Genomic DNA, 56790 nt, shown 5'->3' on the forward strand with positions numbered 1-56790 from the left:
GTCTTCGGAGCCGAAACCCCGGGCGTGGACACTGGAAACAACGCCGCAACATGCGAGGCCTAAGGTAAATCCATGGATGGCCTGTTCGAGGGATACGGCACCCAGGCTGTGAAAGGTCGCAAGACCGGAGCTACGCCGTGGGATGAGATGTTCGACGAGCCGTCAACGGTGCGCACGGCCTATCGAGAGATCCATTCGGCGCTTGCGCAGATGACCCAGGACGAGTTGCGCGGCCGCACCGACGCCCTCGCCAGCTCCTACCTCGCGCAGGGCGTCACCTTCGACTTCGCCGGGGAGGAACGCCCCTTTCCGTTGGATGCCGTGCCGCGGGTGATCGAGCTCGCCGAGTGGGTCACGGTCGAGGCGGGCATCAAGCAACGCGTGCTCGCTCTCGAGGCCTTCCTCGCCGACATCTACGGTGCCCAGAACGCCGTGAAAGACGGGGTGATCCCCGCCTCACTGATCAGCTCTTCGAGTCACTTCCATCGCGAGGCCGCGGGCATCCACCCGGCCAACGGCGTGCGAATCCAGGTGTCCGGCATCGATCTCATCCGCGACGAGCAGGGTGGATGGCGCGTGCTCGAGGACAACGTGCGCGTGCCCTCCGGGGTGAGCTACGTGATCTCGAACCGCCGGGTCATGGCGCAGACGCTGCCGGAGCTTTTCGTCTCCATGCGCGTGCGACCGGTCGGGGACTATCCGCACAAGCTGCTGCAGGCGCTGCGCGCGAGCGCGCCCGAGGGAGTGGACGACCCCACCATCGTGGTGCTCACCCCCGGTGTCTACAACTCCGCCTACTTCGAGCACACCCTCCTCGCCCGCCTGATGGGCGTCGAGCTGGTGGAGGGCCGCGACCTGTTCTGCTCGGGCGGTCGCGTGTGGATGCGCACGACATCCGGTCCCACCCGGGTCGATGTGATCTACCGCCGGGTCGACGACGAGTTCCTCGATCCGCTGCAGTTCCGGGCCGACTCGATGCTCGGAAGCCCCGGCCTCCTGCTCGCCGCCCGACTCGGCAACGTGACCATCGCCAACGCCATCGGCAACGGGGTCGCCGACGACAAGCTGGTCTACACCTACCTGCCCGACCTCATCAGGTACTACCTGAGCGAGGAGGCGATCATCCCCAACGTCGATACCTGGCGCCTCGAAGATCCGGCCTCCCTCGAGGAGGTGCTCGACCGCCTGGACGAGCTCGTCGTCAAGCCGGTGGACGGATCGGGCGGCAAGGGTCTCGTCGTCGGCCCGGCCGCCAGCCCCGCCGAGCTCGAGAAGCTGCGCAAGACGCTGCTCGCCGATCCGCGCGGCTGGATCGCGCAGCCGGTGGTGCAGCTCTCCACGATCCCCACGCTCGTCGAGGACGGCATGCGACCGCGGCACGCCGACCTTCGTCCGTTCGCGGTGAACGACGGCAAGGACGTCTGGGTGTTGCCCGGGGGCCTCACCAGGGTCGCGCTTCCCGAGGGCGAGCTCGTCGTGAACTCCTCGCAGGGCGGCGGATCGAAAGACACCTGGGTCGTCGGCGAACTGCCGCTGCAGGTCTCGCGGCACTCGATCCAGGGCCTCGTCGCCGACCAGGCGACCTCCACGGAGGCGATCCCGATCATCAACTCCGAGGTGCACCACATCGACCAGGCGCCCCGCGACCGCACGCTCGGGCAGGGCCAGCAAGAGCAACAGCAGCAAGCCGCTGGCGAGCGGAGCGAGACCGGACCGACCACGGAGGGGGAACCGCCATGCTGAGCCGCATCGCCGAGAGCCTGTTCTGGATCGGGCGCTACATCGAGCGCTCCGACGGCACCGCGCGCATCCTCGACGTGCACCTCCAGCTGCTTCTCGAAGACCCGTGGATCGAGGAGGACCTGGCCTGCCGGTCCCTCCTCAGCGTGATGGGGAGTGACGTGCCGGAGGACCGGGTGCTCACCCGGCAGAGCGTGCTCGAGATCCTCGCCGTGGACCGTTCGGAGCCGGCATCCATCGCCTATTCGCTCGGCGCGGCCCGGGAGAACGCCCGTCGCGCCCGCGAGATCGTGTCGAGCGAGCTGTGGGAGTGCCTCAACACGACCCGTGCCCGGATGCCGCGCAAGATCGCCACCGACAAGGTGCACGAGTTCTTCGGTTGGGTTCGAGAGCGTTCGGCGCTCGCCGTCGGCATCATCGAGTCGGCGACGAGCCGCGACGAAGCCTGGCAGTTCTTCACTCTCGGTCGTTCGATCGAGCGCGCCGACATGACCGCCCGACTGCTGGCCACCCGCAGTCTCACCGAGGCGAGCGGGCCGTCATGGACCACCATCCTGCGATCCTGCGGAGCGTATGAGGCCTATCTGCGCACCTACCGCGGGGTTCCGAGCGCGCGCAATGCGGCCGAGTTCCTGCTGCTCGACCGGCTGTTCCCCCGCAGCATCCTCTTCTCGGTGCGTCGCGCGGAGATGTGCATGCGTGACATCGAGCCGCGCAACGACCGGGTCGGTGTCTCCGACCAGGCACAGCGCCTGCTCGGACAGATCCGCAGCGAGCTCGAGTACCGTCCCATCGCCGAGATCCTCGAGGACCTCACCCTGCATATGGACAACGTGCAGGCCGCGACGAGTGCGGCCTCGGAGGCGATCCGCCAGCGCTACTTCCCCACGAACGCCGCGCCGAGCTGGGTCGGTGAGAATACGTGAACCGCCTTCGCATCAAGCACATGACCGGGTTCCACTACGGCGGCGAGGTCACCGCGAGCTACAACGAGGCGCGGATGCTTCCCACCAGCGGCGACGGCCAGCTGGTGCTCTACTCCAATCTGGAGATCCTGCCGATCTCCTCGCACCACACCTATGTGGATTACTGGGGAAGCCGGGTCTCGTCGTTCGAGATCCTCACCCCGCACAAGGAGCTTTCGCTGACGGCCACGAGTCTCGTCGAGGTGCGGCCCCGCGATCATCCCGAGCATTCGCTCACGTGGGCAGATCTCGCCGAGGCTGCGGAACGCGCCACGGAGTATGTGGAGCAGCGCAAGCAGACCAAGCGCACCGATCCTCCGGCCGATGTGGTCGCCATCGCGAAGGAGATCGCCGATGGCACGGCTGACCCGTGCGCGGCGGCCCTCGCCATCTGCGTGAAGATCGGCGAGAGCGTCGAGTACATGCAGGGTGTCACGGGCGTCCACACGACGGCCTCCGAGGCGTGGGCCCACCGCAAGGGGGTCTGCCAGGACATCGCGCACCTCGCACTCGGCGCGCTCCGGGCGGTCGGCATTCCGGCCCGCTACGTCTCCGGCTACTTGCATCCGAAGCCCAACGCTGCGATCGGCGAGACTGTCGCGGGGGAATCCCATGCCTGGGTCGAGTGGTTTTGCGGTGACGAGTGGCGTGGATTCGACCCCACCAACCAGATCGACATCGGGGACCGCCACGTGACCGTCGGCCGTGGACGCGACTACAACGACGTGCCCCCGTTGCGCGGCGTCTACGCCGGCCCGTTCAAGTCGGTCCTGTTCGTGAAGGTCGAGATCACCCGCGAGAGTTGATCCGTCCGCGCGAGTGGCACAATGATGGGCAGACCGGGGGGAGAGTCGTGCGATCACGTAAGAATGCAGTGAGACTGGTGCGCGCACTCGGCGCGCCCCAGCGGTTTGCGATCATCGCCGGCCTGCTCGTTCTCACCTATGTGCTCGGCATGGCGGCTGTCGTGCTGACGCCCCCGACCTCCCAGACGGCGGCCTGGTGGCCGGCGGCGGGTGCCGGAGTCGTCGCGGTGCTCTGCGCGCGCAAGCAGAGATGGGCGGTTTCGGCACTCGTCGGGCTGGTCACCATGGGATCGAACTACGCGGCCGGCCGGCCGTTGTCCCTCTCGATCGCCTTCGGGATCGCCAACGCCTGCGAGGCCCTGGTTGTCGGCGCGATAGTCTCCCACGGCACCGGCGCACCGGCACTGGCGCGGATGTCCGATGTCGCGCGGCTGCTGATCGCTACCGTCGCAGGGGCACTGGTGATCGGGGTATTGGCCGGCGCCACGGTCGTGGTGCTTGAGGGTGGACAGTTCGTCGAGACCTTCGTCGCGGTGATGGCGTCCCATGCAGCCGCCGTGATCGTCGTGGTGCCGCCGACACTCGTGGTGTACGGGGGTGATGTCTCGCGCAATCGACTCGAGCTCGCAGTGCAGATCGTCGTCACCTTCGTCGTCGTCGGCTTCGTGTTCTCTCCGGCGAATGCCCTGCCTCTCGCCTTCCTCTCGCTGCCGGTGCTGTCCTGGGCCGCCTTCAACTTCAGCTACGGGTTCGTGATCATCGAGCTGCTCCTGACCGCGGTGCTCACCGTCGAGTTGACGGCGGCCGGGGGTGGGCCGTTCGCCAGGGCGGAGATTGCGGGTGTGAGCGTGACGAACCAGATGCTCCAGGTCTTCCTCATCGCCCAGGCCGGCACGATCATCTTCTTCGGCGCGGGACGCCTCGAACGGGAGCGTCTTGCCGAGCAGGTGCAAACCAGGGGCGAACTGCTGCGCGGCGGCCTCGTCGGGGTGCAGGTGGGGTTGCTCATCATCCAGGCGGTCCGCTTCCCGGAGGTGCGTGTGCTTCTCGGCAACGATGCCGCCTCCGAGATGCTCGAATGGCCCGCGCTCGCCGGCGACGTCGAGGATCTCGGTCCCGGGGGCGTCGTGCGGTTGTCGCGCCGGGATCCGGCAACGCAGATCTTCGACGCCTATCGCAGGAGCGGCCGCTCGGAGCAGCGTGGGGAGTTGACGACCCGGGGCGGTCGTCGCGTGCAGTACTTCCTCAGCACCCGCAACTCCGAGTTCGACCAGGGCGTGATCACCGCGCAGTTCGTCGATATCACGGAGCGCTACGAGGCCCAGCTGGCGAATCAGAAGGCGCTCGAACACGAGCAGGAACTCGTCGACCAGCTGCGCGATCTCAACCGCCAGAAGGACGACTTCGTCTCGTCGGTGAGCCACGAGCTGCGCACACCGATCACGAGCATCCTCGGGTTCTCCGAGGTCATGGAAGACGCGGTCGCCGAACCCGAGCTGCGGGAGTACGTCACGGTGATCCAGCGCAACGCCCGGCGGCTCGCCGACCTGGTCGAGGACCTGCTCGAGCTCGGCAGCATGAGCGCGAGCAGCCCGGTGAAGGCCTCGAAGGCCGTCGACCTCCACGAGGTCATCCGGGACTGTGTGCAGGAGCAGTCCACTACGGCGAAGTCGCGTGGAGTGGTCGTCACGATCTCCCTCGACCGGCAGTCGCCGTGGGTGCAGTCCGTGTCGCACGACCTCACGCGGATCGTCTCGAACATCCTGTCCAATGCGATCAAGTTCTCCCATCCGGGCGGGGAGGTGGATGTCGCGACCTCCTGCACCGACCAGGAGGTGCAGCTCGTGATCAGCGACACCGGACCGGGCATCCCGCCCGAAGACGTGGAGAGGGTGTTCGAGCGGTTCTACCGTTCGCCGGCGGAAGCCCTTCGGGTGATCCCTGGCACCGGTCTTGGCCTGCCGATCGTCAAGTCGCTCGTCGAGCGACACGGCGGTCGCATCACTCTCACGAGCGACCATGTCGCCGGCGGCACCACCGTCACCGTCACCATGCCGCGGATGGCGTCCGCGGCATAATCGGTCGGACGTTCTGTTCCCGTGCCTCGGCGGTGCCGCCAGCCGGGACCACCGGAGGTGGCGTCAGCCCTTCTGAGAGGTGACCTCAGCGGTGACGATCTCCGTCGCTGCGAGATCCTCCGCGGCGAGGTCCGCGGCGCGGCGGCGGCCGTCATGGGAGAGGCTCAGGCGCCGATCCGCGTAGTGCATGCGCAGGTGGCGATACTTCACGAGCCACAACAGGCCGACGAGCGTTGCCGCGATTCCGGATGCCGCACCGACGCCGAGCGCCCAGCGCGGCCCGAATTCGTTCGCGACCCAGCCGACGATCGGGGCGCCGATCGGTGTGCCGCCCATGAAGATCGCCATGTAGATGGCCATCACCCTGCCGCGCAGTCGTTCCGGGGTGGAGAGCTGCACCGCTCCGTTGGCGGTCGTCATCATGGTCTGAGCGGCGAGGCCGACGGCGGCGAGGGCGACGGCGAATCCCCAGTAGGTCGGCATCAGGGCGGCGACGGTGGCCGCGCCGCCGAACACCGCGGATGCCGCGAACAGGAAGCGCAGCCGTGGCTTGTCCCGCCGCGCCGAGAGCAGCGCGCCGATCACGGATCCGATTGCCATCACCGAGGAGAGCACCCCGAATTCCGCGGCCCCCTTGTGGAAGACGGTGGTCGCCATGGTCGAGATGAAGATGGGGAAGTTGAGCCCGAAGGTGCCGATGAGGAAGACCATCACCAGGATCACCAGGATGTCGGGCCGGGACCGCACGTAGCGGAAGCCCTCGAGCAGGTTTCCCTTCTTCGACGACGCCCGCGCCGAGCGCTGCAATTCGCCGACCCTCAGGAACAGCAGCGAGACCAATACAGCGCCGAAGGACGCGCCGTTGATCAGGAAGACCCAGCCCGCGCCGACTGCCGCGGTGAGCAGTCCCGCGACGGCGGGTCCGATCATCCTCGCCGCACTGAAGGATGCCGAGTTGAGCGCGACAGCGTTCGAGAGGTTGGCTCCGCCGACCAGCTGGGATACGAAGGTCTGCCGCGCCGGAGCGTCGAATGCCGCGACGATGCCGAGGAGCGCGGCGAAGACGTAGACGTGCCAGAGCTGCACCGCACCGGTGACGGTGAGGATGCCGAGCCCGAGCCCGAGCACTCCTCCGGCCGCCTGGGTGACCATGAGGATCTTGCGCTGGTCGAAGCGGTCGGCAACGAGTCCGGTGAGCGGCAGCAGCAGCAGCTGGGGTCCGAACTGCAGGGCCATCACGAATCCTACCGCGGCCGCATCGTGATCGGTGAGCTGGGTCAGCACGATCCAGTCCTGGGCCGTGCGCTGCATCCAGGTGCCCACATTGGAGACCAGCGCACCGGCCGCCCAGACGCGGTAATTGAAGCCGCTCAGCGAGCGGAACATCGCGCTCAATTGTCGGCCAGGTCCCGCAGGATCGGGGCGACCTGCCTCAACATTCGCCGCTGCTCTGAAGGCAGGGCATCGAGCCGGGTCGTGAACCAGGCGTCCCGGCGCCGGCGGGTTTCGCTGACGAAGGCCTCCCCGGCCGGCGAGAGGTCCAGGCACACCTTGCGAGCGTCATCCGGCGCGGTTTCCCGCGTCACCAGGCCGAGCTCGACCATTGCATTGATGGTGCGATTCATGCTCGGGGGCGTCACGCGCTCGTGCTCGCTCAGCGAGCCGAGGCTCTGCGTTCCGGACTTCGCCAGCGCGAACAGCACCGCACGCTGGCCCTCGGTCACCTCGTCGTCGGCCTGCATGGAGCGGATGCGGCGGGCGAGTCGCTGGATGGCGAGCCGGAGGTCTTGGTCGTCGCTGGGTTCGTCAGGCATATTTACTTAGCATAGCTTATTAGCCATGCTAAAGATCGCGGGCACGGTCGGTGCTGCGGCGATACCGCCGAAGGCTAGCGATTCTCGGAGCCGCGGTGCAGCATGCGCGGGTCGGCGAAGAGCCGCCGTACCGCGTCCGGCTCGTTTTCCTGGGTGAGGAATGTCGTCCAGGTCATGAACCACGCCCACCCGCTCTGGCTGTCGAGGATCTCGGGGGTGGGAAGCACGCCGACCTCACCGAGGGCGATCGGGCGACCCTCCGCGAGATCCCGCAACTCATCGTGGTGAGACTGCAGATAGTCGTTCGCGTACACATCGGCGGCGAGGATGTCGACGACATCGTGCCCCGGATAGAACCCGGAGTAGGGGGCGGCGTCGCTTCGCGGGGCATTGGTGTTCCACACCCAGACCAGGTTGTCGAGGTGATGCACCGACACGAACCGCTCGTAGAGCTGCCGGTAGAGCGCTGCGTAACCCCGGGGCCCTTCACGGCCGCCCCACCAGAACCAGTCGCCATTCAGCTCGTGGTACGGGCGCCACAATACGGGGATGTCCGCGTCGCGCAGCTGCGCGAGGAAGGCCGCGATCACATCCACCTGGCGAAGCCAACGGGAGTGGATCTGCGTGCCCTCGGTCAGCAGGTCATCCCAATCGTGTTGGTCGAGCATGCCGTTACAGATGCTGTCGAGGAAGGTGACCGGCTCCTCCTCGGTCGGACGCACCGCATGCCACATGAGGGTGATGATCGACCCCGCCGCATGTTGCTTCTTCGCCTCGTCGATCACGGCCTGGCGAAAATTGATGCCGTCCATATCGCCGACTTCAGAGAATCCGAAGTCCTGGCCCCAGATAGCCGGGTAGGAGCCCGTGATCTCCTCTGCCTGGTCGCTGTAGAACGACAGCTCCCGAGGGGTGTTGTGCTGACCGCTCAGGACGCGCTCTCCGCCGAGTGCGGAGATCCGGTCGAGCAGGTGCCGCGCCGCGGGGGTCGAGTTCGGATTGACCGGGAGAAAAGTCACTTCGTCTCCTCAGTGGCGGCCGCGAGCCCCGCTCGAGCGGAGCCCCAGCCGGAGAGAGCCGCCGAGACATCCGCTCGCTTCTCCGCGGCTATGGCGTCGCGATACGACTCTTCGAGCATGGTTTCGATGATGATCCGTTCACCCCTCTCGGCGGACTGCACAGCGGCCTCCACCATCGCGAGGCTCAGGATGTTGGAGTGCACTTCGCCCGACGGCACCCGCCCGGTGCGGATCGATTGCACGAACTCCGCGAGGGAGCCGGCGATGGTCTCGAGCCCCGGCACGGCATCCGCATTCTGGCGCCCCGGTGCCGAATTTTCGGCTTCCACGGTCGGCATCGTCTCGCCGTCCCAGGTCGCCGAGCCCGTCGACCCGCTGATGCGCCAGGAGCCGTTCCAGGATGTCTCCAAGCCCGGACTGCACCAGCTGCCGACGAAGGTGTACCTCACCCCGCCCTCGAATTCGAAGATCGCGGTCGTCGCGGCGTCCCCGGCGTACCAGCTCCACGTCGGATTGAAACTGTCGCAATAGACGGAGACCGGGTCGGAATCCAGAAGGTAGCGGGCGACATCGAACGCGTGGATCGACATGTCGAGCAGGAGCGGATGGTCCATCGAGTCGCGAAAACCGCCGAAGCGCGGAGCCATGAAGAATTCGGTGGTGGCGATACCCACCTCGCCCAACGCTCCAAGGCTGTTCTTGAACTCGGCGAGAACCGGGTAGTAGCGCCGAGATTGGCTCGTCATCAGCAACTGCCCGGATACCTCGGATGCCGCCGCGAGCGACAGCGCCTGGCTCACTGTCGGCGCGATCGGCTTCTCGCACAGCACCGGGAGTCCGGCGAACATGGCCTCGACGTTGACCGGATGGTGGGCTACCGGAACCGTCACGTTCACGACGGCCTGGGCGCCGGTGGACTCGGCGATGTCCGAGAGACCGGTGGCGACCGCGACATCCGGCCGGCCGAGTTCCGCGAGAGCATGCCGAGCAGCGTCGAGGTCGAGGTCGACGAGTCCGACCAGTTCGACCTCGGGTGAGTCATTGAGCAGCTGGAGCCAGACGCGCCCCATTCCCCCGGCTCCTACCTGGATGACACGCACCGGTGAGCTCGCATCGTGGAGCGTCGCGAAGGCCTTCACTTCGCCACAGTTCCCTTGATCGCATTGCCGTCCGCACCGAATTCCGGGAAGAACTCTCCGCTGTAGACACGGCTGAGTCGTGGTGGCTCGCGATCCGGCCGGTCTGTTTTCGCCCACTCGACGCCGTTGGCGATCACGCGACGCACGTCGCCGTGAAAGTACACGGGATATTCCTGGTCGCCCGGGCTGAAGAAGAAGATACGACCGTGGCCGCGCTTCCAGGTGCAGCCGCTGCGAAACACCTCGCCACCGCTGAACGACGAGATGAAGATCAGTTCGTCGGGAGTCGGGATGTCGAAGAACTCACCGTACATCTCCTGTTGCTCGATGATGATCGGCTGGGAGATTCCCTGGGCGATCGGATGGGTCGGGTCGACGGTCCACACCAGCTCGCGGTCGATCTCGCCCCTCCACCGGAGCGAGCACGAGGTGCCCATGAGCTTCTGGAAGATCTTGGAGAAATGGCCGGAGTGCAGCACGATCAGGCCGAGCCCGGACAGCACGTGACGATGAACGCGATCGACGATCTCATCCGACACCTCGCCGTGCGCCGCGTGTCCCCACCAGACCAGTACGTCGGCTGAGGCGAGGCGCTCCTCGGTGAGACCGTGCTCGGGATCATCGAGCGTTGCCGTCGACACCTCCGCGCGGGATCCGAGATTCTCCTCTATCCCCTCCTGGATGGCTCCGTGCATTCCGCGCGGATATCGCGCGGCGATCGAGGGTTCGGTCTGCTCGTGGCGATTCTCCCCCCAGACAATGACGGAGATGGGCGGTTCTTCTCGGAAATCGGGCATGCGTGAACAGTCCTTTCTGCGATGGCAGTGAGCGGCTAGTCGCGGGCGACCACGAGCTCGCCGGAACCGCGCTGGATCAGGTGGGTGGGAATCTCGATCTGCTGGGGCGGGCCGATCGGGTCGTCGAGGCGGGCGACGACGAGACGGGCGGCCTGACGCCCGAGTTCGGCGGGGTCGTACGCGATCACACTGATGCCCGCGGCATCCGCGAGTTCGAAGTCGTCGAAGCCGATGTATGCCACCTGGTCGAAGTGGTTGCGCAGAGCGCGCACCACCCCGGAACTGGCGCGGTTGTTGCCGGCGACTATCGCAGTCGGAGGCTCGGCCATCGAGAGGAGGTCGCGCACCGACTCTTCGGCCGTGGGTCCGTCGGCGTCTTCCAGCCGCTCCCAGGGAGAAGAGTCGAGGATGCCGGCTTCGCGGAGCGCCTGGCGGTATCCGCGCAACCGTTCTTGATGTGTGTAGAGGGATGCCGGGCTGCAGACGAAAGCGATGCGACGATGTCCGGCGCGGATCAGCCCCCGCACCGCGTGGGCGGTGCCCTCGAAGTTCTCGAGCACCACCGAATCGGCGATGAGATTGTGAGCCGGCCGGTCGATGCAGACCACCGGGGTACCGAGCTGCCGCTCGCCTTCGAGGTAGGCCTGGTCTGATGCAATCGGCACCATGAGCAGTGCGCGGACGCGCTGCTTGAGCAGGGTCTCGACGACCCGCTCTTCACTTGCTGGATCATCGTCGGTCGCAGCGAGGATCATCATGAGCCCGTGGCGAGCGAGCTCTCGCTCGATGCCTGCCGCGACCAGGAAGTAGAACGGGTTCGTGAGGTCACCGATGACGAATGCCACCGTGTTCGTCACACTCCCGTGGCGGAGGTTGCGAGCGAGATGATTGGGCCGGAATCTCAAGGAACGGGCCGCCGCCAGTACCTTCTCGCGCGTCTCGTGCGACACGTTGCTGCTCCCCAGAACCACTCGCGAGACCGTCTTGGGGCTCACACCGGCGAGTCGCCCGACATCGGCGAGTGTGGCGCGGGACTGGGCCGCTGACGCGGGTGTCGATGCCGGGATAGAGGGCGTAACAGGAGTGGTGAGGGAGATCGACGCGCGGTCGAGCTCGGGCGTCAGCTCCGCCTGTGTGCTCACCATCGGGTCGATCATGCAGCAACAGTAACACCGCTCGGACTGCCCACCACAAGATGACAGCGTGGACATTTGATAATCGTCCTCTTTGTCTGGAACGAGCTGATCGAGGAGATATTCGCCATAAATCAGCAGATGACCAGCAATATTTCTGCTCAACTGTAAAATTGTGAGTCTGCAACCAATTCATGTCAACGCTGACATTGAGGCTTGACGATGGCGCATTCGTGGCTTAGCGTCGTCCGGGACGGCGTGCACTACACGAACGCAGCGCAACTTGGCGACGGCGCTGTCTCGTCAAGGGCGACACAGATCTGGAGACCAAGAGATGGCAAAGAAGCACATCGCAATCGCGGCAGTGGCGATATCCGCCCTACTGCTTGCCGGATGCTCGGCGGGTGGCGGATCCACCGGAGGAACGCCCTCGGGCGACATCACGGTGCTCACCAACCGCACCGACCTCATCAAAGACAAGACCTTCGCCGGATATACCGCGGCGTTCGAGAAGATCTACCCCAAGGTGAATGTGAAAGTGCAGGGCATCACGGACTACGAAGGCCAGGTGACCACCCGCCTCAGCACCAAGAACTACGGCGACGTGCTCGGCATCCCGGCATCCGTGACCCCCAACCAGCTTCCACAGTTCTTCGAGCCGCTCGGTGACACGGCGAAGCTCAAGGAGAAGTACCGATTCCTCAACGACAAGTCTTACAAGGGCAAGCAGTACGGCATGCCCACCTTCGGCAACGCGAACGGCATCGTCTACAACAAGCGGGTGTGGAAGGAGGCGGGCGTCACCAGCCTGCCGAAGACCCCCGATGAATTCATCGCCGACCTCAAGCTCATCAAGAGCAAGACCGACGCGATCCCGTACTACACCAACTACAAGGACGGCTGGCCTCTCGGCAGCTGGCAGGGCCAGCAGGGCTTCTCCGGCAACGTGAACGTGGTCGCCGATCGCGACAAGGACAAGGCGCCCTGGACCTCGGGAACGGAGCAGTACACCACCGATGCGCTGCTCTACACGGTTGTGCACGACGGCTTGAGCGAGCCCGACCCGACCACCACCGCGTGGGAAGGGTCGAAGGGCATGCTTGCCACAGGCAAAGTGGCAACCGCCGTTCTCGGATCATGGGCGATCGTGCAGTTCCAGCAGGCCGCGAAGGATGCTGGAGCGGATCCGGCCGACATCGGATTCATGCCGATGCCGTACCAGACCGATGGCAAGTTCCACTCGAACATCGGCGGTGACGTCAACGTCGCAGTGAACGTGAACTCCAAGAACAAGCCGGCCGCGCTTGCGTGGGTCAAGTGGTTTACCACGAAGTCGACCTTCGCCGCGGACTCCGGTGCCCTCTCGCCGCTCGTCGGTGCGAAGAACCCGTCCACGCTTCAGGACTTCACCGATGCCGACGTTCAGTACGTCGAGCTGAACGCCGCGAAGAACCCGACTCTCGACTCGGACATCTACAACAAGGCGCAGATCGACCTCTTCGGCATGCTCTACCGCCAGAAGCTGGTGGATATCGCTCGCGGTGCTGCACCCGGTGACATGAAGTCCTACTTCGCGGACCTCAACAAGCAGTGGGCGGATGCGCTCGCTAGCGTGAAGTCGTAACGATCGACGACCCGCAGTAAAGAATTCGACCAACCAACAGAGTAGTTGTGGGGGGATTCCCCCGGAAGGACAGGCACGATGTCCCAAGTGACTGGCACTACCGGGGGAATTCTCCCCACTGCCGGCGCACCCCTTGATTCGGTGGAGCAGCACGCGACTCCACCGCGCAAGGGGGTGCGTCAGCGCAAGATCACGCCGTACCTCTTTCTCATCGCCCCACTCGCCTTCCTGCTCGTATTCACCTACGTTCCCGCGCTGAACCTGTTCTGGTACAGCGTCACGGACTGGGACGGCATCGACCTCACCAAGAACTTCATCGGCCTCCAGAACTACATCGACATCTTCACGAAGCCGGCATTCCTCCAGGTCTTCCTCGTCAGCCTCTACTACATCGTGGCGTCGTTCCTTCAGATGGGATTCGCCCTCTACTTCGCCACAGTTCTGAGTTTCAGCACGCGGTTCCGAAACCTGTTCAAGGGCATCCTGTTCTTCCCGACGCTGCTCAACGGCGTCGCCATCGGGCTCATGTTCCTCTACTTCTTCCAGCCGAACGGCACTCTCGACAGTGTGCTCAAGCTCGTCGGTCTCCAACAGCTCTCGGTGCAGTGGCTGGGTAATCCCGACGTGGTGAACATCTCGCTGGCATCGACGTCGATCTGGCGCTATACCGGGCTCAGTTTCATCCTGTTCCTCGGAGCGATCCAGTCCATCCCCGCGTCCCTCTACGAGGCTGCCGACCTCGACGGTGCGAACAAGACGCAACAGTTCAGGTTCATCATCCTCCCGGGGATCAAGCGCATCATCAGCCTCTCGTTCATCCTCGCGATCTCCGGCAGCCTCTCGGTATTCGAGATCCCCTTCATCGTGACGGGCGGTACGAACGGCAGCAAGACCTTCGTGATCCAGACGATTCAACAGGCCTTCACCTATCGCCAGGTGGGTCTCGCATCTGCGATGGCAGTCGTACTGCTGATCATCGTGCTGATCGTGACCATCATCCAACGAAGACTGGTACCGGACGACGAGGTGAACCTGACATGACGACAACGACAACTCGCGCCAAATCCCGGGGACGGGCGGCGGTGCCGCTGAGATCCCGGCAGGGGCGCGCGGGCATGGTCGGCGGTGCGGTATCGAAATATGTCATCCTCACCGTCGCCAGCGCCGTAACGCTGCTCCCATTGGTCGTACTGGTCATCACCGCGTTCAAGACCAAGCGCGAGTTCGCGACGAGCGGCCCGTTGCAGCTTCCGAAGGACTGGTTCAACTTCAGCAACTTCGTCACAGCCTTCACCGACGGCAATATGGCGGTCGGCTTCCGAAACACCACATTCGTCCTCATCGTCTCGCTGTTCGGAACCATCGTGATCGGCTCCATGACGGCCTACGCGGTCGACCGATTCGAGTTCCGGTTCAAGAAGGTGGTGATCGGGCTCTTCCTCGTCGCGACCCTCGTGCCAAGCGTCACGACCCAGGTCGCGACCTTCCAAATCGTCAATGGTCTCGGCCTCTACGACAGCCTGTGGTCGTTGATCGCGCTGAATCTCGGAACCGACATCATCTCCATCTACATCTTCGTGCAGTTCATGCAGTCGATTCCGAAGGATGTGGATGAAGCGGCGATGCTCGATGGCGCCAACAAGTTCACCATCTACTGGCGGGTCATCCTGCCCCTGCTGAAGCCTGCAATCGCGACCGTCGTCATCATCAAGGGCATCGCGATCTACAACGAGTTCTACCAGGCGTTCCTCTACGCGCCGTCGCCAGAGAATGCGGTGATTTCGACCGCGCTGTTCGCCTTCAAGGGGCCCTATGGCTCGCAATGGCAGATCATCTCGGCCGGGGCATTGCTCGTCATCATCCCGACACTCATTATCTTTCTCGTGCTTCAACGATTCATCTACAACGGCTTCACCCAGGGGGCAACCAAATGACCAGCACCACAACGTCGGTCGTGACGTCGAAGACGATACGACCGCTGCACGATGGATGGGCCGTCGAGGCCGTCGGGGGAGCAATGGACCCCGCCGTCGAAGGCCGATCGATTCGCGCAACCGTACCGGGCAGCATCCACACCGATCTCCTCGCCGCCGGAATCATCGAAGACCCCTACCTCGACGATCACGAACGCCTGCAGGCCTGGATCGGCGCCTCCGATTGGGAGTACAGCACCACATTCCAGTGGAACGACGAGGGGGCGCAGAACGTCGAGCTCGTCTTCGAGGGGCTCGACACCGTGGCGCGCGTCGAACTCAATGGCACGATGATCGCCGAGACCCGTAACATGCACCGCACCTATCGGCTGGATGTTCGCTCATTGCTCGCCGAGGGCGACAACGAGCTCACTGTCAGATTCGAGTCCCCGGTGAGGTATGCGGACCGTGAGAGTCTCGCGCAGGGTTACCGTCCCCACGTCAACCACCACCCCTACAATTCGATCCGCAAGATGGCCTGTAGCTTCGGGTGGGACTGGGGACCGGACACCGCGACGGTCGGCCTCTGGCGTCCGGTCACCCTACAGAGCTGGTCGGGCACGCGGCTCGATTCCGTTCGCCCGGTGGTCTCGGTGGACGGAACCGACGGCGTCGCCACGGTTCGGATCGAGATCGCGGCTTCTGCGACATCCCAGTACTCTGCGCTGGTGACCGTCGGCGCCGTGTCATCCACCGTGGCGTTCGGGCAAGGCGAGACGGTCGCCGAGGCGCGGATCGTGGTGCCGGATGCCGAGCGCTGGTGGCCGATCGGTCACGGCGAGCATCCGCTCTACGACCTCGACGTGGTGCTCCAGGACGGCGAGGTCGACGTCGACTCCTGGCACAGTCGTATCGGATTCCGCACCGTGAGCATCGACACGACACCGGATGAATCGGGCACGCCATTCACGATCCTCATCAACGATCGTCCGATCTACATCAAGGGTGCCAATTGGATTCCGGATGACGCTTTTCCTCACCGGGTGAGCCGGGCGCGGTATGAGGAGCGCATCGCTCAAGCAGCCCACGCCAATATCAACCTGCTGCGGGTCTGGGGTGGGGGAATCTACGAAAGCAACGACTTCTACGACGTCTGCGACGAGAGCGGCATGCTCTCCTGGCAGGACTTCCTCTTCGCCTGTGCGGCCTACAGCGAGGAAGAACCGATGCGCTCCGAGGTCGAGGCCGAGGCACGGGACAACATCGTGCGCCTCATGCCGCATGCGAGCCTGGTCGTCTGGAATGGAAGCAACGAGAACATCTGGGGCTACCAGGAATGGGGCTGGGAGAAGAGGCTCGGCGATCGCAGCTGGGGTCTGGGTTACTACCTCGACCTGCTGCCGTCTCTGCTCGCCGAACTCGATCCCACGCGCGGTTACACGCCGAGCAGTCCGTTCTCTCCGACCGATGAGCACTACCCGAACGACCCGGCACACGGCTCCGTTCACCTGTGGGACCTGTGGAACCGCGAGGATTACCCCAACTATCGCAATCACAGTCCGCGATTCGTCGGCGAGTTCGGCTGGCAGGGTCCGCCGACGTGGTCGACCATGACCCGGTCGATCTCCGACGCTCCACTCACCCCGGAGTCTCCAGGGATGCTGGTGCATCAGAAGGCGCAGGACGGCAACGTCAAGCTCATCGATGGTCTGGTCGCGCACCTTCCGCTGCCCGACGAAATCGATGACTGGCACTGGGCGATGTCGCTCAACCAGGCGGTGGCGGTGCAGACCGGGATTGAGCACTTCCGTTCCCTCGCTCCGAAGTGCATGGGGTCGATCGTCTGGCAGCTCAATGACTGTTGGCCCGTCACCTCGTGGGCGGCCGTCGACGGGGATGGTCGCCCGAAGCCCTTGCTCTACGCGATCAAGCACGCCTACGAGGATCGGATGCTCAGCTTCCAGCCCCGCGGCGAGGCGATCATCGCCAGCGCGTCCAACGACACCGACGAGCCCTGGTCGGGCAGTGCGGTCGTTCGCCGACTGCGGTTCGATGGCACGGAGCTCGCCTCGACCGCCGTCGCTGTCGACGCGCCGCCGCGCACGACCGCGACGATTCACGTGGATTCCACCGTGACGACTCCGGATGACGTGGCATCCGAGCTGCTCGAAGTGACGCTCGGTGGCCGACGAGCCTTCTGGTTCTTCGCCGAATACCGCGATTCCCGTCTCGAGGCACCGCAGCTCACCGTCGCCGCGACCTCCGTCGCGGGTGGATACGCCGTCACCGTGACCGCCGCGAACCTCGTGCGCGACCTGGCGCTGCTCGTCGACAAGCTCGATGGCGACGCCAGAGTGGACGACCAGCTCATCACCCTTCTCCCCGGGGAGAGCGTGACCGTGGCCGTGACCACCGAAGCCCGGATCGACGATTCCGCCTGGTCCCAGCCGACGGTGCTGCGCAGTGCGAACCAGCTCGTGGCCGCCTCATGACCGAGGTGAAGACGGAGCAGTTCTGCGGCATGACCTGGGGATGGACCGGCGTGCGTGGCACCTGGGCAACGGCGGAGGCAGAGGACTCGCTGTCCAAGCTGGTCGACCTCAACGTCAACTGGGTCGGGATCGCATTCGGTGCGCTGCAGGCGACTGCCCAGTCCACCGAGATCCGCTTCGGAGACGAGCCGACGGTCACCGATGACGAGGTGCGCTGGGCCATCCGCGAGTCGAAGGCCCGCGGACTCAAGGTCTGCCTGAAGCCCGTGGTGAATGTGGCCGATGGCACCTGGCGTGCCTTCATCGGTTTCTTCGATGAGGAAGTGCCGGGCGAGCCGAGCTGGGCCGAGTGGTTCGCCTCCTTCACCCGGTTCGTGGTGCACTACGCCCGCATCGCCGAAGAGGAGGGCTGCGAGATGCTCTGCGTCGGCTGCGAGATGGTGCAGACCGATAAAAGGGAATCCGAGTGGCGTGCCCTCATCGCGGCCGTACGCGCCGTCTACGGCGGACTCGTCACCTACAACTGCGACAAGTACCAGGAAGACAGGGTGACCTGGTGGGACGCCGTCGACATCATCTCGTCGAGCGGCTACTACCCGCTCGGCGATTGGGATGCCCAGCTCGACCGCATCGCACCCGTCGTCGAGAGTGCCGGTAAGCCGTTCTTCTTCATGGAATCCGGATGCCCGAGCAGGGTCGGATCAGCCGCCCGGCCGAACGACTGGACGCTCGAGGGCGCCGTCTCCGGTGCGGAGCAGGCCGAGTGGTACCGTGACGCCTTCGACACCTGCGCGAAGCGTCCCTGGGTGCAGGGCTTCATGCTCTGGGACTGGCCACCGCGCCTCTACGCCCTCGAAGACGCGGCGAGCGACGACGACTACTGCGTCTACGGCAAGCCGGCGGAAGACGTCGTGCGCGAGCACTACGCGCTGCGGCGCCAATGATCACCGCGTCGCCGTGACCGAGCGGCGCACTACCGGGGCCGATGCCGCGCGCCCCGGCCGCACCCTGCTCGGGTGGTTGAGACCGTTCCGTCTGCGCATCCTGCTGTCGATGCTCGTCTTCGGCATCAAAGACAGCCCGCAGTGGGTGCTTCCCGTGATCACCGCCTCGGTGATCGACATCGTGGTGTCTCACGGCCGCCCGCAGCAGCTGTTCTGGCTGTTGGGGGTTGCGTTGGTGATCCTCGTGCAGAATTTCCCGACCAATATCGTCTTCGTCACGCTCTACATGGGCAGCGTTCGACAGCTCGCCGTGGACATCCGCAACCGCCTGACCCACCAGTTGCAGGAGCTCACGATCGGGTATCACTCCCGCGCGAGTTCGTCGATCATCCAGACCAAGATCATCCGGGATGTGGAGAACATCGAGTTGATGATGCAGCAGACGGCTCAGACGGGGTTCTCCGCATTCTTCGTACTCGCCGGCGCGATCGTGGTCACGGCCCTGCGGGTTCCGGCATTCGTGCCGGTCTTCTTCATCGCGGTGCCGGTCGCGGCGCTGCTCGTGAGGGGGCTGCGACGCCGGTCGAATGCGCGGAACGAGCAGTTCCGCCACACGGTCGAACACCTCTCGGCGCGGGTGGGGGAGATGTCGACCCTGATGCCCATCACCCGCGCGCACGGTCTCGAATCGGATGCCGCGGATCGTGTCGGTCGTAGTGCGGAGGGCGTGCGGGATGCCGGCCTGAAGCTCGACAGGCTGAACGGGTCGTTCGGTGCCCTCAGCTGGATCTCGTATCAGTCGCTCGGCGTGCTGTGCCTCACCGGTGCCGCGCTCGCCTCCCTCACCGGTTTCATCCCGATCACGCCGGGCGAGGTGGTGCTGCTCAGCACCTACTTCACGATCCTCACCGGCAGCATCGTTGCGCTGTTGTCGCTGGCACCGATCATCACCCGAGGGATCGAGTCGGTGAAGTCCATCTGCGAGGTGCTCGAGGAGCCGGACGTCGAGGCGAACAACGGCAAGGCGGCGGTGTCGTCCCTCGACGGTGACCTGCGCCTGGAGAACGTGGGATTCGAGCATTCGGACGGTGTGCGCCCAGTGCTCTCCGGCATCGATCTCCACATCCGACGCGGGGAGACCATCGCCTTCGTGGGTCCGTCCGGTTCGGGCAAGTCGACGCTGCTAAACCTCGTGCTGGGCTTTTTGCGCCCGACCGAGGGCCGCATCCTCTTCGACGGCCGTGACATGGCCGAAATCGACATGCGCACCTTGCGGGCTTTCGTGGCGGTGGTGCCCCAGGAATCGGTGCTCTTCGAGGGCTCCGTGCGTGAGAACATCACCCACGGCCTGGTGGGAGCCAGTGACGAGGAGGTGCGTCAGGCCCTCGCCGACGCGAATGCGACCGAGATCGTGGCAGACATGCCCGAGGGCTGGGACACGATCGTCGGTGAGCGCGGATCCCGGCTCTCGGGCGGCCAGCGCCAGCGCTTCGCGATCGCGCGTGCTCTCATCCGCGACCCGCGCATCCTGCTGCTGGACGAGGCGACATCCGCCCTCGACGGCGAGTCGGAGCGGCTCGTGCAGCAGGCGCTCCAGCGGCTGATCGGGGGTCGGACCACCCTCATCGTCGCGCACCGGCTCTCGACCATCCGCTCTGCCGACCGCATCGTGGTGCTCGACCACGGTCACATCGCCGAGGTGGGTTCGCACGACGAGTTGCTCGCCCTGGATGGCCGGTATCGGCAGCTGGTCGAGGCGCAGGCCCAGTAGGCCCGCGGCGTCCCATCGCGCCGCCGTGTCCGCGCTCGCGTCCCGCGCTCGCGTCCCGCACTCCGCGCCCTCGAGTGACGCCCGCGTCGTAACCTTCGGGCGCGCGTGGTACCAACGGCAGCGGAGACTGGCGTGGCCGTTTCCCCATGTCCGGTCACCCTGCGCTCTACACTGGAGCACCCGAGAATCGCTCGCTGCAAGGAGTTCCGATGGTCCAGTTCACCGCCACGCGACAGGAACGCACATTCGTCGACTCGGACGGGGTGACGATCCACTTCTTCCACTGGAAGGTGGGCAAACCGATCGGCGTCGTGCAGATCGCGCATGGGCTCGGGGAGTACGCGGCGCGATACGAGCAGCTCGCACAGCGACTCGTCGCTGCCGGCTATTCCGTCTACGCGGACGACCACCGCGGACACGGTCAGACCGGCCTCGAGCAGTGGGGCGGGGATCACTCCCAGCTCGGCAAGCTCGGACCGGGGGGCATCCGCTCCACGATCCGTTCGGTACGCGAGCTGCTTCCGATCATCAGGCACGAGAACGAGGGACTGCCGCTCGCGCTGCTCGGGCACAGCTGGGGCTCGCTCATCGCGCAGTCGATCGTCAATGAGCACGCGGATGACTACGAGGCACTGATTCTCACGGGCACCGCCTACCGCACCCTCATCCACATGAACGGCGGCGACCTGGCGAAGAAGCACGCCCATCTGGGCAGCACCGGTTACGAATGGCTGAGCCGGGATCAGTCGGTCGGACAGGCCTTCCTCGACGATCCCCTCACGTTCAAGGCCAACGGAATGAAGCTCTTCGGAGTGATGGACAGCCTTCGCCTGCTCGGCCGCCCGGCGAAGAATCTGGCGCGGGACATCCCGGTGCTCATCATGATCGGCAGCGAAGACACCCTCGGCGGAGCGAAGAGCGTCGAATTGCTGGCTCACGAATACCTCACCCGGTCGAAGCTCAGCGACGTGAAGCTGATCATCTACACGGATGCCCGGCACGAGGTCTTCAACGAGATCAACCGCGAAGAGGTGTTCGCCGACACCATCGAGTGGCTCTCGACCCACCTGGCACCCGCGGTCGAGTAGTGCCCTCCGGGGCGCGTATCGGGACCCGCTGACACGGGCCCCGATACGCCCAGTCGCGAGGCCTACTTGCCCAGGAATCCCAGCAGGGCGGCGTTCACCTCTGCATAGTGGGACCACAGCATGCCGTGCGGCGCGCCTTCGATCTCCACGTATTCGGCCGACGGAAGGGACTTGGCGAACACGCGACCCGTCGCATCGATCGGCAGCACGCGGTCTGCGGTGCCGTGGACGATCAGCGTCGGCACGTCGATCTTGGGGATGTCTCCCCGGAAGTCCGTGAGCCAGGTGGGCTGAGCTGCGACCGAGGCGAAGAACGAAGAGCCACCGGCGATCGCCTGGCTCACGTCGACGACGTCCTGGCTCACGCGGCTGCCGAGGTTCTCGTCGAGGTTGTAGAAGTTCTGGTAGAAGGCGGTGAAGAACGCGAAGCGGTCGGCTGTGACGGCGTTGAGCAGGCCATCGAAGACCTCCTGGGGAACACCGGTCGGGTTGTCGTCGGTCTTCAGCAGGAATGGCTCGAGCGATCCGAGGAACACGGCCTTCGCGATGCGGCCGGATCCGTAGGTGCCGAGGTAGCGGGCGACCTCTCCGGTGCCCATCGAGAATCCGACGAGAACGACGTCGTTGAGGTCCAGGGCGTCGAGCACGGCCTTGAGGTCGGCGGCGAAGGTGTCGTAGTCGTAGCCGACGGTCGGCTGGCTCGACTTGCCGAATCCGCGACGGTCGTAGGTGATGACACGGTATCCGGCGTCGAGCAGCACCGTGCTCTGCTTCTCCCACGACGAGCCGTCCAGCGGGTAGCCGTGGATCAGCACGACCGGCTGGCCCGAACCGTGGTCTTCGTAGTACAGCTCGATGTCAGTGCTGTTCTCGGTTCCAACGGTGATTGTCGACATGGCGAATTCCTCTCCTCAGCTGAGAACGATCGTTCTCAATACTCCGAGCCTAGAGAACGTACGTTCTCAAAGCAACTAGAGTGGGTGAATGGCCGATGAACAGGTGAGGGAGCGGGTGCTGGAAGCAGCCGACCGCCTGTACTACGGCCGGGGCATCCATTCCGTGGGGATGGACGAGCTGAGGCTCGCTTCCGGCGTCTCGTTGAAGAGCCTCTACGGCATCTTCCCCTCCAAGGCCGCAATCGTGCTCGAGGTGCTCGACCGGCGCCATGCCCTGTGGACGGATGGCGTCACCGAGCGGGTCGCGGAGGCCACGACGCCCCGCGACAAGCTGCTTGCGATCTACGACTACCTCGCGGACTGGTTTTTGGACGACACCTTCCGAGGTTGCGGTTTCATCAACGCCTTCGCGGAGCTCGGCTCGATCTCCCCGGAGGTCGCCCAGCGCGCACGGGAGCACAAGGCGGGGTTCCAGGCCTACGTCGCCCGGCTGGTCGCCGGTGCGGGGGCGGACCCGTCCCTCGCTCCGCAACTCTCCATCCTGGCCGAGGGCGCCCAGACCACCGCGGCCATCGCGGGCACCGGCGAGGCAGCCGGCCACGCCCGCCGCGCTGCCGGCATCCTCATCGATGCCGCGATGCCCGCAGCCCTAGGCTGGAATCCGCGCGAAGAAAGGCACAGCAATGCACGGTGAGTACAAGGTCCCCGGCGGAAAGCTCGTGGTCGTCGACCTCGACGTGATCGACCACCGCATCGCCAACTTCCGGCTCGCCGGCGACTTCTTCCTCGAGCCGGATGATGCGCTCGCCCTGATCAACGACGCCGTCAACGGTCTCGCCGAAGACAGCGACGCCTCCACCATCTCGTTCGCAGTGCAGGGCGCCCTGCCCGACGACGTGATGATGCTCGGATTCTCGCCGGATGCGGTGGCGGTGGCAGTTCGCCGTTCGCTCGCACGGGCCACGAGCTGGACCGACTACGACTGGCAGCTCATCCACGGAGCCGCCTACCCGCCCGTGCTGCAGATGGCGATCGACCAGGTGCTCTCGGAGGAGGTCGGCGCCGGTCGCCGCAAGCCCACGCTGCGCATCTGGGAGTGGAACGAGCCCGGGGTGGTGATCGGCAGCTTCCAGTCGGTGAAGAACGAGGTCGATCTCGAGAACGCCGCGAAGTACGGCTTCCAGGTGGTGCGTCGCGTGAGCGGCGGGGGCGCCATGTTCATGGAGGCCGGATCGGTCATCACCTATTCCATCTATGCACCGACGGACCTCGTGCACGGCATGACCTTCGCCGACTCCTATGCCTTTCTCGACGAGTGGGTCATCACCGCGCTCAAATCGTTGGGGATCGACGCCTCCTACCAGCCGCTCAACGACATCACGAGCCCGAGCGGCAAGATCGGGGGAGCCGCGCAGAAGCGACTCGGCACCGGAGCCGTGCTCCACCACGTGACCATGAGCTACGACATGGATGGCGACCGCATGGTGGAGGTGCTGCGCATCGGCCGCGAGAAGATGAGCGACAAGGGCACGAAGAGCGCCAACAAGCGCGTCGATCCGCTGCGCAGCCAGACCGGACTGAGCCGGGCCGAGATCATCGAGCGCATGGAGCAGACCTTCACGAGGCTGTACGGCGCGACTGCGGATGACGTCACTGCCGACGAGCTCGCCCGCGCGAAGCAGCTCGTGGAGGAGAAGTTCGCGACAGAAGACTGGCTCTACCGGGTGCCGTGATTCGGCGATATCCGCCGAAAGGATGACTCCATCCGCCGGAGCGTCCCGTAACCTTGACAGGTGAACTGGTGGATCTTCGGGGGTGTGGTCGTCGGCCTTGTGCTGTTCGGCATCCTCGGCCAGCGCTTCGGGCTCATCGACATCGTCGGGAAGAGCAAGGCGCGAAGCGCCGGAAACGGCGCCGGACTGATGGGCATCGGAGACGAGATCTTCGCACCGGCCCGACACGAGGCGGCGATCGAAATGGATCGCCAGACCATCCTGCCCGCCCCTGCTCCGGTTGCCGGCGATCCGGTGCGCCCCTCAGAGGAGGCCGGAATCTACCGTGGGCGCGTCACGATCGACCTCGGCCGCGCGCCGCGCGAGTAGCCGCAGCCGCACTTCAGCCCGCGGTCGTTCCCTCTCGTCAGGTCTGGTCGTTCTCGCCGAGGCACAAACCTGACGAGAGGAAACACAGCGTTCGTGGACGTCGTTGGGAGGGTCGCCCAGCGTGACAAAACGTCGCCACCAGAGGCTGCCGAGTGGTGGGCGGTCGCAAGGTTGGCCGCCCGCGAGCCGTCCCCGCAACGCGAATCCCCTGCGGCAGCGAGCGGCCGGGAGCGGATGACACCGCCGACACGCTCGTCGCCGGAAGCAACGCTCCGCCTCCGCACCCGAACATCCGCCCTCAGCACGGTGATGCCCGGCCATCCGGGCGTCGGGACATCAGCGCGTCGGCCCGGCACCGTTCATGTTCACGATCGAGCATGGTCATCCCGACATCCGCCGCCGCCGACATCGGCCGAAAATCCGGTGTCGAACAGGCCTTTCGCCGAGAATCTGCTGTCGAACGAACTGCCCTGGCTGCCGTCAGACCCTCAGACGCGCTGCTCGAGCTCCTGGTATTCCGGGTGACGGCTCAACCACGTCACGACGTAGGGGCAGTCGGCCACCACGCGGTAGTCGGTATCGGTGCGGATGTGATCGAGCACCGATTGCACCATCTCCGAGGCGAGACCGGCACCGCGCATCGACGGATCGATCTCGGTATGGGTGATGTGGATGTCGCGGTCCAGAAGTTGATAGTCGGTGAGTCCGACCTCGACGCCGTCTTTGGTGAAGACGTAACGGTTCTGGGCTGGGAGGTGCTGCACGGCAGTGGACATCACACGAGACTACGTTCGGCGACCGGGCAGCGCAAAGGGATTGACTTGCGGGTGCGGGAGAATAAGAGGATGCCCGCCGCCTGGACGCCCGAATCGCCCGATCGCGTGATCCACGACGACAACCTCGCGGCTGTCGCGGGGCTTCCCGACGGAGCTTTCACCCTCGTCTACCTCGACCCGCCCTTCAACACCGGGCGCTCGCAGGCCCGGCAGTCCACGACGAGCGTGCGCTCCGCATCGGGCCCGATCCGCGGGTTCAAGGGGCAGCAGTACGAGCGCATCCGCGGTGACCTGATGAGCTACGACGACCATTTCGAGGACTACTGGACCTTTCTCGAGCCGCGGCTCGCCGAGGCCTGGCGGTTGCTCGCCGATGACGGCACGCTCTACCTCCACCTCGACTATCGCGAGGCCCACTACGCCAAGGTGTTGCTCGACGCGCTCTTCGGGCGGGAGAGCTTTCTCAACGAGATCATCTGGGCCTACGACTACGGCGCCAAGTCAAAGAATCGCTGGCCGACGAAGCACGACACGATCCTCGTCTATGTGAAGAATCCGAAGGGGTACTACTTCGACTCGACCACCGTCGACCGCGAGCCCTACATGGCACCGGGGCTTGTCACACCAGAGAAGGTCGCGCTCGGCAAGCTGCCGACCGATGTCTGGTGGCACACCATCGTCTCGCCGACCGGTCGGGAGAAGACCGGCTATCCCACGCAGAAGCCGGAGGGCATCCTGCGCCGCATCATCCAGGCCTCGACCCGCGAGGGTGACTGGGTGCTGGACTTCTTCGCCGGCTCAGGCACGACCGGCGCGGTCGCCGCATCCCTGGGCCGCCGTTTCGTGCTCGTCGATGAGAGTGCGGATGCGCTCGCCGTGATCCGTGCGCGGCTCACAAAAGCAGGCGTCGCCTTCGAATAGTCGCGGTACTGGGTGTGCCGCTACGACAGCACACTCACCCTCACCAGCGGCCGTGGTTCGTGCTGCTCCGGCCAGGTGCCGGCCAGTGATTCCTGTTCGAGACCCTCCGGGCTCGTCGCCGCGTCGAGCACGCGGGCCACGACCACCCGGACGCCGCCGGCCTCGACCGCCGTGGATGCGGCTTCGTGCCGCGTGGAGATCGTGCCGGCCGAGGACGGCACGGTAGCGCCGGGATTCCCGCTTCCGGTTACTCGGGCGGAGGAATCGCGCGCGACTCTCTCGCCGTCCACCTCGAAGTATTCGTCGGCCTGCACCCCGCCGGTGAACGCCGCCGCGGTGACCGCGGCGAGGTAGACGGGGTCCGCGGTGGCGTCGTACACCCACCGCGTGCCCAGTACCGAATGCTCCATGGTGCCGATCAGGGATTCGGTGGCGCTGGCGAGAGGTGCTGCACGGTAGGTGAGAGGCAACTGCAGCAACGGCCCGCCTTCGACCCTCACGAGGAGGGTCTCGATGCCGACTTCCCCATCCGGATCATCGAATCGGTAGGACGCGACGCTCGTCAGAACCGCCGGAGCGCTGCCGGGGAACCACGGCTGGGTCGGAGCCCAGGCCGACACGAGTTCGATCTTCGACGGAGTCAGCTGGGCACGGTGGAGGAGAGCCATGTGATCGATGCTAGGCGCCCCCGGTGGGCCCGTCCACCGCCGGTGGCACTGCCGGAAGGCGGACTCGAGCCGCGATCACCCGCCGATCGAATCGAGTTCCTCGATCGCGTCCGCCGGTAGTTCCAGCCCAGCTCCAGTCACATTGTCGTGAAGGTGCGCGAGGGAGGAGGTGCCCGGAATGAGCAGGATGTTGGGCGAGCGCTGGAGCAGCCACGCCAGCGCCACCGCCATCGGGGAGGCCTCGAGGCGCAGTGCGACGGCGCTGAGCACGTGCGACTGAAGGGGGGTGAATCCGCCGAGCGGGAAGTAGGGCACGTAAGAGATGCCCTGGGCGGCGAGCGAGTCGATGAGAGCGTCATCCCGGCGGTGAGCAATGTTGTACATGTTCTGCACTGTCACGATCGGCGCGATGGACTGCGCCTCCGCGACTTGTTCGGCGTTGACCGTGCTGACCCCGAGGTGCCTGATCAGACCCTCCTGCTGCAGTTCGGCCAGGGCAGTGAACGGCTCCGCGATGGATCCGGCGCTCGGCCCGTCGACGGCACCGACGCGGAGGTTCACCACCTCGAGCGTGTCGAGGCCGAGGCGCGAGAGGTTGTCGTGCACGGCCTGCCGCAGTTGGTCGCGAGAGCGCGCCGGCGGCCAGTTGCCTTCGGCGTCACGCAGCGAGCCGACTTTGGTGACGAGGTGAAGGTCATCGGCGTAGGGGTGCAGCGCCTCCCTGATGATCTCGTTGGTCACGTACGGGCCGTAGAAATCGGAGGTGTCGATGTGGTTGATTCCGAGTTCGGCGACAGCCTGGAGTACCGCGACGGCTCCGGGGCGGTCGGCGGGGGGACCGAAGACATGGGGGCCGGCGAGTTGCATCGCTCCGTAGCCCATGCGGGTGAGGGTCGGGCCTCCGGCAAGGGTGAAGATTCCTCCGGGAAGTGTGGTGCTCGTCATGACAGTCCTTTCGGTGGTGCGTCACTCCACTGTGCGCTGTGATCGTCGGCGCAGCCCTGGTTCCCGGCGTGTTCGGAGCGGGAGCCCCTCCCGAGAGTGAAGGTCCGTCGCGGGAGTCGTAGGCCGCCCGCGCCGCGGTGATGTGCTCAGAGCTCTCCATCGCCCAGCATGCGAAGCCGAGGGCGGGTTCGAGCAGCGTTCGGCCGAGCTCCGTGAGGCTGTATTCGACGCGCGATGGCACCTCGGCGAAGCTCTGTCGGCTCACGAGTCCGTCGCGCTCGAGCTTCTTCAGGGTGAGCGTCAGCATGCGCTGGGAAATGCCGGGAACGCGATTCTTGAGCTCGGGGCGATCCTGCCCCTCGCCACCAAACATCGCCCCCGTCGTCCCGGCGATCGCCACGTGCAGCCTCGGGGCTAGGCGCTGTCACGCTCGACGATGTGCGTCTCCATGATGCACTGGTGTTCCACGGGCTCGCCCCGCAGAAGGCTGAGCATCATCTGCGCCATCTTCGCACCCATCGCCTCTGCGGGCTGGTGAACCGTCGTGAGCTGGATGGACCCGTTCGAAGCCGCCGGCGAATCATCGAAGCCCACCACCGCGACATCCTCCGGCACACTGCGACCGCGCTCGCTCAGCACGGAGACCGCACCCGTCGCCATCAGGTCACTCGCCACGAACACCGAGTCGGTGTCGGGAAAGCGGTCGAGGAGCTCGCGCATGGCGCGGGCGCCACTCAGCTGGGTGAAGTCGCCATAGGCGACCCGGTCGACGGCGAGCCCCGCCGCCGAGAGTGCCCGCAGGGAGCCCCCAGCCCGGTCCGCCCCGGCCGGCATGTCGGGCGGGCCGGCGATGATGCCGATGTGCTTCCGCCCGCGATCGATCAGGTATTGGGTGCCCCGGGCCGCGGCGGTGGCGTTGTCGACATCCACGAAATACGCCGGCGGATCGTCGAACCGCATCGGACGTCCGTTGTAGACCACCGGAATCGTGTCTTGCAGCGTCGCGAGAAACTCGTTGCCGGAGTGGTGGGACACCACGAAAGCCCCGTCGACGTTGCCCCCGGTGAGGTAGCGGATGGTCTTCTCACTCGGTCGGGACTGGGCGAGCTGCAGGGTGAGAACGTAGTCGCTCCTGTCGAGCTCGCGCGTGATCCCCTGCACGATCGCCGCGAAGTAGGGGTCTCCGAAGAAGCGGCTGGTCTCCTCGGGGATCACCAGCGCGATCGCGAGGGTGCGATGGTTGGCGAGCGAGCGCGCCGCCCGGTTGGGACTGTAGTTGAGAGCGCGGATCGCCTCCTGCACCGCCTCGAGCACCTCGGGGCTCACCTGGCTCGACCCATTGACCACCCGCGACACCGTGGATCGAGACACGCCGGCGGCTGCCGCCACGGCCTCAAGGGTCGGCACGACTCGTCTTGCCGAGGGCGCGATACTCATCTGCCCGAAGTCTAACCAGAGCCGGCGGACCGTCGGGATGCGCTACAGCGCGCGTTCGCCGATGATCCGCGAGTACTCGATGGCGCTGGCCTTCGGAGTGCGGGCCTGGGTCTCGTAGTCCACCCGCACGATCCCGAACCGCTTGTCGTATCCCCATGCCCACTCGAAGTTGTCGAGTAGCGACCAGTAGAAGTAGCCCTTCACCGGCACGCCGTCGTCGACGGCATCGAGGATCGCACCGAGGTGCGCGGTGAGGAAGCTTCGGCGGTCGACATCGTCGACCGAACCATCCGCGAGTACGACGTCGTCGTAGGCCGCGCCGTTCTCGGTGACCGCGAGGGCGACGCCGGCCGGGCCGCTGTATTCGTCGTGCACACGACGAAGGAGGCGGGTGAGTCCCTCCGGCTGCACATCCCAGTCCATGGCGGTCTGCGGAAGTCCGCGCGAGTGCCAGTACACGCCGTCGGCGGCGGGGAATGGTGACCGTTTGGGACGCTCGGATGGCGCGGCGGTGGTGGTCTCCTGCAGTCCCGGCTTCGCGCTCACGAATTCGCCGTGGTAGTAGTTGACGCCGAGGGCATCGATCGGCGTCGAGATGATGCCGAGGTCCCCGGGCTGCACGACGGTCTCGAAGCCGTTGCCCGCGACATCCCGGATCACGTCCTCCGGATACTCGCCCCGGAAGATCGGATCGAGGAAGAACCGGTTGAACTGGCCGTCGATGCGCCGGGCGGCATCGAGATCCTCGGCGTCGTCGGGGTCCACCGGGTCGGCCACGGTGAGGTTGAGCGTGATGCCGAGCTGCAACGCGGGGTCGCGCTTGCGCAGCTCCTGGACGACCAGGCCGTGGCCGAGCAGCAGGTGGTGTGCTGCAGCGAGGCCGGCGGGCACGTCCTGGCGGCCAGGGGCGTGCTCTCCGCCGATGTAGCTGAGGAAGGAGGCGCACCACGGTTCATTGAGGGTGGTCCAGGCATCCACCCGGTCCCCGAGCACGTCGTGCACCGTCGCCGCGTATTCGGCGAACCGGCAGGCGGTGTCGCGATTCGCCCAACCCCCCTTCTCCTCGAGGGCCTGCGGCAGGTCCCAGTGGTACAGGGTGAGCCACGGTTTGATGTTCTTCTCGAGCAACTGGTCCACCAGCTTGGAGTAGAACGCAAGTCCCTGCTTGTTGACCTGCCCTCCGTCCGGGCGCACGCGCGACCAGGAGGTGGAGAAGCGGTAGGTCTGCAGTCCGAGGTCGGCCATGAGCGCGACGTCGTCCGCAGAGCGGTGGTAGTGATCGCAGGCGACTTCGCCGTTGTCGCCGTGCACGACGGCACCGGGAACCCGGCAGAAGACGTCCCAGATGGAGTCCGTGCGGCCGTCTTCGTGGGCCGCTCCCTCGATCTGGTACGCCGCGGTCGCGGCGCCGAAGAGGAAGTCCTGCGGAAATGCGCGCGCGGTCGTGGGCTCTGCAGCGGGGTTGATGGTCACGGGGGCCATCCTCTCGGTGATCGTCGTCTCGAAGCTCGTCATCCCTTTACGGCTCCCTGCATTATGCCCGCGACCAGTTGCTTTCCGGCGATCAGGAAGAGGGCGATGAGGGGGAGTGTCGCCAGCAGCACGCCGGCGAGCACGATGGAGTAGTCGATGAAGTAGTTGGCCTGCAGCGTCGCGAGTGACACCGGCAGGGTCGGATTGTCCGCGTTCAGCACGATGAATGGCCAGAAGAAGTTGGTCCAGGTGGTGATGAAGGTGAAGAGCGCGAGCATCGCCGCGGCCGGTCGGGCGGAGGGCAGGCCGATGTACCAGAAGGTCTGGAACATGCTGGCACCATCGATCCGTCCCGCCTCCACGAGCTCGTCGGGGAGCGCCTGTCCGATGTACTGCGTCATCCAAAACACGCCGAAGGCGCTCACCAGCGCCGGCACGATCACCGCGCCGAGGGTGCCGGTCCAGCCGAAGGCCGACATGGCGATGAAGAGGGGCACGACGCCGAGCTGGGTCGGCACCGCGGTCGTGGCGATCACGAACACCAGCAGGCCCTTCTTGGCGCGAAACCGCAGCTTCGCAAAGGAATAGCCGGCGAGGGTGGAGAAGAAGACGACGGATGCCGAGACAACAGTCGAGACGATCACGCTGTTGCCGAGCGACTTCCAGAAGTTGACGCTCTGATTGTCGATCACCGATGCAGCGTTGGCGAAGAAGTTGCCGCCCGGCCACCACGACATGTTCGGGTCGTTGATCGTGGACGAGTCCCCGCTGCCGATGAGGAACGACCAGTAGAGCGGAAAGACGGATGCGACCATCACGATCGCGAGGAACACATAGACGATCGGGCTCGGGCGTCCGATCGCGATGGGGCGGACGCGGCGCCGGAGGGGGGAGATGGTCATGAGTTGCGTCCTTCGTTGCTGGCGATCCGGCGCGTGATTGCGAGGTTGATGAGCCCGATCAGCACGATCACCAGGAACAGGAGCCAGGCGACCGCAGCGGCGCGGCCGAAGTTGAGTTGGCCCCAGCCCAGGTTGTAGAGGTAGATGGTGAGGGTGAGCCACTGGCTGTTGGCACCCCCGGTGCCGTACTGGTCGAAGAGCCGAGGCTCGTCGAAGATCTGGAGACCGCCGATCGTCGCGGTGATGATCACGAAGATGAGCGTCGGCCGCAACTGCGGGATGGTGATCGAGAAGAACCGCCGCAGGGCGCCGGCCCCGTCGATGGTCGCCGCCTCGTAGTAGTCGCGCGGGATGGCCTGCATGCCGGCGAGCAGGATCAGGGCGTTGTAGCCGGTCCAGCGGAAGTTCACCATGGAGGCGATGGCGAACTGGCTGGCGAGCGGGTTCGAATGCCAGGGGATGCCCTGGATCCCGACGTGTGAGAGCAGGGTGTTCACGAGCCCGTACTTGTCGCCGTACATGTTGCTGAAGATGAGGGAGACCGCCACCGGCATCACGACGTAGGGCAGCAGCACCCCCATGCGCCAGAAGGTCTTGCCGCGCAGGTTGGTGTCGAGCACCGCGGCGATCACGAGAGCGACCACGATCTGCGGCACCGCTGACAGCAGGAAGATGCTGAAGGTGTTGCGCAGGGCGATCCAGAATTTCTGCTGCTGGAGCACCCAGACGAAGTTGTCCCCGCCCACGAAATCGCCCTGGCCGCCGATGAGATCCCAGGCGTGAAGCGACACCCAACCGGTGTAGAGCAGCGGGAACAGGCCGACCACCGAGAACAGCAGGAAGAAGGGCGAGATGTAGAGATAGGGCGAGAAGCGGATGTCCCAGCGGCCGAGCCTCTGGCTGAAGGCGATCCTGCGGGGGGTGCGTTGCGCCGCCCGGAGCGTCGAGGTTGTCATGGAGCGAGTCCTAGCTGCGTGTGCGGTGGCGAACGAGGCCGGGTCGCCCGCGGAGGCGAGCGACCCGGGTGATGCTCGACGGACTAGCCGAGAGCCTTGATGTCGGTGACGACCTGGTTCCAGGAGTCATCGACGGACTGGGTGCCGGTCTCGACTCGCGTGAGACCGTTCTGCACGGCGGTCATGATCGATCCGTACGTGGCGCCCTTGAACGGGGTCACTTTCACCGCGTTGGCGCGATCGATGTAGATCTTGCCGATCTGCGCATCGTTGAAGAACGCGTTCGTCGCTCCCGTGAGGGTCGGGTCGGTGTACGCCGCGACCTGGCTGGGGAAGGTACCGGCGACCTTGAATGCCTTGATCTGCTGGGCGGGAGCGGTGATCCAGTCGGCGAGAGCCTTGGCCTCGGCGGTGTGCTTTCCCTGCGTCGGAACGAGCAGGTACGAGCCGCCCCAGTTTCCTCCCCCGTTCGGAAACACGTTGGCGATCTTCCAGTCGGTCAGCTTCGGGGTGTCGCCCTGGATCACTCCGAGCATCCACGCCGGGCAGAGCATCGTCGCGTAGGCACCGTTGGCCATGCCGGCCGTCCAGTCGTCGCTCCACTGGGTGAGGTGCGATGACTCGGTCGAGCTCGCCTTCAGCACCGACTCGAAAGCCGCCTTCACGTCGGGGTTGGTGGCGGCGATGACCGTGCCGTCGTTCTTCTCGTAGAAGTTCTTGTACTGGTTGGCGAGACCCTGGAAGGTGGCCCCGGCCGAGTCGAACCAGGCGGCACCGGTCTTGGCGTCGGCGAAGGTCTTGCCGACGGAGTAATACGTGTTCCAGTCGCCCGTGAGGAGCTTGGCGACCGCATCGGGATCGGTCGGCAGGCCGGCCTTCGCGAAGAGGTCCGAGCGGTAGCAGATGGCCTCGGGACCGATGTCTGTGCCGAGTCCGATCTGCTTTCCGTCGGCGACGCCGCCGGCGGTCTTCCAGCTCGAGTAGCGGTCCTTGTTGTCGCTCGAGGCGAGGTCGACGAACTTGTTGCCGTACTTGCGTACCTTGGGCATCCAGTCGCCGTCGACGGCCTCCACGTCACCGAGGCCGGATCCGGCGGCGAGCTTGGTGAACAGGTTGGTCTGCGCAGCATCCGAGGTCGCCGCCTTGTTCTGCACGACCGTGATGTTCGGGTGGAGCTTGTGGTATTCGGCGAGGAGCGCGTCGTTGTAGCCGAAGTTGTTGAAGGTGGCGAGGGTCAGCGTGATCGGCTTGCTCGAGTCGGCTGCCGGGGTGCCGCCGGCCGAGCATCCGGTGGCGATGAGGGCGAATGCTGCTGCGCCAGCGATGGCGGCAACGGCTGTTGTGCGTCGTGAGAGTTTCACGGTCACTCCTTTGTGTGCGTGGGAAGGGGTTGCGGGAGACGCGTGGGAGCGCTCCCACATTGCGGCGTGGGAGCGCTCCCACGCGAACGCGCTAACCATACGCAGGAAGTGGGTGGGCTGTCAACAACGGAAATCCGGCCCGCCGGAAATGCTGGTGGAAGGACCATTTGCGCTGGGTCTTCGTGGCAGCCCTCGAAGCGCGCACGACGAAAGGGCGGTATCCAGCGACTGCCGGATACCGCCCTTTCGTCGGAAGCGGGGTCTTAGACCTTCGGAGCGGATCCGACTCGGTCTTCGGCCGATCCGTCACCCGGTCGACCACCGTCGCTGTCACGCGAGCTGGTGTCGGGCTCGAGCGGCGCGCCCATCATCTCGGCCGCCTGGGTGGCGAGGATCGCGGCATCCTGATCGGCGACCTCCTGGATGGCCGACTTCTGGCGAAGCGGTGTGGCCTTGAGGAAGAAGCTGAGGATGAACGCGGCGAGAACGACGACAAGGCTCACCCAGAAGCCGCGGACCATCGCGTCGGAGAAGCCGTTGAGGAACGGTGCCGCGAGCGCGTGGTTGGCGTTGTTGAGGAATGAGGTGTTGCCGTCGAGAGACGTGGTGGCGCCTCCGCCACCGGCGCTGCCCGGCGTGATCTTCGTCAGCACGCTGTCAACGATCTGGTGACGCTGGGTCGCGTTCGACAGGTCGACCTGCGCGGGCAGGTTCTGCTTGATCGGACCGACGATCGAGTCGTAGATCTTCGACATGATGCCCTTGTTGGCCGGTGCGTTGGCGATAGCCGGGTTGAGGGCCGCATCCAGGGCAGAGCGCAGGATGCCTTTGTTGGTGAAGTTGGCCTTGATGGCCCCACCGACGACGCTGAAGACCACCGAGAAGATCACGGCGACACCGAGCGTTCCGCCGACCTGGCGGAAGAAGGTGGATGACGAGGTCGCCACACCGATATCGCGCGGTCCCACCGAGTTCTGGCTTGCGATGGTGAGCGTCTGCATCAGCTGGCCGAGGCCGAGACCCACCAGCAGCATCGCGCTGGCCAGCACGAGATAGTTCGTGTCGGCCTTGATGGTGGTGAAGAGCAGGAAGCCGAGCACCATGAATCCGGTGCCGATGATCGGGAAGATCTTGTAGCGGCCCGTGCGGGAGATGAGCTGGCCGCTCACGATCGAGGAGATCATCAGACCGAGGATCATCGGAAGCAGCTGGAAGCCACTTTCGGTCGGGGTCGACCCCTTCACGAGCTGGAGGTAGAGCGGCACCGTGGAGATCGCACCGAACATACCGAAACCGACGAGCACACCCAGGATCGTGGCGACCGAGAAGGTCGGCGACCTGAACAACTTGAGCGGGATGAGGGCGTCATCCCCCATCATCCGCTCGGCGACGATGAAGGCGATGATTCCGAGCCCGCCGACGATGTAGCAGGCGATCGCCCCTCCGGAGGCCCAGCCCCAGTCGCGGCCCTGCTCGGCGACGAGCAGCAGGGGAGCGACGGCCATGATCACGGTCGTGGCGCCCCACCAGTCGATGCGCACGCGGCGATTGATGCTGCGCTTCGGCAGGTGAAGGAACCGCAGCACCATTCCGAGGGCGATGATGCCGATCGGGATGTTGATCAGGAAGACCCAGCGCCATCCGTCGATGAAGAGGATGTAGGGAGCCCCGGCGAACAGTCCGCCGATGAGCGGGCCGATGACGCTCGAGATGCCGAACACGGCGAGGAAGTAGCCCTGGTACTTTGCTCGCTCGCGGGGGGCGAGCATGTCGCCCATGATGGCGAGCGGCAGCGCCATGAGGCCACCGGCACCGATGCCCTGGATCGCCCGGAATCCGGCGAGCTCGAGGATGGAGGTCGAGAAGCCCGAGGCCACGGAGCCGACGATGAACACAGAGATCGCGAAGATGAACAACGGCCGGCGTCCGAAGATGTCGGAGAGCTTGCCGTAGATCGGGGTCGCGATCGTCGAGACGATCAGGTAGGCGGTGGTCACCCACGCCTGCTGGCTCAGGCCATCGAGGTCATCCGCGATGGTGCGGATGGAGGTGCCGACCACGGTCTGGTCGAGGGCGGACAAGAACATGCCGGCCATGAGGCCGTAGAGCACGAAGAGGATCTGGCGGTGAGTCATGATCCCCCCAGACTCGTGGACCTCTTTGGCCCGGGTTGCTGCGTCGACGCGTGACATGGATCCTCGATCTTTAAGGCGGTGGGTGAGTTAACGAAAATGGCCACTGAGGAACACGCGTCCAACAGTGGCAGAAAATCTTGCGTGGTCTGCAAAGTTACACCCACGGCAAGCCTCATGCAAGTCATCCGCGTCCCCATTCCGCGGGGGGAGCGCGGTTACTATCGGAATCGTGACTTCTCGTCGGGTGCGCCCACTACTCGTGGTGCTGGTCGCGCTCTCGATCGCCGGGATACTCGGGGCCTGCGCGAGCGAATCGCCGGCGGTTTCGACCACTCCGCCGTCGGTTCTCCCCGCGTCACCCGAACCGAGCGTCACGACGACGCCGCCGACCCCCACCCCGACTCCTCCGGGTTTCGACAAGACCGCGCTCTCGATCGACGACCCGAGCAGCATCTGGGTGGTGGCGGACAAGCTGCGGCCGCTGAATCCCCTGACATTCGTGCCGCCGGACCTCATCGAGACCCCGGTGCAGCACCTGAATCCGCCCACCCTTCGCGCCGAAGCCGCCAACGCCATCGTCACCATGTTCGCCGCGGCGAAAGCAGAGGGCGCCGGAGGGATGCAGCTGCAGAGCGCCTACCGCTCCTACACCGTGCAGGTGAAGGTCTACAACGGCTACGTGGCCAGCGCGGGCAAGGCCGGCGCGGATTCGCAGAGTGCCCGGCCCGGCTTCAGTGAGCACCAGACGGGGCTGGCTGCCGACATCAGCGCCGTGCCGCTCACCTGCGCACTCGCAGCCTGCTTCGGCCAGACTCCCCAGGGAGCCTGGCTCGCGGCCAACGCCTATCGGTTCGGCTTCGTGCTGCGGTACCCCGCAGACAAGACGGCGGTGACCGGATACATCTACGAACCGTGGCATTTCCGCTACGTCGGTGTCGCGCTCGCGACAGAGATGAAGCGCACCGGTGTCACCACGCTCGAGGAGTTCTTCGCACTGCCGGCCGCCCCGACCTACGCGCCGTAGGTCTCGCTGGTCGAGTGAGCTCCGCTGGTCGAGTGAGCTCCGCTGGTCGACTGAGCCGCCCGCGGCCGCATCGAGACCCGGCTTCGCCCCGGCTCCGGCTCGGGCTCAGACCCGAGTCCGGGCCCAGGCCCCAGCCGCGACACCGGGTGGTCTGGAATCAGCCGCCCAGCGCCGCATCCACGATGGTCTTCGCCTCGGCCTGCACCCGCTTGAGGTGCTCTGCTCCGAGGAACGACTCGGCATAGATCTTGTACACGTCCTCCGTGCCGCTCGGCCGGGCGGCGAACCACGCGTGCTCCGTCACGACCTTGACCCCACCGATCGCGGCACCATTGCCCGGAGCCTCGCTGAGCTTCGCGATGATCGGCTCGCCGGCGAGTTCCGTCGCCTCGATCGCAGAGCCGTTCAGCTTGCCGAGCGCGGCCTTCTGCGCCTTGCTGGCCACGGCATCCACCCGCTCGTAGGCGGGCGAACCGTACTTCTCGGTGAGCTCGGTATAGAGCTGGCTCGGGGACTTGCCGGTGACGGCGATGATCTCGCTCGCGAGAAGCGCGAGCAGGATGCCGTCCTTGTCAGTGGTCCACACCGTGCCGTCCTTGCGCAGGAAGCTCGCCCCGGCCGACTCCTCGCCGCCGAAGGCGACGGATCCGTCGACGAGTCCGGGCACGAACCACTTGAAGCCCACCGGCACCTCCCAGAGGCGGCGACCGATCGAGTCGGCGACGAGGTCGATCATCGAGCTCGAGACCAGGGTCTTGCCGATCGCGGCATCCGGACTCCACTGTGGCCGGTGGCTGTAGAGATACTGGATCGCGACGGCCAGGTAGTGGTTGGGGTTCATGAGCCCGCCATCCGGGGTCACGATGCCGTGCCGGTCGGCGTCGGCGTCGTTGCCGGTGACCACGTCGTAGTCGTCCTTGTGCACGAGCACGCTCGCCATCACGGATGCCGAGGACGGGTCCATGCGGATCTTGCCATCCCAGTCCAGGGTCATGAATCCCCACTGCGGGTCGACCCCGGGATTGACCACCGTGAGGTCCAGTCCGTAGCGTTCGGCGATCGCGCTCCAGTAATGCACGCTCGCGCCCCCGAGCGGATCCGCACCGATGTGCACCCCCGCCTTCTTGATCGCTTCGACATCGATGATGTTCTCGAGGTCGTTCACGTAGTTGCCGCGGTAGTCGTAAGTGCCGACGCCGGATGGCTCGGCTCGCTTCACGGCGTGGCTGCCCTCGGCGATGATCTCGTTGGCGCGGTTCGCGATCCAGTTGGTGGCGTCGCTGTCGGCCGGTCCGCCGTGGGGCGGGTTGTACTTGAAGCCGCCGTCGCGGGGCGGGTTGTGACTCGGGGTCACGACGATGCCATCGGCCTTGGCGGCCGGTCCGGAGGCGTTGTACTTGATGATCGCGTGGCTGAGCGCAGGCGTCGGCACGAAGTCGTCGAACTCGTCGACGAGCGCGTCGATGCCATTGGCGACCAGTACCTCGAGGGCGGTCGTCTGAGCCGGGCGGCTGAGCGCGTGGGTGTCCCCGCCGATGAAGAGCGGCCCGGTGATGCCCTGGCCGGCACGGTACTCAACGATCGCCTGGGTGATCGCCGCGATGTGCGTCTCGTTGAACGCGCTGTCGAGACTGGAGCCGCGATGCCCGGAGGTGCCGAACACCACCTTCTGCTCGGCGATGCTCACATCCGGCACGAGTTCGTAATACGCCGCGTGAAGCGCGGTGAGGTCGACGAGATCGGATTCCTGGGCGGGCTGGCCGGCGCGTGCATTCATGCGCCAAGTCTGTCATCCGGCGGCCTTCTGGTCAGATTCTCTTCGCATAACTCCGGCAATATTTGTGGCGCCCGGCGGCTCGCCCCCTATCGCGAGGCTGACTCGCCGTCATCCCTCAGGCCGCAGGAGTCACGCCCGGGGGCGAGCCAATAAGCTCGGCGCTATGCCGCATCCGACGAACGCCGACGACACCTACTCGTACCTTGGCCCCGCTGGCACCTTCACCGAGGCCGCGCTCGCCCAGGTTGTGGATGCCGCGGGCAAGACCTGGCAGCCGGTCAACAACGTCGGCCAGGCCCTCGACGACGTCGTCTCGGGGCGCAGTACCGCGGCGATGATCGCGATCGAGAACTCGATCGAAGGCGGGGTGAGTGCGAGTCAGGATGCGCTCGCCAGCATCCCCAACCTGCGCATCATCGGCGAGTACCTCGTGCCGGTGAATTTCGTGCTCGTGGCGCGGCCCGGCACCCGCTTGCAGGATGTGCGGGTCGTCAACGCGCATCCGGTCGCCTACGCACAGTGCCACCTCTGGCTCGACGCGACCCTGCCGGAGCACGGTCACCTTCCGGCCACCTCCAACGTCGCCGCTGCGGCCTCCCTGCTGTCGGACACGACGGCGGATGCCGCGATCGCGCCTCCCGGGATCACCGACCACTACCCGCTCGAGGTTCTCGCCCGCGAGATCGGCGACAACCCCCATGCCGTCACCCGCTTCGTGCTCGTGAGCCGCACGACCCGGCTGCCGGCGCCCACCGGCTCGGACAAGACCAGCGTGATCGTGGAGTTGCCGGATGACACGGCCGGGCGGTTGCTCGAGATGCTCGAGCAGTTCGCCACCCGCGGGGTCAACATGAGCCTGCTCGCCTCCCGCCCGATCGGCGACGCCCTCGGGCGCTACCGTTTCGTGATCGACCTCGACGGCCACCTCCATGACGAACGGGTGGCGGATGCCCTGCTCGGGCTCAAACGATTCAGCCCGAACGTGACCTTCCTCGGGTCGTATCCCCGCGCCGACAAACTGGCCATCACGGTGACTCCGCGCTACGACGATCGGGCCTTCACCGCCGCCCGCGAGTGGCTCGAGTCGCTCGAGTCCTAAGCCATCCGGGTATCTTCGGCGGCGAGGTATCTCACCGCCGGTTTCGTCCTCTTGTACTGGTAGCGACTCCAACCCGTGGGGCCGCCCGTATGGAGGAGTGACTCATGGCGCCCGAGCCAGAGAACGAAGCCCGAGCGGCCATCCGCCCGGTGAAGGAGCGAGTCGAAGACGCGCTGATCGCCCAGCCGGGTGTCGTCGCCGTCGACATCGGCCACAAGGTGTCGAAAGGGGTGAACACCGGCGAGCTCAGCATCGTCGTCTACGTCGACAGGAAGAAGCCGAAGAGCTCGCTGCCCAAGGACCAGCTCATTCCCTCCGAGATCGACGGCATCAAGACGGATGTCAAGGAGCTGACAATTGAACTGCAGCCCGCCCGCGAGCTCGCGGACGGATCCGCGTTCGTGGATGCCACGGTCTATCCGACGCTTACCGGTGGCATCAGCATGGGGCCGGTGCGCAGCATCAACCTCGACCCACCGGATGTGCCGACGAGCGGACAGTACGTCTTCTCCGGCACCCTTGGCGCACTCGTGCGCGACCGCGCATCGGGGGCCACCATGGCGCTCACCAACTTCCACGTGGCCTGTCTCGACAACACCTGGACCGCCGGGGACCGGATGGTGCAGCCCTCCATCCCGGACGGGGGAGGATCCGCGGTGCAGTTCGGCAGCCTCGCCCGCGGCTCGCTCACGGACCAGGTGGATGCCGCGGTCGTCGCCCTCGACGCCGGGAAGGCCTGGGAGCCGAGCATCCGAGACATCGGAAACGTGGCAGGGCAGGCGACCGCCATCGTCGGGCAGCCGGTGCGCAAGCGCGGCCGCACGACCGAGCTCACCTACGGCAGTGTCGCATCGACCGACTTCACCGCGAGCGTCAACTACGGCGGAGCTATCGGTGTGCGAACGCTGAAGCACCAGCTGCGAATCAACACGGACACGACCAAATCGACGCGGTTTTCGGACCACGGCGACTCCGGATCGATGGTCGTGAACGCGAGCCGGCATGTCGTGGGCCTGCTCTTCGCGGGCTCCAACGATGGCTCGATGACCTTCGCGAACCCGATCGCGACGGCGCTCGACACGATGGGCGTCGACCTGATCGTGCGCATCATCTCCCTGCCGCCGACCCGGATCCCGGTGCTCTGCCCGACCCGGGTGATCACCACCTGCCTCACTCGGTCACCGCTGCTGTGCCGGGTCACGCGGTCCGTGATCTGCCTCCCGACGAGGCCGATCACCTGCCGGATCACCCGCACCCCGATCTGCGAGGTGGTTTATAGCCGCCCGGCCTGCCCGCCCGGCCCGATCTTCTCGCGGGCGTGCAACGATCCCTTCGATCCGTTCAACCCCGGTGGGCCGATCGAGATCCCGGGGGGACGGATTCCCGGCTTCCAGGCCGACTACTCCGACCCCGATGCCGGGCAGTACTCGACCGGGGAGTTCCCGGACGACACCACCTATTGGGCCGGGTACCTCGCGGCACTCGAGGACCTGTCGGACGAGGGCACGGAATGACCACCGCTCCGGGACTCGCGGCCGCGGCGATCCGATCCGGGCTCCTCCACGCCTCAGACGTGCTGGACGGATCGGTCACCGTCGTGCCCCAGTCCCGGAGCAACGTCGTTCACCGGTTCGACAGGCACGACGTCCCGGTCGTCTTCGTCAAGCAGCGCGGCCTCGCCTCGCAGCTCGACGGCGACGACGCGATCGAAAACGAACGGGCGGTGCTGCGGATGCTGCAGGGTCGCCGGTTCGCGCCCCGCCTGCTCGCCGTGCTCGGTCCGGGCCTCTGGACGGTCGCCGTGCCCGGCACCGACCTCGCCGGATTCGCCCAGGACCCGTTGTCGCTGATCGCCGCGGCTCGGGCGACCGGCGCGGCGCTCGCCGAGCTGCACCTGACCGCCCTGGCCGAGGGGTGCCCGAACGCCCCTCGGCCGTGGGCCCTCGAACCGGACTCGCTTCCGCCGTCGATGGCGACGGATGGCTCGGCCACCCTTCACTCCGTGCTCGCCGCGCTGGCCGAGCCGGTGATCCGCGGAGCTCTCCGCGTCGCCGCGGCGAACTGGACGCGCGACCACCTCATCCATGGCGACCTGTCGGCCGGCAATCTCGTCGTCGCGTCTCCCGCGGGCGACGAGATCGGTCTGACTCTCATCGACTTCGAAGCCGGGGGGCGGGGGGATCCGTCCTGGGATCTCGTCTGCGCCGTCACGATGGTGCAGTCGCTCGCGTACGACGAGGCGACCGCGTCCGCCGCGGGTGATGCCCTGGCCGGGGCCTACCGCGCCGGCGGAGGGAGTGGGCTGATCGATCCGGCGCTCGCCTGCGTCCGCGCCCTTCTCACCGCGTGGCAGGTGGCCATGGCCCCGGGGTGGGCCGCACGACACCCCGCGATGCCCCAGCCCCACGACGACGTCTCCGCAGAGGTCGACGCCTGGCTCGACCGGGCGCGGGCACACGCCGCCGACTTGCCGATAGGCGCGGCGGCAGCCTCGAGCACGGCGCTACCCTCGAGTACGGCGGCGGTGGCGCCGTGACCGCGTCGTTCCCACCCGACCTTCGCGCCCGGCTGGAGCGGGGCATCCGACTCGGCCTCGACCTCCTCGTCGAGACTCCGAGCCTCTCCGCCGAAGACCTGGCGGGGGCTCTCTACGGCGGTTGGTACGCGGCGCCGGTCGGTGAGACGCAAGTGGTCGATCCGAGCTGGCCACCCCTCGCCGGAATGCTGAGGGAGGCGCACGCCGGCACCCGACTGGTCACCGACTCCACGGTCGTCCGCCGCGGAGCCGCCGGAATCGCGGTGGTGCGTCGCGACGATGGGTCCCTGCACGCGGCGACCCGGGGCGAATACCTCCACGCCGACGGGTCACCGGACTTCGGCCTGATCCCGACGGTCGGCGAACACCTCACGGTGCTGTCCCGGTTCGGCGCCGCCGTCGCGAACGGGTGGTGGCGCACCTGGGGCGGGGGCTGGGATCCGCGCACCGTCGGCCCCGGGCTGTCCCGGCTGTATCTCGCACCTCAGCTCGAGCTCCTCCCCGACCTTGTCGCCGCACTGTCCGGAGTGCTCGCGACCGCGCGCACCCCCTGGATGTTCAAGGCGGGCATCGACCCGTACTCGATCAACCGCGCGGATGCCGTGGTCGTCTATCTCGGAGACGCGGAAGTCGACCTGCGCTCCTTGCTCGCCGAGCGGGCGCAGGGCCTCGTGCGCTGGGTGCCCGGACCTCCCTTCACCGAGTGGATCGCCCCGGGCATCAGCTGGTCGGAGGATCCGGCGAACGGCCTCAGCTTCGGGGAGGAGCGGTGTGCGCTGGTGGCCCGTGCCCTCATCGACGCGGTGGACTACCCGCTCGCCGCGGTCGAGACAGCCTTCGTGCGGGCGGGCCTGGATCCGTCGCATCCGCATCGCCGGGCCGTTCCTGCTGCGGTTGTCGCCGAAGAGGTGGGACCGTGAGCGCGATTCTGGAGGCGGCTCTCGACGGCTGCATCGACGCCCTCCTCTCGACCGTGATCGACGACGGCACCCGGGTCGGGTGGCTCAGCTGGGAGCTGGATACGCAGGGAAGTCCCGCCCACCTCGTCGGCGGCCGCACGAACCTCTATGACGGGGATGCCGGGGTGGCGTGGGCGCTGGCCCAGCTCGCCAGAGCGACCGACCGCAGTGACCTCGCCGACCTCGCGCACCGAGCCGCGGCCTCGGCGCTGCGTGCGGTCGACGGGCAGCCGTTCGGCGGACTGCTCGACAGTGCGACCGGCGTGGTGCTGGCGGCGGAGAGTGCCGGTGGGGCCGGTGGTGCTGGCAACGCCCTCGCGAAGGCGAGCACCGACGTGCCGGCGACCGACCTGACGAGCGGACTCGCCGGGCTCCTTCTCGCTCAGTCCCGTAGTCTCGGATCTCGCACCTCCGATGCCGTCACCCTTCTCGCCGCCCGCGCCACCCGGCATCCGGTGGGCGTGTGCTGGGCGGATCCGCTCGCGATCGACGACCGCGCCGCCCGCCCGCTGCTCGGTCTCGCGCACGGCAACAGCGGCATCGCGCTCGCGCTCGCCGAGGCCGCGTTCAGCGACGAACGCACTGCGGATGTCGCCCTCCCACTGTTGCGGGACACCCTGCGCTGGGAGGCCGCATGGTTCGACCCGATCGCCGGGGGCTGGCCGGACCTTCGCAGCGACGAGGCCGGCTTCCCGACGATGTGGTGCCACGGTGGCGCCGGCATCGGCGCGACGCGACTGCGGTTGTTGCAGCTCGAAGACGCCGGGCTCGACCTCGGCTCGGTCGCGACCTCCGTGCGTGCGGAGGCGGAGGCTGCGGTGCAGGCCTGCGGAACGGAGCTGGCCCGGGCAGCGGCATCAGTCCCGCGATTCGGGGATGCCGCACTGCTCGGCGGCCTTACCCTCTGCCACGGGCTCGGCGCCTCGCTCGACGTGCTCGTGCTCGCCGCGGAGCGCGGAGCGCCCCGGCACCTCGAGGCCGCCCGTCGATTCGCCGAGACGATCGTCGGCGCCCTTCCGGCCGATCCGCTCGAGTGGCCGTCCGGGGTGCGCGCGGAGGGGAGTGTGTCGCTGTTCCTCGGGGTGGCCGGGGCGGCCGTCGTGCTGGCGCGTCTGCTGCATCCGGAGCGGGTGGCGAGCCCATCGCTGCTCGCCTAGGCCGGACGGCGCAGTAGTCACGGCACGGCGTAGTGACGAACTCTCGAGAATCGAGCATGATGGGGGCATGGAGAGCGAATCACCGTCGATGGACCCTCGCTACCGGGCGGAGTTCCAGCGCGGCTATCGCGGGGCAGCGGCGCCGGTCCCTCTCGTCGCTACACCGCGAGTGGATGAGCCGGACAAGGTCGGGATGCCGCCCATCGCGACCATGCCGGTCGAATCCGGGGTCGCGCCCGACGCGCCGGTCTCCGCTCCGGACATCGCCGAGCCGGAGGAGGCTCAGCGGCGTCGAAACCCCTACGTGCTCGCGATCCCGGTTGTTGCGATCGGGTTCATCGGGTTCGGCGCCTGGCTGCTTGTCTCCCAGTTCGTCTGGTCGTACTCCGGCGCCTTGGCGCCCGACAATTCCGTCGAGAGGCGACTCACCGTCGTGTTGTCCTACGTCTTTGGTCCTCCGCTCATCACTGTCGGCTTGGCCTCCCTGGTCGGCTACGCATTCTGGCTCGCGGTGCGGAGGCACCGGCGCCCATGAGAGGCGGGGAACGCGTGCTCATCGTGAGCATCGGGATCCTCTTTGTGGCCGCCATCGCACTGTGCTGGTACAACGCCGATTCTCCGCAGAGCTTCAGCAACACCGACTCCGCGGTGCCCTGGCCGGTGGTCTTGGCGCAGATCGCGTCCTCGGCGGCGTCGATCTTCGCTCTCGTCTGCCTGGCCTCGACCGCCGGACTCCTCTTCGTGCGAGCCGTTCGATGGACCGGAGCATCCCCCGACGACGAAGAATCTACGCCGGAACCTTCACCGTGAGCGCTCCCGGGTCCACCCACGCGTGCACGGACTTCGCCTCGCCGAACTCGTCGCCGTCGAGCTGGAACTCCTGGGGCTGCTCCACCGTCATCCGCAGGTCTTTGCCGGTCGCGTAGAGCACGTCTTTCACATCCGTGGTCAGGTCGATGATCGACCGGCCGAGCGCGCTCTTGCGCAGCACGCCGTTCTCCCAGGCCACCTTGTTCCACACCTTGACCCAGCCGAATGGCCCGCTCGGCTTGAGCGCGGCGATGTCGAGCACGCCGTCGTCGGGCTTCGCCTCCGGCATCAGAAGGATGCCTCCGGGCAGGGCGCCGCAATTGCCGACGATGATCGTGTGAACGCTCGTCGTGCGCTCCGGCGCCCCGTCGATGCTGAAGCGCAACTTCACGGGCTTGAGGTCGGGCAGGGCGCGCACTCCGGCATCGATGTAGGCGAGCCATCCGACCGCCTTCTTGAGCTTGGGGTTCGTGAGCGCGATCATCTTCGCATCGAGGCCGAGGCCCGCCATCACGAGGAAGGCGTGCTCTTCCGAAGTGCCGTCGGCCCGTTTGATCTCGGCGATCCCGAGGTCGATCTGGCGGTCGATCCCGGTGAACGCGGCACTGATCGACGCCGCCTGGTCGGTGAGGGTCAGCTCGAGGTTGCGGGCGAGTAGATTGCCGGTGCCAGAGGGGATGAGAGCGATCGGTACCCCCGAGTCACGCAGGGCCTCGGCCACTGCGCGGACGGTGCCGTCCCCGCCGGCGGCGAGCACGACGGCGGCGCCCTGGTCGAGCGCCGTCTTCGTCACGCTCTGCCCGGCATCCTCAACCGAAGTGGAGTACCACTGGGTCGTGCCCCAGCCGGCAGCCGCCTCGGCCTCGGCGACATGCGCTTCCAGCTTCGCCAGGTCCACCTTGATCGGGTTGTAGATGACGGCGGCGTGGTGGTCTTCGGGCTGCGGGGCGGCGGTCACGTGCTCTACGGTACGGCATTGCTCAATAGACTGGAGGGGTGATTGATCCGCAGCTTCTCCGTGACAATCCCGAGGTTTTCAAGGCATCGCAACGGGCGCGAGGTGAGTCCGACGGGCTCGTCGACGTGGCCGTGGACGCCGATGTGAAGCGACGGTCCGCCATCTCCGAGTCGGAGAGCCTTCGGGCGACTCAGAAGACCCTGGGCAAGCAGGTCGCCCAGGCGACAGGGGAGGAGAAGACCCGGCTGCTTGGCGAGGCCCAGGGGCTCGCCGCCCGCGTGAAGGAACTCGCCCAGGTGGCGGCGGATGCCGAAGCGGAATTCACCCGCTCGGTTCGCGGCATCGCCAACCCCATCATCGACGGCGTACCGGCCGGTGGCGAAGAGAACTTCGTCACCCTTCGGGAGGTCGGCGACAAGCCGGTGTTCGACTTCGAGCCGCGGGATCACCTCGAGCTCGGTGAGAAGCTCCGCGCCATCGACATGACTCGCGGCGCCAAGGTCTCGGGCAGCCGCTTCTACTTCCTGCGCGGCATCGGCGCGCGCCTCGAGATCGCGCTGATGAACCTGGCCCTCGACAAGGCGCTGTCCGAGGGCTTCGAGCCGCTCATCACCCCGACTCTGGTGCGGCCGGAGATCATGGACGGCACCGGATTCCTCGGCGCCCACTCCGACGAGATCTACTACCTCCCCGCCGACGACCTCTATCTCACCGGAACCAGCGAGGTGGCGCTCGCCGGATTCCACTCCGATGAGATCGTCGACCTCTCCGCCGGCCCCGCCCGCTACGCCGGCTGGTCCACCTGTTATCGCCGCGAAGCCGGTTCGGGCGGCCGCGATACCCGCGGCATCCTGCGCGTGCACCAGTTCAACAAGCTCGAGATGTTCAGTTACGTGCTGCCGGAGAATGCCGAAGCCGAGCACGAGAGGCTCGTCTCGTTCCAGGAGTCCATGCTGCAGGCGTGCGGCCTCAGCTATCGGGTGATCGATGTGGCTGCCGGGGATCTCGGATCCAGCGCCGCCCGCAAGTTCGACATCGAAGCCTGGGTGCCCACTCAGGGCGAGTATCGGGAACTCACGTCCACGAGCAACTGCACCACCTTCCAGGCCAGGCGCCTCGACATCCGTTACCGCCTCGAATCGGGCAAGACCACGCCGGTCGCCACCCTCAATGGCACGCTGGCCACCACCCGCTGGCTCGTCGCCATTCTCGAGACCCACCAGCAGTCGGATGGCTCGGTGCGCGTGCCGCCCGCCCTCCAGCCGTACCTCGGCGGCCTCGAATTGATGGAGCCGGTCGCGTGACGGAGCCCTGGCTGGTCGCGCTCGACATCGACGGCACCCTGATGCGCGAGGACGGCGTCGTCTCCGAGGAGGTGATCGCCGAGGTTCAGCGCGTGCGCGATGCCGGCCACGAGGTGATGCTCGCCACCGGACGATCGGTGTCGATGACCCTTCCGGTGCTGGAGCAGTTCCAGCTGACCCCCCACTACGTGGTCTGCTCCAACGGCGCGATCACCCTCGGACGCGATGCCGAGGCCCCCAGCGGCTATTCCCGCATCGCCGTCGACGCGTTCGATCCGACCGAGGTGCTCGCCACCATCCGCGAGAGCCTCGGAGGTGCGAGCTACGCGGTGGAAGACGAGGAGGGCTTCTACCGCTACACCGGCTCTTTTCCCGACTCGGCCCTCGGGGCCACGAGCGAGCAGGTGCCGTTCGAGCAGCTCGGCGCACACCTGGCGACACGCGTCGTCGTCATTTCGCCAGAGCACCAGATCGAGGACTTCCTCTCCATCGTGGAGAAGATGGGGCTGCACAAGGTCACCTACAACGTGGGCTGGACGGCCTGGCTCGACATCGCTCCGGACGGCGTCAACAAGGCGACCGCCCTGGAGCGGGTGCGCGAGTGGCTCGACATCCCGCGCTCGCGGGTGATCGCGGTGGGCGATGGACGCAACGACATCGACATGCTGCGCTGGGCTTCCGGCGAGGGCCGCGGGGTCGCGATGGGCCAGGCCCCGGACGAGGTGCTCGCCGTCGCGAATGAGGTCACTCTCTCGGATCTCGACGACGGCATCGCGGAGCTGTTCCGGACGTTCTGAGTCTCGCCCCGGTGTGGGCGCGCGGGCGCATTCTTCTTTAGGCGCCCTCTCGTAAACGAGTCGGGAGTAGATGCGACCTGTGAGCCTCGAAACCGGCATCGTCTCCCGAGTCGAATGGATACCGGATGCCGTGCTGAGCCGCGTCGTGCTGAGCCAGCCGCGCCGGGCCGCGCCGGTCGGCCTGTCGGCTAAGCTCGATCCGTACTTCAGGAGGGCTGTCCGAGCGGCCGATGGAGCCAGTCTTGAAAACTGGTGGGCAGAAATGTCTCTAGGGTTCGAATCCCTAGCCCTCCGCACTAAAAATGCTGATCAAAGCCTATATCGCATTAATTTGTTGGCGCATTTGCCCACAATTGCCCACAATTCGCACGTAATCCGCTCAGTCAGCGCTACCGGGCACGGGAATGCTTGCAGTGACGCGAGTACCTCTACCCGCTGGGCTGGTGATGGTTAGTACGCCGTGACTAGCTTCGATCCGATCGCTAAGTCCTAAGAGCCCGGTTCCTCGCAGAAGTTCGGCGCCGCCGACACCATCGTCTTCGACGATCAGGATCAGTTCGTTGAAGTCCGAGATTTTTCCAGACACTCGAATCCGACTTGCGTGAGCATGCTTGGTCGCATTCGTGATCGCCTCAGCGACGGTGAAGTAGCCCGTGGTTTCGATGCTGGTCGGCAGACGAGGGATGTTGAGGTCCAGATCAACGCATAGTCCGGTGTCGACGGCGAGCGAGCGTATTCCGGCCGCGAGCCCGCCGCGAGTGAGTGACGCGGGCAGGATCCCACGGACCACGTCTCGGAGCTGTCGGTTGGCTTCTTCGGCGTTCGCCAGCGCCTCGGTGAGAAGTTCGCTGAGGTCTTCTTCAGCGGCGTCCCGGGCGAGCTTGAGGGTGATGATGGCATGGATCAGGCGCTGCTGGGCGCCGTCGTGGACGTCGCGTTGCAGTCGCCGCCGGGCTTCGTCCGCTGCTGCGATGACGCGGGCGCGAGACTCTGTGAGTTTCTCCCGATGGTCGGCGTTCGAGATTGCCGCCGCGGCGAGGTCAGCGAATGCCTTGAGATGTTCCTCCGTTATATGCCCGAACGAAGCGGGCAATGTCACCTGAAGTGTTCCCCATGCTTCGTCGTCGATCAGGATTGGGACTCGAGCGATGCGGGATTCGGTCTCGGGGGAATTCCCTGCATGTGCGAGCGTTCGTTGTCCGGTCGGTTGCTTCTCATCTCCTTCGGCGAGTAGAACCTCAGCCTCGTAGACCCGGGCAGCCGCTTCGACGACGGCCTGGAATACATTCGGGAGGGGAGATTCGCGAGCCACCAGCTCAGCAACACCCCGGAGCGCAGCTTGTTCATCCGCCAGTCGCCTCAGGCTCTCGCGAGCCTCAGTGTGAGCGACTGCCGCCCATGTCAGTTGCGCGAAACCGGCCAACCGGGCTTCGGTGCGAGGGGAGAGCGGTCCGGTTTGCGAACTCGCCGAGCACATTCCCCAGACCGCACCCTCGACGAAAACTGGGACAGCGACGACGGCCCGGATGCCGAAGGGGCGAACCAGATCTTTATCCGACCACTCCTCCATGTCGTCGGCACGCACCGGCGCTCTGGTCGTTCCCACCCGTTCAGGGACTGAACCCGGGCCGTAAGTTGCTCGAACGCCGGGTGGTATCGGGCCGTTATGGGTGGCGACGCAGACCACAGTGTCGTCTTCTTCAAACCGGAGCAGGCTGACTTCCTGGCCATCGAGCAAGGCCGAGGCCTCGCGGCAGATGGTGGTGAGGATGTCTTCGGTGGGCCCGGAGGCGGCAAGGAGCGTTGCGACATTCCGGAGTGATTGCTCTTCGTCTACGAGTCGTCGAAGCTCGAGCTCTCTCAGCGGGGTGAGGGGGGTCACGTGACCGACGGAAGGCGGCATCCTGTCGGCAGAATCCACTGGCTAAGTCCCTTGAGTAGTGAAGAAGCGTAAGACTGCCTGCACCCGTCGATGGCCAGTCGCCTCCGGGGCGAGGTCCAGCTTTCGGAAGATCGACGTGACGTGCTTTTCGACCGCCGCGTTGCTGACGAGGAGGGTTTTTGCGATGCCGAAATTCGACTGGCCCCCAGCCATCGCTTTCAGGACGGCAAGTTCGCGGTCGGTAAGACGCGCGAGCGACTCCGGAACTCTGCGCGGACGCATCATTCGGGCGACTATGGCGGGGTCGAGAGCACTTCCCCCGTGCGCCACGCGGATGACCGCTTCCGTGAATTCATGGACGTCTCCGACGCGCTCCTTCAGAAGGTAGCCGGCACCCTCCGCTCGGTCGTTGATCAGGGCAAGTGCATACTCGGGGTCGTCGTATTGAGTCAGGACCATCACCCCCATCTCCGGAAGTCGATGTCGGAGTTCGATCGCAGCCCTGAGTCCGTCATCTCCGTGATCATGAGGAGGCATTCTGATGTCGACGACGGCCACGTCCGGACGGTAGGCCAGTGTGACGTTGAGCAGCTCGGCCGCGTCTCCAGTTTCCGCAACTACTTCGAGTCCAGCGTCGCCGAGAACGCGAACTATACCCTTTCGGAGAAGTAGGTCGTCTTCCCCTACCGAGACCCGTATCGGGTGAGCCACCGAAGTGTCCATCGCACCTCAGCCGGTGTGAAGTAAGGCGGTAAGAACTCCGCACGACAGCTCGCTCTTGGGGACGAAACCGGTCGCTCCCGCGTCGGTCGCGTCGTGCGCGGATGTGGCATCGCAGTCAGCCGAGACGAGGACGACGCGGACGGTCGAGGGCGGTGTGGTGATCAGCCTGCTCAACTCGAGTCCGTCTCCGTCGGGCAACCCGACATCGAGGAGGACGACGTCCGTCCTGTGGCGCGCCATTTGCGTGAGCGCATCCGATACATTACGCGCCTCGCCCTCGACGCGATAGCCGCATTCGGTCAGGATTCTTCTCGCCAATCCGCGGAACCCTTCATCATCGTCGACAACCAATACTGAAAGGCCCATCACCACGGTGTGCTTTGAGCGACGCTCAAAAATCGTATGGTTCGCCGGAATTCGACGCCCGGGCGGATGGACAGATCCCTCGATCATCGGCGGGCCTGAGCCGTTTCGCATTGGATTCGGGACTCTTTCATGACGTCGCTCTCGGCTTTTGCGCGGGCCCATCCGCGCAAAGCAGCACCGGGGGCAGCTTCATTCCAGGGCCAGCGTTGCAGAGTCAGCGATCTGCGCCTCCAGTGCGTGGATGCGTTCCCGGAATGGAGCGATCAGTTTCTCAACCTGTTCTGTGGTGAATCGTTGTGGGATGTGTTGAGGGCAATTCCAGTCGAACGCGGTCACAGCGACGACAATGCCGGCTTCTATGAGAGCGTCGTAACCCGGGGTTCTGAGCGACGAGATGAGGGCAGGGTCATCTTCTGCCCGGACAACTCGCGCCATCCCGAATAGTTTCAGTCTCCGCCGATCCGGGTAGTCGACGGCGATAAGAGCGACACGATCGCCACCGGCCAGATTGCCGGTGGAGACGTGTTGCAGATTGCCTCTGTACTCGGGCCATGCAATCGTGTGTTCGTCCAGAACGGAAACGAATCCGGGTGGCCCTCCCCGGAACTGCACATAAGGCCAACCCGTCTGGCTCACTGTCGACACGTAAAACCCGTCGCGTTCCTCCAGGAAGCTCACTTCTCGTGCTCCTAGCGCATCGACCTGGGCGTTGTTGTGCCCTTCGCGGGCCATCCGAGCGTAGAACTCGGCGCTGCCGTAGTCCTTCTGCACTCGGCGGACATCATTGGTGAAAGCGATACAGCCGTACTGACGACTCATCGGTCGACTCCTTCCGATCGTGACCGTTTCGGACCACTGCGGCCTCGACGACGAGGCATCCGCTCACCCCAATCTGAACGGGGAGATCTTTCGATTTCGTCGAGCACAGGCGCGGCGCGCAAGGACAGCTCCTCGATGTCGATGGACCGCAGCGCCGCGGCGACCACACTCTCTGGGAACAGGTGTTGCCTCCTCGCTGAGATGACGTACTGGCGTTCCGCCCGAATCATGACCTGCCGAAGCCGCTGATAGGTCATCAGCAATTTTTCGTTCTGATCGGTCTCGAGGAGTATCGAGTCTGTGATGAGGGTTGCGTTGACGCGCAACTGATCCACAACGCGGGCATGGTCGCGGTCAGTTACCTCGACCTCGAGACGTTCGAGCCCGCGGGCCTGGGCCTGAGCCATCAATTCCTCCCAGGCGGAGTGCTCCCTCATGTCGTCCGGAGGGGCCAGGTTCAGTAACGTGACGAGCCGGGGGAGCAGCAGACCGGTGAATAGTGATATTACGACCACGACGAATGCCATCAGTTGCAATAGTGATCGGCCCGGGGTCTCTGGTGGCAAGAGGAACGCTGCGGCGAGGGTGATGACGCCGCGCACATTTGCGGCGGAGATGATCGTGGCGTTCTTCCAGCGCAGGTCCTGCGTTCGCATGTACTTCGTACCGTGCTTGAAGATGCCGACCATCGCGAAAATGAATGCGAATCTGGCGCTGAAGAGTGTTCCGATCACCGCCGCACAGACGCCTACTGTGCCCCACCCGGTAAGTTCTGTCGCCGCTCCACGGACTATGGCTGCCGTGTTCAAGCCGATGAACAGGAAGACGGCGTTTTCGATCAGGAACGACGCAGTGCGCCAATTGACGGCTTCAGCGACGCGTGCCTCTGCCGACTGCACCTCCGGAGATCTGAATCCGAGGTAGAGCGCAGAGGTGACGACGGCGAGCACACCGGACCCGTGGATGGCGTCGGCGGCGATGAATGCGAAGTAGGGGGTGATCAGAGTGAGGCTGGTGTCGAGGACGGGGGCTCGAAGCCGGCTTCGGATCGTGGCCATCAGCCACCCGACTGCCAAGCCGACTCCTACGCCTCCCACGATGGCGAGCGCGAGGTCCGCCGCGACGTGCCCGGGGCTGGTGACCGAGACTATCGAGGCGATGCCGGTGTTCAGAAGTACGAGCGCAGTTGCATCGTTGAGGAGGCTCTCTCCTTCGAGAACGGTCACAACGCGGCGGGGTAGCTTGAGCCGGCCGGCTATCGCTGTGACTGCGCTGGCATCGGTGGGAGACACGACTGCGGCGAACGCGAAGGCGGCCGCAAGCCCTATCGTCGGCAGCAATAGGTGGGTGACCCACCCGACGGTGATAACGGTGAAAACGACTAGCCCGACGGACAGTTGCACGATGGGGTCACGTCGCGCGCGCACATCCACGACAGAGGTCCCGAAGGCAGCGGCGAACAGCAGCGCTGGCACGACTCCATACAAAACGAATTCCGGCTCAAGCTGCACTGTCGGCACGCCAGGGATAAAGGAGATACCCGCGCCGATTGCCACGAGAAGCACTGGCGCTGACCAACTAAAACGTCTGGCAAGCCCCGCGACCGTGACGGCGAGCAAGACGAAGACCACAACCCACCCAACGATCGCTTCTGGATTCATGGTGCCTCTCCGCAGTCAGTGGTTCGTCTTCCTGCTTGTGATCAGTCGGCTGACGCGATGGCCTCTCGCACGATCTTCACCACTTCCGCCGGGTGGGAGATCCCGACGACGTGGGACGCGCCCGGGAACTGCACAATTCTGCGTGCGCCAGCACGGTCGGCCATGGCATGGTGCGCTCCGGCGGGAATGTTGCGGTCTTCTTCGCCGAAGACGAACCAGCTCGGAACTGACTTCCAGATAGGTTCGCCAATCAGCGGATCGTTCAACGCAGCGACGGTCACAGGGCGCTGGGTGACGGACATCATCGCAGCCTGATCTTCCGGCAGGTCCGCGCAGAACTGTTGCCAGTACTTGTCCTGATCGATGTACAGGTCGGCGCCACCTGACATCAACGGAACCTCGACCAGGGTGTCGGCCAGGGTAGATCCGGGTACGAGCGCCGATGCCGTCGCCGGACTCTCGCCGGATTGCAGGGCAAAACCGGCGACGTAGACCGCGCCAATGATGTCACCTGCCCCGGCGTCGACTCCGGTGATAACGGCACCGCCGTAGGAATGCCCGACGAGCAGGACCGGGCCATCCAGCGTCGTGATGAGGTCGACCAGTGGAGCGGCGTCGCTGACGATACCGCGGAGGGGGTTGGCGTAAGCGATGATGCGATGGCCGTCGTCACTCAGCGGGGTGATTACGCCGTTCCAGCTGTCGGAATCGGCGAATGCACCATGGACGAGGATCACAGTAACCATGAGAATTCCGTTCGATTGAGGGTAGTTCGAAGTTGAGAAGTGATGGGGAGTTCTGGACCAGGCCGGGTCAGGTGGCCGATCCGGACCGAAAGGGTCATTCCGCTACGACGGGTCCACCAGGAACCGGAGCAGTTCCTGATTCACTTCCGCCGTGTGAGTGACAGGGTTGATGTGCGGCCCTCCGTCGATCTCCACGTAGCGGGCCGCCGGCAGCGCCTCGTGGGCGCGCAGTCCCTGCCCGTCGATGGACAGGATGCGGTCCGCGGTTCCGTGAAGGATCAGCGTCGGCACGTCGAATCGTTCGAGATCGGCATCGAAGTCCTCCAGCCACGTCTGCGGGCAGGCCCAGGTCGCGTAGGGGGATGCGTCGGCGCCGGCAGACCACATCGCCCGCACGGTATCCTCGCTGACGCGGTTCCCCTGATATTCATCGAGATTCAGAAAATTCCCCATCATGCCCGTCAGCCATGCGAATCGGTCTTCAACGATGGCCTGCTGTACGCCCTGGACTCCTGCCTCGTCGACACCCTTGGGATTGTCAGGGCTCTGCGCGAACGTCGGCGTCAGGCTTTCGATGAGCACCACGCTGCGCAGCCGATCTGTGCCGAAACGACCGATGTATCTCGCGACCTCACCCGTGCCAAGCGAGAATCCCACAAGGCTGGCATCGTGCACATCCAGGGTCCGGATAAGCACCTCGACATCGGCGCTGAGTGTGTCGAAGTCATACCCCGTGGTCGGTGCACTGGATCGGCCGAACCCGCGCCGGTCGATGGTAATGACGCGGTAGCCTGCAGCGAGCAGGGGGTGCAGTTGCGGCTCCCACGATCGGGCGTCGAACGGCCAGCCCGCAAGCAGCACTACCGCGCGGCCGCTGCCGTGGTCTTCGTAGTACAACTCGATCGGTGCCGAGTTCTCTTCGCCCACGGTGATGGTGGCCATTGCAGCTCCCTTGCTCGATAGTTGATGTCCCTACTGACACTCCGCCTTCGACGCGACCGCTGCACTCCGGTCAACCGGACGATTCTTCCGGCAAACCCCACCGTTTCCCGATTTCGCACGCCCCAGAATGAGCAGACAGTTCGGCGCACGGGCTGAAGTGAGAAGGAGGAGCCGACGATGCCAATAGTCACCACACCGGACGGGGTGGACATCTTCTTCAAGGACTGGGGAGCTGGTACTCCGGTCGTATTCAGCCACGGGTGGCCGCTCACCTCCGATGTATGGGATGGGTCGGCGAAGTTCGTGGCAGACCACGGCTTCCGCGCCATCGCACACGATCGGCGCGGCGGGGGCCGATCCAGTCAGCCCTGGGACGGCAACGACCTCGACCATTACGCCGACGACCTCGCCGCGGTCATCGAGTCTCTCGATCTTCACGACGCGGTGCTCGTCGGGCACTCAACGGGCGGTGGAGAAGTGACCCGCTACATCGGGCGCCACGGTACCGGCCGCGTCTCCAAGGTCGTGTTGCTCGGGGCGATTCCGCCGCTGATGCTGAAGACCGACGAGAACCCGGAAGGGTTGCCCATCGAACCTTTCGACCAGTTGAGGGAGAGCGTCCTGGCTGACCGATCTCAGTTCTACCGGGAATTGGCCTTCCCGTTCTATGGGGCCAACCGGGATCTCTCCACCGTGTCTGAAGGCGCCCGAGAGGCGTTCTGGCTCATGTCCATGACCGTCGGCATCAAGGGAGCGTTCGATTGCATCAGGGCTTTTTCCGAGACCGACCTCACCGAGGACCTGAAGAAGATCGACGTGCCGACGCTCATCTTGCATGGGGACGATGACCAGATCGTGCCGATCCAAGCGTCAGCCCTCAAGTCGTCGAAGATCGTGCCAAATGCGACGCTGAAGATCTATCCGGGTGCCCCCCACGGGTTGACCGGCCCGCACGAGCAGGAGTTCAACAACGACTTGCTTGAATTCCTGAACAGCTAAAGATCAACCCCCGACCCCCGCGCAAGGAGGTCACCCTCACGCAATAAAGGCGGTCCTTCGATGTCTGAAAGCACAACACCCCCGGCCGATGATCTCGCAAAGACCCTCAAGCGGACCGAGATCCAACACGTCAGCTCCTCCATTCCGGGGCGCGATATCGTGCAGGTCCTCACTGAGATCCCCGCTGGCGTCGAATCGGGTTGGCACACCCACCCCGGTGAAGAAGTCGGATACCTCCTCGCTGGCCGGGTGCAGATGAGCATCAAAGATACGCCGACCCTCATCTTGGACGCCGGAGACGGATTCCTGATCCCGCCCGGGACACCGCACAACGCC

At 65.8% G+C, this 56790-nt stretch carries 52 protein-coding genes, 1 tRNA gene and 1 pseudogene (1 of these 54 running past the window's edge); 28 read left to right on the top strand and 26 right to left on the bottom strand.

The window, feature by feature from the left end:
* Positions 1–72 precede the first annotated feature (72 nt).
* The 4 genes from VLI63_RS08350 (at position 73) to VLI63_RS08365 (ending at position 5589) form a co-directional block, all read left to right on the top strand.
* Positions 73–1743 (top strand): circularly permuted type 2 ATP-grasp protein, encoded by a 1671-nt coding sequence (locus VLI63_RS08350; RefSeq protein ID WP_409156384.1) that lies wholly within the window; start codon positions 73–75, stop codon positions 1741–1743.
* Positions 1737–2666 carry an alpha-E domain-containing protein gene (locus VLI63_RS08355; protein WP_354573645.1) on the top strand — a complete coding sequence of 310 codons (930 nt, stop codon included), beginning with the start codon at positions 1737–1739 and terminating at the stop codon, positions 2664–2666. The genes VLI63_RS08350 and VLI63_RS08355 overlap by 7 nt, the downstream gene beginning before the upstream one ends.
* Entirely contained in the window at positions 2663–3511 is an 849-nt protein-coding gene (locus VLI63_RS08360) for a transglutaminase domain-containing protein (RefSeq protein WP_409156385.1), read from the top strand. The genes VLI63_RS08355 and VLI63_RS08360 overlap by 4 nt, the downstream gene beginning before the upstream one ends.
* Before the next feature lie 68 nt (positions 3512–3579).
* Positions 3580–5589 carry an ATP-binding protein gene (locus VLI63_RS08365; RefSeq protein WP_409156387.1) on the top strand — a complete coding sequence of 670 codons (2010 nt, stop codon included), beginning with the start codon at positions 3580–3582 and terminating at the stop codon, positions 5587–5589.
* Positions 5590–5652: 63 nt separating this feature from the next.
* On the opposite strand, the gene VLI63_RS08370 is transcribed toward VLI63_RS08365, so the two are convergent.
* From VLI63_RS08370 to VLI63_RS08395, 6 genes are all read right to left on the bottom strand, one after another.
* Positions 5653–6975: an MFS transporter gene (locus VLI63_RS08370; RefSeq protein ID WP_409156389.1), complete on the bottom strand. Its 1323-nt coding sequence runs from the start codon at positions 6973–6975 to the stop codon at positions 5653–5655.
* A gap of 5 nt (positions 6976–6980) precedes the next feature.
* Positions 6981–7403 carry a MarR family winged helix-turn-helix transcriptional regulator gene (locus VLI63_RS08375; RefSeq protein ID WP_409156390.1) on the bottom strand — a complete coding sequence of 141 codons (423 nt, stop codon included), beginning with the start codon at positions 7401–7403 and terminating at the stop codon, positions 6981–6983.
* 74 nt (positions 7404–7477) lie between these two features.
* A complete protein-coding gene (locus tag VLI63_RS08380; protein ID WP_409156391.1) occupies positions 7478–8422 on the bottom strand; it encodes a glycosyl hydrolase in 945 nt (314 codons plus the stop codon).
* Complete coding sequence (locus VLI63_RS08385; RefSeq protein ID WP_409156393.1) at positions 8419–9561, bottom strand: Gfo/Idh/MocA family protein; 1143 nt, start codon at positions 9559–9561, stop codon at positions 8419–8421. The genes VLI63_RS08380 and VLI63_RS08385 overlap by 4 nt, the downstream gene beginning before the upstream one ends.
* Positions 9558–10358, bottom strand: a complete 801-nt coding sequence (locus VLI63_RS08390) for a ThuA domain-containing protein (protein ID WP_409156394.1) — start codon at positions 10356–10358, stop codon at positions 9558–9560. Before VLI63_RS08390 ends, VLI63_RS08385 begins: the two co-directional genes overlap by 4 nt.
* A gap of 35 nt (positions 10359–10393) precedes the next feature.
* Entirely contained in the window at positions 10394–11515 is a 1122-nt protein-coding gene (locus tag VLI63_RS08395; RefSeq protein WP_409156395.1) for a LacI family DNA-binding transcriptional regulator, read from the bottom strand.
* 310 nt (positions 11516–11825) lie between these two features.
* Here VLI63_RS08395 and VLI63_RS08400 point away from each other — a divergent pair, with 310 nt between their 5' ends.
* The 7 genes from VLI63_RS08400 (at position 11826) to VLI63_RS08430 (ending at position 21323) form a co-directional block, all read left to right on the top strand.
* A complete protein-coding gene (locus VLI63_RS08400; protein WP_409156396.1) occupies positions 11826–13115 on the top strand; it encodes an ABC transporter substrate-binding protein in 1290 nt (429 codons plus the stop codon).
* Positions 13116–13193: 78 nt separating this feature from the next.
* On the top strand, positions 13194–14156 hold the full coding sequence (locus VLI63_RS08405) for a carbohydrate ABC transporter permease (protein WP_409156397.1): 963 nt from the start codon (positions 13194–13196) through the stop codon (positions 14154–14156).
* On the top strand, positions 14153–15049 hold the full coding sequence (locus tag VLI63_RS08410; RefSeq protein ID WP_409156398.1) for a carbohydrate ABC transporter permease: 897 nt from the start codon (positions 14153–14155) through the stop codon (positions 15047–15049). The genes VLI63_RS08405 and VLI63_RS08410 overlap by 4 nt, the downstream gene beginning before the upstream one ends.
* Positions 15046–17520 carry a glycosyl hydrolase 2 galactose-binding domain-containing protein gene (locus VLI63_RS08415; RefSeq protein ID WP_409156399.1) on the top strand — a complete coding sequence of 825 codons (2475 nt, stop codon included), beginning with the start codon at positions 15046–15048 and terminating at the stop codon, positions 17518–17520. Before VLI63_RS08410 ends, VLI63_RS08415 begins: the two co-directional genes overlap by 4 nt.
* Positions 17517–18464: a glycoside hydrolase family 113 gene (locus VLI63_RS08420; RefSeq protein ID WP_409156400.1), complete on the top strand. Its 948-nt coding sequence runs from the start codon at positions 17517–17519 to the stop codon at positions 18462–18464. The genes VLI63_RS08415 and VLI63_RS08420 overlap by 4 nt, the downstream gene beginning before the upstream one ends.
* 13 nt (positions 18465–18477) lie before the next feature.
* A complete protein-coding gene (locus VLI63_RS08425) occupies positions 18478–20235 on the top strand; it encodes an ABC transporter ATP-binding protein (RefSeq protein ID WP_409156401.1) in 1758 nt (585 codons plus the stop codon).
* 209 nt (positions 20236–20444) lie between these two features.
* Positions 20445–21323: an alpha/beta hydrolase gene (locus VLI63_RS08430; RefSeq protein ID WP_409156402.1), complete on the top strand. Its 879-nt coding sequence runs from the start codon at positions 20445–20447 to the stop codon at positions 21321–21323.
* Between the two features lie 62 nt (positions 21324–21385).
* Here the strand turns inward: VLI63_RS08430 and VLI63_RS08435 are convergent, their stop codons facing one another.
* On the bottom strand, positions 21386–22219 hold the full coding sequence (locus VLI63_RS08435; protein WP_409156403.1) for an alpha/beta fold hydrolase: 834 nt from the start codon (positions 22217–22219) through the stop codon (positions 21386–21388).
* An 88-nt stretch (positions 22220–22307) separates the two neighbouring features.
* Between VLI63_RS08435 and VLI63_RS08440 the strand changes: the two genes are divergently transcribed.
* The 3 genes from VLI63_RS08440 to VLI63_RS08450 are packed head-to-tail and all read left to right on the top strand — an operon-like array spanning position 22308 to position 24321.
* Positions 22308–22913, top strand: a complete 606-nt coding sequence (locus VLI63_RS08440) for a TetR/AcrR family transcriptional regulator (RefSeq protein WP_409156404.1) — start codon at positions 22308–22310, stop codon at positions 22911–22913.
* Positions 22903–23952, top strand: a complete 1050-nt coding sequence (locus VLI63_RS08445; protein WP_409156405.1) for a biotin/lipoate A/B protein ligase family protein — start codon at positions 22903–22905, stop codon at positions 23950–23952. Before VLI63_RS08440 ends, VLI63_RS08445 begins: the two co-directional genes overlap by 11 nt.
* 60 nt (positions 23953–24012) lie before the next feature.
* Entirely contained in the window at positions 24013–24321 is a 309-nt protein-coding gene (locus VLI63_RS08450) for a hypothetical protein (protein ID WP_409156406.1), read from the top strand.
* Positions 24322–24809: 488 nt separating this feature from the next.
* On the opposite strand, the gene VLI63_RS08455 is transcribed toward VLI63_RS08450, so the two are convergent.
* Positions 24810–25097 (bottom strand): GNAT family N-acetyltransferase, encoded by a 288-nt coding sequence (locus VLI63_RS08455; RefSeq protein ID WP_409156407.1) that lies wholly within the window; start codon positions 25095–25097, stop codon positions 24810–24812.
* 69 nt (positions 25098–25166) lie between these two features.
* Between VLI63_RS08455 and VLI63_RS08460 the strand changes: the two genes are divergently transcribed.
* The gene (locus VLI63_RS08460) at positions 25167–26018 is read left to right on the top strand and encodes a DNA-methyltransferase (RefSeq protein WP_409156408.1); all 852 of its coding nucleotides are present in this window, start codon (positions 25167–25169) and stop codon (positions 26016–26018) included.
* 20 nt (positions 26019–26038) lie between these two features.
* Here the strand turns inward: VLI63_RS08460 and VLI63_RS08465 are convergent, their stop codons facing one another.
* The 9 genes and pseudogenes from VLI63_RS08465 to VLI63_RS08505 form a co-directional block, all read right to left on the bottom strand.
* Positions 26039–26686: a CG0192-related protein gene (locus VLI63_RS08465; RefSeq protein ID WP_409156409.1), complete on the bottom strand. Its 648-nt coding sequence runs from the start codon at positions 26684–26686 to the stop codon at positions 26039–26041.
* Positions 26687–26761: 75 nt separating this feature from the next.
* The gene (locus VLI63_RS08470) at positions 26762–27631 is read right to left on the bottom strand and encodes an aldo/keto reductase family oxidoreductase (RefSeq protein WP_409156410.1); all 870 of its coding nucleotides are present in this window, start codon (positions 27629–27631) and stop codon (positions 26762–26764) included.
* A 211-nt stretch (positions 27632–27842) separates the two neighbouring features.
* Positions 27843–28004 (bottom strand): annotated as a pseudogene (locus tag VLI63_RS08475) (winged helix-turn-helix transcriptional regulator); the annotation flags it as partial.
* A 41-nt stretch (positions 28005–28045) separates the two neighbouring features.
* Positions 28046–29068, bottom strand: a complete 1023-nt coding sequence (locus VLI63_RS08480; protein WP_409156411.1) for a LacI family DNA-binding transcriptional regulator — start codon at positions 29066–29068, stop codon at positions 28046–28048.
* Positions 29069–29110: 42 nt separating this feature from the next.
* Positions 29111–30550 (bottom strand): GH1 family beta-glucosidase, encoded by a 1440-nt coding sequence (locus tag VLI63_RS08485; RefSeq protein ID WP_409156602.1) that lies wholly within the window; start codon positions 30548–30550, stop codon positions 29111–29113.
* Between the two features lie 29 nt (positions 30551–30579).
* Positions 30580–31443, bottom strand: a complete 864-nt coding sequence (locus tag VLI63_RS08490; RefSeq protein WP_409156412.1) for a carbohydrate ABC transporter permease — start codon at positions 31441–31443, stop codon at positions 30580–30582.
* Positions 31440–32399, bottom strand: a complete 960-nt coding sequence (locus tag VLI63_RS08495; protein ID WP_409156413.1) for a carbohydrate ABC transporter permease — start codon at positions 32397–32399, stop codon at positions 31440–31442. Before VLI63_RS08495 ends, VLI63_RS08490 begins: the two co-directional genes overlap by 4 nt.
* 83 nt (positions 32400–32482) lie before the next feature.
* A complete protein-coding gene (locus VLI63_RS08500; protein ID WP_409156414.1) occupies positions 32483–33760 on the bottom strand; it encodes an ABC transporter substrate-binding protein in 1278 nt (425 codons plus the stop codon).
* Positions 33761–34023: 263 nt separating this feature from the next.
* Positions 34024–35952 (bottom strand): MDR family MFS transporter, encoded by a 1929-nt coding sequence (locus tag VLI63_RS08505; protein WP_409156415.1) that lies wholly within the window; start codon positions 35950–35952, stop codon positions 34024–34026.
* Between the two features lie 172 nt (positions 35953–36124).
* Between VLI63_RS08505 and VLI63_RS08510 the strand changes: the two genes are divergently transcribed.
* The gene (locus tag VLI63_RS08510; protein ID WP_409156416.1) at positions 36125–36919 is read left to right on the top strand and encodes a M15 family metallopeptidase; all 795 of its coding nucleotides are present in this window, start codon (positions 36125–36127) and stop codon (positions 36917–36919) included.
* 157 nt (positions 36920–37076) lie between these two features.
* Here the strand turns inward: VLI63_RS08510 and pgm are convergent, their stop codons facing one another.
* Positions 37077–38696, bottom strand: a complete 1620-nt coding sequence (gene pgm, locus VLI63_RS08515; RefSeq protein WP_409156418.1) for a phosphoglucomutase (alpha-D-glucose-1,6-bisphosphate-dependent) — start codon at positions 38694–38696, stop codon at positions 37077–37079.
* A 163-nt stretch (positions 38697–38859) separates the two neighbouring features.
* Here pgm and pheA point away from each other — a divergent pair, with 163 nt between their 5' ends.
* The 7 genes from pheA to VLI63_RS08550 all read left to right on the top strand — a co-directional run bounded on the left by pheA (position 38860) and on the right by VLI63_RS08550 (position 45257).
* Positions 38860–39795 (top strand): prephenate dehydratase, encoded by a 936-nt coding sequence (pheA, locus tag VLI63_RS08520; protein WP_409156419.1) that lies wholly within the window; start codon positions 38860–38862, stop codon positions 39793–39795.
* Positions 39796–39899: 104 nt separating this feature from the next.
* Positions 39900–41309, top strand: a complete 1410-nt coding sequence (locus VLI63_RS08525) for a hypothetical protein (protein ID WP_409156421.1) — start codon at positions 39900–39902, stop codon at positions 41307–41309.
* Positions 41306–42331, top strand: a complete 1026-nt coding sequence (locus tag VLI63_RS08530) for a phosphotransferase family protein (RefSeq protein WP_409156422.1) — start codon at positions 41306–41308, stop codon at positions 42329–42331. Before VLI63_RS08525 ends, VLI63_RS08530 begins: the two co-directional genes overlap by 4 nt.
* Entirely contained in the window at positions 42328–43251 is a 924-nt protein-coding gene (locus tag VLI63_RS08535; protein ID WP_409156423.1) for a T3SS effector HopA1 family protein, read from the top strand. Before VLI63_RS08530 ends, VLI63_RS08535 begins: the two co-directional genes overlap by 4 nt.
* A complete protein-coding gene (locus VLI63_RS08540) occupies positions 43248–44447 on the top strand; it encodes a lanthionine synthetase LanC family protein (protein ID WP_409156424.1) in 1200 nt (399 codons plus the stop codon). The genes VLI63_RS08535 and VLI63_RS08540 overlap by 4 nt, the downstream gene beginning before the upstream one ends.
* Before the next feature lie 67 nt (positions 44448–44514).
* Positions 44515–44982 carry a hypothetical protein gene (locus VLI63_RS08545; RefSeq protein WP_409156426.1) on the top strand — a complete coding sequence of 156 codons (468 nt, stop codon included), beginning with the start codon at positions 44515–44517 and terminating at the stop codon, positions 44980–44982.
* Complete coding sequence (locus VLI63_RS08550; protein ID WP_409156427.1) at positions 44979–45257, top strand: hypothetical protein; 279 nt, start codon at positions 44979–44981, stop codon at positions 45255–45257. The genes VLI63_RS08545 and VLI63_RS08550 overlap by 4 nt, the downstream gene beginning before the upstream one ends.
* Here the strand turns inward: VLI63_RS08550 and VLI63_RS08555 are convergent.
* Positions 45235–46215 (bottom strand): diacylglycerol/lipid kinase family protein, encoded by a 981-nt coding sequence (locus VLI63_RS08555; protein WP_409156428.1) that lies wholly within the window; start codon positions 46213–46215, stop codon positions 45235–45237. The genes VLI63_RS08550 and VLI63_RS08555 overlap by 23 nt on opposite strands.
* 38 nt (positions 46216–46253) lie before the next feature.
* Between VLI63_RS08555 and serS the strand changes: the two genes are divergently transcribed.
* From serS to VLI63_RS08570, 3 genes are all read left to right on the top strand, one after another.
* Positions 46254–47519 carry a serine--tRNA ligase gene (gene serS, locus VLI63_RS08560; RefSeq protein ID WP_409156430.1) on the top strand — a complete coding sequence of 422 codons (1266 nt, stop codon included), beginning with the start codon at positions 46254–46256 and terminating at the stop codon, positions 47517–47519.
* Positions 47516–48316: an HAD family hydrolase gene (locus VLI63_RS08565; RefSeq protein ID WP_409156432.1), complete on the top strand. Its 801-nt coding sequence runs from the start codon at positions 47516–47518 to the stop codon at positions 48314–48316. Before serS ends, VLI63_RS08565 begins: the two co-directional genes overlap by 4 nt.
* A 209-nt stretch (positions 48317–48525) precedes the next feature.
* A tRNA-Ser gene (locus tag VLI63_RS08570) sits at positions 48526–48610 on the top strand.
* 85 nt (positions 48611–48695) lie between these two features.
* On the opposite strand, the gene VLI63_RS08575 is transcribed toward VLI63_RS08570, so the two are convergent.
* The 7 genes from VLI63_RS08575 to VLI63_RS08605 all read right to left on the bottom strand — a co-directional run bounded on the left by VLI63_RS08575 (position 48696) and on the right by VLI63_RS08605 (position 55455).
* Positions 48696–50198, bottom strand: a complete 1503-nt coding sequence (locus tag VLI63_RS08575) for a GAF domain-containing sensor histidine kinase (protein ID WP_409156434.1) — start codon at positions 50196–50198, stop codon at positions 48696–48698.
* Between the two features lie 42 nt (positions 50199–50240).
* On the bottom strand, positions 50241–50921 hold the full coding sequence (locus VLI63_RS08580) for a response regulator (protein WP_409156436.1): 681 nt from the start codon (positions 50919–50921) through the stop codon (positions 50241–50243).
* 6 nt (positions 50922–50927) lie between these two features.
* The gene (locus VLI63_RS08585; protein ID WP_409156437.1) at positions 50928–51374 is read right to left on the bottom strand and encodes a response regulator; all 447 of its coding nucleotides are present in this window, start codon (positions 51372–51374) and stop codon (positions 50928–50930) included.
* Positions 51375–51476: 102 nt separating this feature from the next.
* Positions 51477–52106 (bottom strand): pyridoxamine 5'-phosphate oxidase family protein, encoded by a 630-nt coding sequence (locus VLI63_RS08590; protein WP_409156439.1) that lies wholly within the window; start codon positions 52104–52106, stop codon positions 51477–51479.
* Complete coding sequence (locus tag VLI63_RS08595; RefSeq protein ID WP_409156440.1) at positions 52103–53767, bottom strand: cation:proton antiporter; 1665 nt, start codon at positions 53765–53767, stop codon at positions 52103–52105. Before VLI63_RS08595 ends, VLI63_RS08590 begins: the two co-directional genes overlap by 4 nt.
* A 41-nt stretch (positions 53768–53808) precedes the next feature.
* Positions 53809–54513, bottom strand: coding sequence for an alpha/beta fold hydrolase (locus tag VLI63_RS08600; protein WP_409156441.1), 705 nt, complete (start codon positions 54511–54513; stop codon positions 53809–53811).
* Between the two features lie 102 nt (positions 54514–54615).
* A complete protein-coding gene (locus VLI63_RS08605) occupies positions 54616–55455 on the bottom strand; it encodes an alpha/beta fold hydrolase (RefSeq protein ID WP_409156442.1) in 840 nt (279 codons plus the stop codon).
* A 177-nt stretch (positions 55456–55632) separates the two neighbouring features.
* Here VLI63_RS08605 and VLI63_RS08610 point away from each other — a divergent pair, with 177 nt between their 5' ends.
* Entirely contained in the window at positions 55633–56454 is an 822-nt protein-coding gene (locus tag VLI63_RS08610; protein WP_409156443.1) for an alpha/beta fold hydrolase, read from the top strand.
* Positions 56455–56514: 60 nt separating this feature from the next.
* On the top strand, positions 56515–56790 hold the 5' portion of the coding sequence (locus VLI63_RS08615; RefSeq protein ID WP_409156444.1) for a cupin domain-containing protein. The gene runs 99 nt beyond the window's last position; only the first 276 of its 375 coding nucleotides appear in the window; its start codon is at positions 56515–56517; its stop codon lies beyond the right edge, outside the window.

Origin of the sequence: Lacisediminihabitans sp. H27-G8 (assembly GCF_046156175.1) — a bacterium.
Lineage (GTDB): Bacteria > Actinomycetota > Actinomycetes > Actinomycetales > Microbacteriaceae > Lacisediminihabitans.

What these genes read in the sequence shown, in the direction of transcription:
- VLI63_RS08505 (WP_409156415.1), bottom strand. Translation starts at nt 35,952, where the DNA reads ATGTCACGCGTCGACGCAGCAACCCGGGCCAAAGAGGTCCACGAGTCT.
- VLI63_RS08550 (WP_409156427.1), top strand. Translation starts at nt 44,979, where the DNA reads ATGAGAGGCGGGGAACGCGTGCTCATCGTGAGCATCGGGATCCTCTTT.
- VLI63_RS08585 (WP_409156437.1), bottom strand. Translation starts at nt 51,374, where the DNA reads ATGATCGAGGGATCTGTCCATCCGCCCGGGCGTCGAATTCCGGCGAAC.
- VLI63_RS08415 (WP_409156399.1), top strand. Translation starts at nt 15,046, where the DNA reads ATGACCAGCACCACAACGTCGGTCGTGACGTCGAAGACGATACGACCG.
- pgm (WP_409156418.1), bottom strand. Translation starts at nt 38,696, where the DNA reads ATGAATGCACGCGCCGGCCAGCCCGCCCAGGAATCCGATCTCGTCGAC.
- VLI63_RS08460 (WP_409156408.1), top strand. Translation starts at nt 25,167, where the DNA reads ATGCCCGCCGCCTGGACGCCCGAATCGCCCGATCGCGTGATCCACGAC.
- VLI63_RS08485 (WP_409156602.1), bottom strand. Translation starts at nt 30,550, where the DNA reads ATGGCCCCCGTGACCATCAACCCCGCTGCAGAGCCCACGACCGCGCGC.
- VLI63_RS08400 (WP_409156396.1), top strand. Translation starts at nt 11,826, where the DNA reads ATGGCAAAGAAGCACATCGCAATCGCGGCAGTGGCGATATCCGCCCTA.
- VLI63_RS08600 (WP_409156441.1), bottom strand. Translation starts at nt 54,513, where the DNA reads ATGGTTACTGTGATCCTCGTCCATGGTGCATTCGCCGATTCCGACAGC.
- VLI63_RS08440 (WP_409156404.1), top strand. Translation starts at nt 22,308, where the DNA reads ATGGCCGATGAACAGGTGAGGGAGCGGGTGCTGGAAGCAGCCGACCGC.
- VLI63_RS08580 (WP_409156436.1), bottom strand. Translation starts at nt 50,921, where the DNA reads ATGGACACTTCGGTGGCTCACCCGATACGGGTCTCGGTAGGGGAAGAC.
- VLI63_RS08610 (WP_409156443.1), top strand. Translation starts at nt 55,633, where the DNA reads ATGCCAATAGTCACCACACCGGACGGGGTGGACATCTTCTTCAAGGAC.
- VLI63_RS08375 (WP_409156390.1), bottom strand. Translation starts at nt 7,403, where the DNA reads ATGCCTGACGAACCCAGCGACGACCAAGACCTCCGGCTCGCCATCCAG.
- VLI63_RS08435 (WP_409156403.1), bottom strand. Translation starts at nt 22,219, where the DNA reads ATGTCGACAATCACCGTTGGAACCGAGAACAGCACTGACATCGAGCTG.
- VLI63_RS08590 (WP_409156439.1), bottom strand. Translation starts at nt 52,106, where the DNA reads ATGAGTCGTCAGTACGGCTGTATCGCTTTCACCAATGATGTCCGCCGA.
- VLI63_RS08370 (WP_409156389.1), bottom strand. Translation starts at nt 6,975, where the DNA reads ATGTTCCGCTCGCTGAGCGGCTTCAATTACCGCGTCTGGGCGGCCGGT.
- VLI63_RS08545 (WP_409156426.1), top strand. Translation starts at nt 44,515, where the DNA reads ATGGAGAGCGAATCACCGTCGATGGACCCTCGCTACCGGGCGGAGTTC.
- VLI63_RS08395 (WP_409156395.1), bottom strand. Translation starts at nt 11,515, where the DNA reads ATGATCGACCCGATGGTGAGCACACAGGCGGAGCTGACGCCCGAGCTC.
- VLI63_RS08605 (WP_409156442.1), bottom strand. Translation starts at nt 55,455, where the DNA reads ATGGCCACCATCACCGTGGGCGAAGAGAACTCGGCACCGATCGAGTTG.
- VLI63_RS08495 (WP_409156413.1), bottom strand. Translation starts at nt 32,399, where the DNA reads ATGACAACCTCGACGCTCCGGGCGGCGCAACGCACCCCCCGCAGGATC.
- VLI63_RS08410 (WP_409156398.1), top strand. Translation starts at nt 14,153, where the DNA reads ATGACGACAACGACAACTCGCGCCAAATCCCGGGGACGGGCGGCGGTG.
- pheA (WP_409156419.1), top strand. Translation starts at nt 38,860, where the DNA reads ATGCCGCATCCGACGAACGCCGACGACACCTACTCGTACCTTGGCCCC.
- VLI63_RS08445 (WP_409156405.1), top strand. Translation starts at nt 22,903, where the DNA reads ATGCACGGTGAGTACAAGGTCCCCGGCGGAAAGCTCGTGGTCGTCGAC.
- VLI63_RS08355 (WP_354573645.1), top strand. Translation starts at nt 1,737, where the DNA reads ATGCTGAGCCGCATCGCCGAGAGCCTGTTCTGGATCGGGCGCTACATC.
- VLI63_RS08390 (WP_409156394.1), bottom strand. Translation starts at nt 10,358, where the DNA reads ATGCCCGATTTCCGAGAAGAACCGCCCATCTCCGTCATTGTCTGGGGG.
- VLI63_RS08455 (WP_409156407.1), bottom strand. Translation starts at nt 25,097, where the DNA reads ATGTCCACTGCCGTGCAGCACCTCCCAGCCCAGAACCGTTACGTCTTC.
- VLI63_RS08530 (WP_409156422.1), top strand. Translation starts at nt 41,306, where the DNA reads ATGACCACCGCTCCGGGACTCGCGGCCGCGGCGATCCGATCCGGGCTC.
- VLI63_RS08350 (WP_409156384.1), top strand. Translation starts at nt 73, where the DNA reads ATGGATGGCCTGTTCGAGGGATACGGCACCCAGGCTGTGAAAGGTCGC.
- VLI63_RS08490 (WP_409156412.1), bottom strand. Translation starts at nt 31,443, where the DNA reads ATGACCATCTCCCCCCTCCGGCGCCGCGTCCGCCCCATCGCGATCGGA.
- VLI63_RS08430 (WP_409156402.1), top strand. Translation starts at nt 20,445, where the DNA reads ATGGTCCAGTTCACCGCCACGCGACAGGAACGCACATTCGTCGACTCG.
- VLI63_RS08595 (WP_409156440.1), bottom strand. Translation starts at nt 53,767, where the DNA reads ATGAATCCAGAAGCGATCGTTGGGTGGGTTGTGGTCTTCGTCTTGCTC.
- VLI63_RS08405 (WP_409156397.1), top strand. Translation starts at nt 13,194, where the DNA reads ATGTCCCAAGTGACTGGCACTACCGGGGGAATTCTCCCCACTGCCGGC.
- VLI63_RS08480 (WP_409156411.1), bottom strand. Translation starts at nt 29,068, where the DNA reads ATGAGTATCGCGCCCTCGGCAAGACGAGTCGTGCCGACCCTTGAGGCC.
- VLI63_RS08420 (WP_409156400.1), top strand. Translation starts at nt 17,517, where the DNA reads ATGACCGAGGTGAAGACGGAGCAGTTCTGCGGCATGACCTGGGGATGG.
- VLI63_RS08465 (WP_409156409.1), bottom strand. Translation starts at nt 26,686, where the DNA reads ATGGCTCTCCTCCACCGTGCCCAGCTGACTCCGTCGAAGATCGAACTC.
- VLI63_RS08470 (WP_409156410.1), bottom strand. Translation starts at nt 27,631, where the DNA reads ATGACGAGCACCACACTTCCCGGAGGAATCTTCACCCTTGCCGGAGGC.
- VLI63_RS08525 (WP_409156421.1), top strand. Translation starts at nt 39,900, where the DNA reads ATGGCGCCCGAGCCAGAGAACGAAGCCCGAGCGGCCATCCGCCCGGTG.